The sequence below is a fragment of the Enterobacter sp. T1-1 genome (genome assembly GCF_000710795.1).
Classification (GTDB): Bacteria; Pseudomonadota; Gammaproteobacteria; order Enterobacterales; family Enterobacteriaceae; genus Enterobacter; species Enterobacter cloacae.
In genome coordinates this window covers 56,612-114,282 of sequence record NZ_JALW01000028.1, presented here as the reverse complement: position 1 = coordinate 114,282, position 57,671 = coordinate 56,612, and the positions used below count along the sequence as shown (strand labels likewise).

General features: G+C 55.9%; 53 protein-coding genes and 1 pseudogene (1 of these 54 cut by a window edge). 34 read left to right on the top strand and 20 right to left on the bottom strand.

Translation table 11 applies throughout. The annotated features are described in order from the left end of the window. Positions 1-1,196: the 3' portion of a hypothetical protein gene (locus AK59_RS0111565; protein ID WP_029882811.1), read on the top strand. The gene continues 172 nt to the left of window position 1, outside the view; only the last 1,196 of its 1,368 coding nucleotides appear in the window; the start codon falls outside the window, past its left edge; it ends in the stop codon at positions 1,194-1,196. 207 nt (positions 1,197-1,403) lie between these two features. Here AK59_RS0111565 and AK59_RS0111560 read toward each other — a convergent pair whose 3' ends face one another. Next, the gene (locus AK59_RS0111560) at positions 1,404-1,859 is read right to left on the bottom strand and encodes a hypothetical protein (RefSeq protein ID WP_020688235.1); all 456 of its coding nucleotides are present in this window, start codon (positions 1,857-1,859) and stop codon (positions 1,404-1,406) included. A 431-nt stretch (positions 1,860-2,290) separates the two neighbouring features. Here AK59_RS0111560 and AK59_RS0111555 point away from each other — a divergent pair, with 431 nt between their 5' ends. The 7 genes from AK59_RS0111555 (at position 2,291) to clcB (ending at position 8,929) form a co-directional block, all read left to right on the top strand. Continuing rightward, the gene (locus tag AK59_RS0111555) at positions 2,291-2,914 is read left to right on the top strand and encodes a glutathione S-transferase family protein (protein WP_029882810.1); all 624 of its coding nucleotides are present in this window, start codon (positions 2,291-2,293) and stop codon (positions 2,912-2,914) included. Positions 2,915-3,069: 155 nt separating this feature from the next. Further along, entirely contained in the window at positions 3,070-3,813 is a 744-nt protein-coding gene (locus AK59_RS0111550) for a YoaK family protein (RefSeq protein ID WP_029882809.1), read from the top strand. 269 nt (positions 3,814-4,082) lie between these two features. Then, the gene (osmY, locus tag AK59_RS0111545) at positions 4,083-4,793 is read left to right on the top strand and encodes an osmoprotectant ABC transporter permease OsmY (protein ID WP_029882808.1); all 711 of its coding nucleotides are present in this window, start codon (positions 4,083-4,085) and stop codon (positions 4,791-4,793) included. Positions 4,794-4,811: 18 nt separating this feature from the next. Further along, entirely contained in the window at positions 4,812-5,711 is a 900-nt protein-coding gene (gene osmX / locus AK59_RS0111540; RefSeq protein WP_029882807.1) for an osmoprotectant ABC transporter substrate-binding protein OsmX, read from the top strand. Positions 5,712-5,719: 8 nt separating this feature from the next. Beyond that, entirely contained in the window at positions 5,720-6,367 is a 648-nt protein-coding gene (osmW, locus tag AK59_RS0111535; protein WP_006808875.1) for an osmoprotectant ABC transporter permease OsmW, read from the top strand. Beyond that, positions 6,367-7,515 (top strand): osmoprotectant ABC transporter ATP-binding protein OsmV, encoded by a 1,149-nt coding sequence (osmV, locus tag AK59_RS0111530; protein WP_029882806.1) that lies wholly within the window; start codon positions 6,367-6,369, stop codon positions 7,513-7,515. Before osmW ends, osmV begins: the two co-directional genes overlap by 1 nt. Before the next feature lie 103 nt (positions 7,516-7,618). Next, positions 7,619-8,929, top strand: coding sequence for a voltage-gated ClC-type chloride channel ClcB (clcB, locus tag AK59_RS0111525; RefSeq protein WP_029882805.1), 1,311 nt, complete (start codon positions 7,619-7,621; stop codon positions 8,927-8,929). Here the strand turns inward: clcB and bioD are convergent. The 3 genes from bioD to AK59_RS0111510 form a co-directional block, all read right to left on the bottom strand. Continuing rightward, entirely contained in the window at positions 8,864-9,559 is a 696-nt protein-coding gene (gene bioD, locus AK59_RS0111520) for a dethiobiotin synthase (protein ID WP_013096826.1), read from the bottom strand. The genes clcB and bioD overlap by 66 nt on opposite strands. 130 nt (positions 9,560-9,689) lie before the next feature. Continuing rightward, positions 9,690-10,910: a sugar metabolism global transcriptional regulator Mlc gene (mlc, locus tag AK59_RS0111515; RefSeq protein WP_013096827.1), complete on the bottom strand. Its 1,221-nt coding sequence runs from the start codon at positions 10,908-10,910 to the stop codon at positions 9,690-9,692. Positions 10,911-11,031: 121 nt separating this feature from the next. Then, positions 11,032-11,937 carry a LysR family transcriptional regulator gene (locus tag AK59_RS0111510; RefSeq protein ID WP_023620317.1) on the bottom strand — a complete coding sequence of 302 codons (906 nt, stop codon included), beginning with the start codon at positions 11,935-11,937 and terminating at the stop codon, positions 11,032-11,034. Positions 11,938-12,058: 121 nt separating this feature from the next. Here AK59_RS0111510 and AK59_RS0111505 point away from each other — a divergent pair, with 121 nt between their 5' ends. Further along, the gene (locus AK59_RS0111505) at positions 12,059-13,312 is read left to right on the top strand and encodes an MFS transporter (RefSeq protein WP_029882804.1); all 1,254 of its coding nucleotides are present in this window, start codon (positions 12,059-12,061) and stop codon (positions 13,310-13,312) included. Between the two features lie 76 nt (positions 13,313-13,388). On the opposite strand, the gene AK59_RS0111500 is transcribed toward AK59_RS0111505, so the two are convergent. The 3 genes from AK59_RS0111500 to AK59_RS0111495 form a co-directional block, all read right to left on the bottom strand. Beyond that, on the bottom strand, positions 13,389-14,780 hold the full coding sequence (locus AK59_RS0111500) for an APC family permease (RefSeq protein WP_013096830.1): 1,392 nt from the start codon (positions 14,778-14,780) through the stop codon (positions 13,389-13,391). Then, positions 14,770-14,955, bottom strand: coding sequence for a hypothetical protein (locus tag AK59_RS1000000125470; RefSeq protein ID WP_418250462.1), 186 nt, complete (start codon positions 14,953-14,955; stop codon positions 14,770-14,772). The genes AK59_RS0111500 and AK59_RS1000000125470 overlap by 11 nt, the downstream gene beginning before the upstream one ends. A 181-nt stretch (positions 14,956-15,136) precedes the next feature. After that, positions 15,137-16,555, bottom strand: a complete 1,419-nt coding sequence (locus AK59_RS0111495) for a glutamine synthetase family protein (protein WP_029882803.1) — start codon at positions 16,553-16,555, stop codon at positions 15,137-15,139. A gap of 214 nt (positions 16,556-16,769) precedes the next feature. On the opposite strand from AK59_RS0111495, the gene puuD reads away from it, so the two are divergent. The 8 genes from puuD to AK59_RS0111455 all read left to right on the top strand — a co-directional run bounded on the left by puuD (position 16,770) and on the right by AK59_RS0111455 (position 25,614). Next, a complete protein-coding gene (puuD, locus tag AK59_RS0111490) occupies positions 16,770-17,534 on the top strand; it encodes a gamma-glutamyl-gamma-aminobutyrate hydrolase (RefSeq protein WP_014831700.1) in 765 nt (254 codons plus the stop codon). Between the two features lie 25 nt (positions 17,535-17,559). Then, on the top strand, positions 17,560-18,117 hold the full coding sequence (puuR, locus tag AK59_RS0111485) for an HTH-type transcriptional regulator PuuR (protein ID WP_013096835.1): 558 nt from the start codon (positions 17,560-17,562) through the stop codon (positions 18,115-18,117). 157 nt (positions 18,118-18,274) lie between these two features. Further along, entirely contained in the window at positions 18,275-19,768 is a 1,494-nt protein-coding gene (gene puuC, locus AK59_RS0111480; protein WP_029882802.1) for an aldehyde dehydrogenase PuuC, read from the top strand. Beyond that, entirely contained in the window at positions 19,765-21,045 is a 1,281-nt protein-coding gene (locus AK59_RS0111475) for an NAD(P)/FAD-dependent oxidoreductase (RefSeq protein ID WP_013096837.1), read from the top strand. Before puuC ends, AK59_RS0111475 begins: the two co-directional genes overlap by 4 nt. Positions 21,046-21,070: 25 nt before the next feature. Beyond that, positions 21,071-22,342, top strand: coding sequence for a 4-aminobutyrate transaminase (gene puuE, locus AK59_RS0111470; RefSeq protein WP_029882801.1), 1,272 nt, complete (start codon positions 21,071-21,073; stop codon positions 22,340-22,342). Between the two features lie 150 nt (positions 22,343-22,492). Next, entirely contained in the window at positions 22,493-23,980 is a 1,488-nt protein-coding gene (locus AK59_RS0111465) for a carboxypeptidase M32 (RefSeq protein ID WP_029882800.1), read from the top strand. A gap of 149 nt (positions 23,981-24,129) precedes the next feature. Continuing rightward, entirely contained in the window at positions 24,130-24,519 is a 390-nt protein-coding gene (asr, locus tag AK59_RS0111460) for an acid resistance repetitive basic protein Asr (protein ID WP_013096840.1), read from the top strand. A 276-nt stretch (positions 24,520-24,795) separates the two neighbouring features. After that, on the top strand, positions 24,796-25,614 hold the full coding sequence (locus AK59_RS0111455; RefSeq protein ID WP_013096841.1) for a trypsin-like serine peptidase: 819 nt from the start codon (positions 24,796-24,798) through the stop codon (positions 25,612-25,614). Positions 25,615-25,642: 28 nt separating this feature from the next. Here AK59_RS0111455 and mdtI read toward each other — a convergent pair whose 3' ends face one another. The 3 genes and pseudogenes from mdtI to AK59_RS1000000125465 form a co-directional block, all read right to left on the bottom strand. Then, positions 25,643-25,972 carry a multidrug/spermidine efflux SMR transporter subunit MdtI gene (gene mdtI, locus AK59_RS0111450; protein ID WP_013096842.1) on the bottom strand — a complete coding sequence of 110 codons (330 nt, stop codon included), beginning with the start codon at positions 25,970-25,972 and terminating at the stop codon, positions 25,643-25,645. Then, positions 25,959-26,321, bottom strand: a complete 363-nt coding sequence (gene mdtJ, locus AK59_RS0111445; RefSeq protein WP_029882799.1) for a multidrug/spermidine efflux SMR transporter subunit MdtJ — start codon at positions 26,319-26,321, stop codon at positions 25,959-25,961. The genes mdtI and mdtJ overlap by 14 nt, the downstream gene beginning before the upstream one ends. A gap of 116 nt (positions 26,322-26,437) precedes the next feature. After that, positions 26,438-26,608 (bottom strand): annotated as a pseudogene (locus tag AK59_RS1000000125465) (protein YdgV). 131 nt (positions 26,609-26,739) lie between these two features. Between AK59_RS1000000125465 and AK59_RS0111440 the strand changes: the two are divergent. Then, positions 26,740-27,777: an AI-2E family transporter gene (locus AK59_RS0111440; RefSeq protein WP_029882798.1), complete on the top strand. Its 1,038-nt coding sequence runs from the start codon at positions 26,740-26,742 to the stop codon at positions 27,775-27,777. A 16-nt stretch (positions 27,778-27,793) separates the two neighbouring features. Here the strand turns inward: AK59_RS0111440 and AK59_RS0111435 are convergent, their stop codons facing one another. Continuing rightward, positions 27,794-28,819: an LLM class flavin-dependent oxidoreductase gene (locus tag AK59_RS0111435; protein WP_013096845.1), complete on the bottom strand. Its 1,026-nt coding sequence runs from the start codon at positions 28,817-28,819 to the stop codon at positions 27,794-27,796. Positions 28,820-28,997: 178 nt separating this feature from the next. Between AK59_RS0111435 and yajD the strand changes: the two genes are divergently transcribed. Next, on the top strand, positions 28,998-29,345 hold the full coding sequence (gene yajD, locus AK59_RS0111430; RefSeq protein WP_006808895.1) for an HNH nuclease YajD: 348 nt from the start codon (positions 28,998-29,000) through the stop codon (positions 29,343-29,345). Between the two features lie 129 nt (positions 29,346-29,474). On the opposite strand, the gene AK59_RS0111425 is transcribed toward yajD, so the two are convergent. Next, the gene (locus AK59_RS0111425; RefSeq protein ID WP_029882797.1) at positions 29,475-30,263 is read right to left on the bottom strand and encodes a MipA/OmpV family protein; all 789 of its coding nucleotides are present in this window, start codon (positions 30,261-30,263) and stop codon (positions 29,475-29,477) included. A gap of 90 nt (positions 30,264-30,353) precedes the next feature. On the opposite strand from AK59_RS0111425, the gene AK59_RS0111420 reads away from it, so the two are divergent. From AK59_RS0111420 to AK59_RS0111405, 4 genes are all read left to right on the top strand, one after another. Continuing rightward, complete coding sequence (locus tag AK59_RS0111420) at positions 30,354-31,049, top strand: response regulator (RefSeq protein ID WP_013096847.1); 696 nt, start codon at positions 30,354-30,356, stop codon at positions 31,047-31,049. Continuing rightward, positions 31,046-32,242 (top strand): sensor histidine kinase, encoded by a 1,197-nt coding sequence (locus AK59_RS0111415; protein ID WP_029882796.1) that lies wholly within the window; start codon positions 31,046-31,048, stop codon positions 32,240-32,242. The genes AK59_RS0111420 and AK59_RS0111415 overlap by 4 nt, the downstream gene beginning before the upstream one ends. 78 nt (positions 32,243-32,320) lie before the next feature. After that, positions 32,321-33,469 (top strand): efflux RND transporter periplasmic adaptor subunit, encoded by a 1,149-nt coding sequence (locus AK59_RS0111410; protein WP_029882795.1) that lies wholly within the window; start codon positions 32,321-32,323, stop codon positions 33,467-33,469. Next, positions 33,466-36,540: an efflux RND transporter permease subunit gene (locus AK59_RS0111405; protein ID WP_029882794.1), complete on the top strand. Its 3,075-nt coding sequence runs from the start codon at positions 33,466-33,468 to the stop codon at positions 36,538-36,540. The genes AK59_RS0111410 and AK59_RS0111405 overlap by 4 nt, the downstream gene beginning before the upstream one ends. Before the next feature lie 317 nt (positions 36,541-36,857). On the opposite strand, the gene AK59_RS0111395 is transcribed toward AK59_RS0111405, so the two are convergent. Together AK59_RS0111395 and AK59_RS0111390 are read right to left on the bottom strand one after the other, a co-directional pair. Then, positions 36,858-37,304 carry a hypothetical protein gene (locus AK59_RS0111395; RefSeq protein WP_029882793.1) on the bottom strand — a complete coding sequence of 149 codons (447 nt, stop codon included), beginning with the start codon at positions 37,302-37,304 and terminating at the stop codon, positions 36,858-36,860. Between the two features lie 71 nt (positions 37,305-37,375). Further along, the gene (locus AK59_RS0111390; RefSeq protein WP_029882792.1) at positions 37,376-38,434 is read right to left on the bottom strand and encodes an SDR family oxidoreductase; all 1,059 of its coding nucleotides are present in this window, start codon (positions 38,432-38,434) and stop codon (positions 37,376-37,378) included. Between the two features lie 97 nt (positions 38,435-38,531). Here AK59_RS0111390 and AK59_RS0111385 point away from each other — a divergent pair, with 97 nt between their 5' ends. From AK59_RS0111385 to umuC, 3 genes are all read left to right on the top strand, one after another. After that, the gene (locus AK59_RS0111385; protein ID WP_029882791.1) at positions 38,532-39,419 is read left to right on the top strand and encodes a LysR family transcriptional regulator; all 888 of its coding nucleotides are present in this window, start codon (positions 38,532-38,534) and stop codon (positions 39,417-39,419) included. Between the two features lie 149 nt (positions 39,420-39,568). Then, positions 39,569-40,003, top strand: a complete 435-nt coding sequence (gene umuD, locus AK59_RS0111380; RefSeq protein ID WP_029882790.1) for a translesion error-prone DNA polymerase V autoproteolytic subunit — start codon at positions 39,569-39,571, stop codon at positions 40,001-40,003. Beyond that, on the top strand, positions 39,987-41,249 hold the full coding sequence (gene umuC, locus AK59_RS0111375) for a translesion error-prone DNA polymerase V subunit UmuC (protein ID WP_023620348.1): 1,263 nt from the start codon (positions 39,987-39,989) through the stop codon (positions 41,247-41,249). Before umuD ends, umuC begins: the two co-directional genes overlap by 17 nt. A gap of 37 nt (positions 41,250-41,286) precedes the next feature. Here the strand turns inward: umuC and AK59_RS0111370 are convergent, their stop codons facing one another. Continuing rightward, the gene (locus tag AK59_RS0111370) at positions 41,287-42,150 is read right to left on the bottom strand and encodes an aldo/keto reductase family oxidoreductase (RefSeq protein ID WP_013096857.1); all 864 of its coding nucleotides are present in this window, start codon (positions 42,148-42,150) and stop codon (positions 41,287-41,289) included. A 142-nt stretch (positions 42,151-42,292) separates the two neighbouring features. On the opposite strand from AK59_RS0111370, the gene tcp reads away from it, so the two are divergent. Then, complete coding sequence (tcp, locus tag AK59_RS0111365) at positions 42,293-43,954, top strand: methyl-accepting chemotaxis citrate transducer (protein WP_013096858.1); 1,662 nt, start codon at positions 42,293-42,295, stop codon at positions 43,952-43,954. Positions 43,955-43,992: 38 nt separating this feature from the next. Here tcp and smrA read toward each other — a convergent pair whose 3' ends face one another. Next, positions 43,993-44,556: a DNA endonuclease SmrA gene (smrA, locus tag AK59_RS0111360; protein ID WP_013096859.1), complete on the bottom strand. Its 564-nt coding sequence runs from the start codon at positions 44,554-44,556 to the stop codon at positions 43,993-43,995. Positions 44,557-44,910: 354 nt separating this feature from the next. After that, entirely contained in the window at positions 44,911-45,822 is a 912-nt protein-coding gene (locus AK59_RS0111355; RefSeq protein ID WP_020688268.1) for a LysR family transcriptional regulator, read from the bottom strand. A 175-nt stretch (positions 45,823-45,997) separates the two neighbouring features. On the opposite strand from AK59_RS0111355, the gene AK59_RS0111350 reads away from it, so the two are divergent. From AK59_RS0111350 to uspE, 7 genes are all read left to right on the top strand, one after another. Further along, a complete protein-coding gene (locus AK59_RS0111350; protein ID WP_029882789.1) occupies positions 45,998-47,308 on the top strand; it encodes a M20 family metallo-hydrolase in 1,311 nt (436 codons plus the stop codon). Beyond that, positions 47,308-48,753 carry a M20 family metallopeptidase gene (locus AK59_RS0111345; protein ID WP_029882788.1) on the top strand — a complete coding sequence of 482 codons (1,446 nt, stop codon included), beginning with the start codon at positions 47,308-47,310 and terminating at the stop codon, positions 48,751-48,753. Before AK59_RS0111350 ends, AK59_RS0111345 begins: the two co-directional genes overlap by 1 nt. Positions 48,754-48,798: 45 nt before the next feature. Next, positions 48,799-50,325, top strand: a complete 1,527-nt coding sequence (gene abgT / locus AK59_RS0111340) for a p-aminobenzoyl-glutamate transporter (RefSeq protein WP_020688271.1) — start codon at positions 48,799-48,801, stop codon at positions 50,323-50,325. 10 nt (positions 50,326-50,335) lie between these two features. Beyond that, on the top strand, positions 50,336-50,851 hold the full coding sequence (ogt, locus tag AK59_RS0111335) for a methylated-DNA--[protein]-cysteine S-methyltransferase (protein WP_013096864.1): 516 nt from the start codon (positions 50,336-50,338) through the stop codon (positions 50,849-50,851). 183 nt (positions 50,852-51,034) lie between these two features. Beyond that, positions 51,035-51,787, top strand: coding sequence for a fumarate/nitrate reduction transcriptional regulator Fnr (fnr, locus tag AK59_RS0111330; protein ID WP_006174991.1), 753 nt, complete (start codon positions 51,035-51,037; stop codon positions 51,785-51,787). Between the two features lie 169 nt (positions 51,788-51,956). Continuing rightward, on the top strand, positions 51,957-52,109 hold the full coding sequence (locus AK59_RS0111325; RefSeq protein ID WP_023620353.1) for a hypothetical protein: 153 nt from the start codon (positions 51,957-51,959) through the stop codon (positions 52,107-52,109). A 109-nt stretch (positions 52,110-52,218) separates the two neighbouring features. Next, entirely contained in the window at positions 52,219-53,169 is a 951-nt protein-coding gene (gene uspE, locus AK59_RS0111320) for a universal stress protein UspE (protein ID WP_013096866.1), read from the top strand. Between the two features lie 40 nt (positions 53,170-53,209). Here the strand turns inward: uspE and AK59_RS0111315 are convergent, their stop codons facing one another. The 3 genes from AK59_RS0111315 to pntA form a co-directional block, all read right to left on the bottom strand. Continuing rightward, on the bottom strand, positions 53,210-54,319 hold the full coding sequence (locus AK59_RS0111315; RefSeq protein ID WP_013096867.1) for a mechanosensitive ion channel family protein: 1,110 nt from the start codon (positions 54,317-54,319) through the stop codon (positions 53,210-53,212). 106 nt (positions 54,320-54,425) lie between these two features. Next, positions 54,426-55,814: a Re/Si-specific NAD(P)(+) transhydrogenase subunit beta gene (gene pntB, locus AK59_RS0111310; protein WP_013096868.1), complete on the bottom strand. Its 1,389-nt coding sequence runs from the start codon at positions 55,812-55,814 to the stop codon at positions 54,426-54,428. 10 nt (positions 55,815-55,824) lie between these two features. Then, positions 55,825-57,354, bottom strand: a complete 1,530-nt coding sequence (gene pntA / locus AK59_RS0111305; protein ID WP_020688274.1) for a Re/Si-specific NAD(P)(+) transhydrogenase subunit alpha — start codon at positions 57,352-57,354, stop codon at positions 55,825-55,827. Between the last annotated feature and the right edge of the window lie 317 nt (positions 57,355-57,671).

Below are 57,671 nucleotides of genomic sequence, written 5' to 3'. Positions count from 1 at the left end.
TGCGAGATATACACAATGATAAAGTTGCTGAAAAAATAATAATTGAAATTGAAGCTTTGCAACAAAATGACCCATATTCACCCAAATGGGAAAATGAGCTTATCAAGAAGGTCTTTGAGCGAACTCAACTATTAGATACTGCTTCGAATCACAAGATTCTCCTTATACAGTCCCACCGACATCTATCTGCCCATCCCGTCATTAGCGATGAAGATATTTTATTCGAACCAACGCAGGAAATGATCAGAAGCGACATCCGTAATAGCATTGAGGTTGTACTGAGCAAACCACCTTTTATGTCGCAGGCAATTTTATCTACCTTTGTAACAGATCTTGAAAAAGTAAAAGATTTATTTCCCACTGATAATGCTCTCAATAAATATCTAGAATCCAAATATTTAAAATCAATCAATAAAACGGTTTTGGTTAAACTATTTAAAGGTTTGTGGAAGTTTTCATTTAGATCAGAGGATCTAAAACCAATTGAGAATAGAGAGATTAATATCAGAGCTATGAGGTTGATTTTTTCAAAAGAAAGACAATTAATGGTGGAATCGATTAAAGCTGATGCCCACTATTACTCTACCATATCAAAGAACCCTGATGCCATTAAAGCATTAATTGAGTTTATTTCTATGGAAAAGGAAATATATGATGCTCTTGATGATTTTGCCAAAGAATTAATAAAACCAATCCTTAAAGAGGATTTATCATATTTTGGAATTGCTTTCTTTATTTCAGAATCAGCAGAGCAACATTTAACACGTGTAACCAAACGGATATCCGAAAACTATTTTAAAAAAATTGGCTCACATCAATCTTTTCTAAACACAAAACATTTAGAACAATTTAAATCTGTATGTTTAGAACTGGGTCATGAATCTATATATATGGATTTTGGCATTGCATGCTTTATTAATAGTTTTGATTTCGCACGCGCGGATATGTATTTTGATAGATATATTACCCCTAATCTCAACAATTATACAAAAGAACAACTCAAAACTCTCCTTGACGGAACAAATGAAAACAATCAGTGTTTTTGGAGGAAGCGTTCGAGAGAAGGTAATGACTCCGTATATATATTAAAAGCCGCAAAGAGAAAATTTTCTGTTGATTTTGACTTTTCAGTTTATGAAAACCTTCCGATAGAAAGAATAGATGAAATTTTGGAGGAAGACACAGGTGAGATGTGACAAACAAAGTTATTATATCCCAACAAGTAATGACTCTGAAGCTAAGGGTATTCCCACAATGTATTGGCTTATTTGATTCTTTACCATACTATATACACATCACTTTCATTCGCGAAAACTAAAGTAATAACAACAAAAACCTCAAGGGGCTCACCATAGCCCCTTTTCCACACCACCCTCTAAGCAGCTAACAAAGCCTGCCCGCACTCAGTGCGCCACAATTCGCGGCTCCTTCACAAACTCCGCCAGAAGCCAAATCATATCGTGCAGCAGCCCAGTAAGCTCTTTCGCAACGTTCGCGGGCAATGTCCCCCCTTTAACGGCTTGGGTAAGTGCCAGCGCATAGTCAATCTGGGTAGCGGTGTCGTGCCAGCAGTCCGGCACGCAGGAGGTCATTTTCTCTCCCACAATCAACTGTTCAATAAGGTTCGGCGGGAGATCGGCATCGCAGAGTTCGCGCAGTCGATGAAGCGCTTGCAGCAGGCGCTCGCAGAGTGCAGAGCTAATGACGCTATCATCGCTCTCGACCAGCACGGTCACCAGCGCGGCGCAGTTGTCCGCGACGTCAAAGAGGTCGGCGTCAACCGGAAGGGGTCGGGTAATAAGTTGCTGAATAATGTTTTCGTCAGATTGCAGGTAAGACAGGGTTGGGATAGTAGCCATAAGGCATCCTCAGTGTATGAAATTGAATTAACCGCCCGATGAGTTCCTACGCTCGAGGGGGCAGCGCTGACGGAGGTAGGAATACCGCCCACAGAGAAAACGGCCAGCCTTAACGGCTGCTCCGCCAGCGCCACCGTGATTTTAACGGCATATGCACTGTTGCGACAAAATAAAGTCGCACTGTGAGATCCGGGTTCCTACACCCGATTGCGGATGTGCCGCAACGCCGTCACTTTACGACCCAGGTAACCGGAATAAAAGCATTAACCCTCATTTTCACCGGGTTACTTTTAGGTTTGCGAGGCTCCTTCCAGAAAGACGGTATCGCTCCCCCAATCCAGCGCACCCACCACCTAATTTTGCCCCGACCTCTTTCACAAAACTGATGTATTGTTTTTAAACCATTCATTCCAGTGCAGGACACCTGACCCATGATCACCATCCTCGGCAAAACCACCTCCATCAACGTGCGTAAAGTCCTCTGGACCTGCGAAGAGGCCGGAATTGCATACCAGCAGGAAGATTACGGCAGCGGATTTGCCTCGACGGAAACGGACGCCTTCCGCGCCCTGAACCCCAACGCCATGGTGCCGGTGTTGATCGACGGCGATTTTGTGCTGTGGGAATCGAATTCAATCTGCCGCTACCTGGTGCGCAAAGCCGGGCGCGATGACCTGCTGCCATCGCAGCCGCAGACCTGCGCTAACGTCGAGCGCTGGATGGACTGGCAGGCAACCGAATTCAACAACGCGTGGCGCTATGTCTTTCCGGCGCTGGGCCGCAAAAACCCGGACTATAACGATCCCGCGCGGATTGCCGCCGGGATAAAAGAGTGGAACCACTGCATCGGCATTCTGGAGCAGCAGTTGCAGCGCACCGGCGCCTTTACTGCGGGAGAAACGTTTACGCTTGCAGATGTGGTGCTGGGGCTGTCGGTGAACCGCTGGAAGATGACGCCTTTTGACAAACCCGCAGTGCCTGCCATTGATGCCTGGTTTGAACGTCTTAATCAGCGCCCGGCATTTTTGCGACACGGAAATAACGGCATGGTCTGAATTCCCCACGGCCCTATATTCAGCAAGGATATTTTATTTAATTACAAAACCCTGCATGTCGTCAGAGGGAATAATAATTAAGCCATATCCTGGACTGTCCGTTGTATCGCTTTGCTAGCCTGACGTTTCAGGCAAAGCTCACCCCGGAGGTATTCTTGCTGATTAAACTCAAAAAAGAACGAACGCATCAGGAGGATCGCCGGTTAGCCCTCTGGCTGGCGACATCCGCCGGCTTGCTCAACGCCATCGCCCTTGGGGCATTTGGCTTTTTCCCCTCTCACATGACCGGCAATACCTCACAATTATCCAGCGAAGTCTCTTCCACCGATCTGAACGATATTATTTTCTTTGGCTCCATTATTCTGGCGTTTGTCACGGGTGCCATTCTTGCGCGCATTATTGTTATCTGGGGCATTATCCATAATATCCGCCTAGTTTTTTGCCAGATCCTGTTTGTCGAAGGGTTATTACTGACCGGTATTTCGATTTATGAGATGTATTTCCATGCCCTCACCAGCAACCGCACGATTATTATCTTTCTCTGTGGTCTGATGGGGATCCACAATTCCACCTCCACCCAGCTCTCCAGCGGCCGGGTGAGATCGACACACATCACCGGCACGCTGACGGACGCGGGAATATCGCTGGCCTCGGTAGTCGTGGCGATGCTGCGCCGGGACTACTCCAAAGACACGGCGGCGCAGAAAAGCCAGCTTAAAACCCACTTAACCACCCTGTTCTCGTTTATTACGGGCGGTATCGCGGGGTTACTCCTGTTCCGGTGGATTGGCTTTAATGCAATGCTGGCGCTGGGTGTCATACTGGCGCTGGTATCCGTTTGTTCCATGATTACCATCGCGGTACGTGTGCGCAAAGTTCGCGCAGCCCTCGGCCGATAGTCAAAACGCAGAGGGCAGAATGTCGCGACAGTTGTGACACCGTCACTTTCATGAAGTCGCTTTAGGACTATTCTGCCCTCTCACAGCCAGCCCTTACCTCATAAGGCTTAATCAAGGTTGTCACTAGTTTCATAGGGTTACTGATTTTTCCCCTTCGCTGGAACCCTTCCCAAACGCTTGCTATAGGTCAACTACCCCTGCCGAAACATGGCATAACAACAGGCAACCGCTGGTTGCGATAACGCATGCGCACAGGGAGACACACCGCAATGCATCCATTACTCAAACGCTCGCTGCTGTTTGTCGGCGCCATAATCGTGGTTCTGGCCCTCCTCACCTGGGGCATTGGGCTGGAGACGATCAAGGCGCGTCAGGTTGACCTGACCTACCTCGGGCAACAGCATTTAATCCTCGTATTTTCCTCGATGTTCTTCGCACTGCTGGTTGGCATTCCGGCGGGTATCCTGCTCAGCCGCCCGGCGGCGCGTGGGGTAGCCGAATACGTAATGCAAATCTTCAACGTCGGCAACACCCTGCCGCCGCTGGCCGTTCTGGCGCTGGCGATGGTGGTGATTGGCATTGGCGATACGCCAGCCATCATTGCCCTGTTTCTTGCCTCGCTGCTGCCGATTGTTCGCAATACCTACGCCGGGCTGTGCTCGGTGCCGTCGTCGTTACTGGAAGCGGCCAACGGGATTGGGATGACCAAATGGCAGCGTCTGCGCCAGGTGGAGTTACCTAACGCCTGGCCGGTGATGCTCTCGGGCATCCGCATCGCCACCGCCATTAATGTGGGTACAGCTCCGCTGGCCTTCCTGATTGGCGCCAGCAGCTACGGCGAGCTGATTTTCCCCGGCATCTACCTGAACGACTTCCCGACGCTGATCCTGGGCGCGGCGGCCACCGCGCTGTTTGCCCTGATCCTTGACACCCTGCTGGCTGCGCTGGGTCGCGTGATGAGTCCCCATCTCACTCGATAACAATAACAAGGAGCTTTCATGAGACTGATATCCGGCCTGACGGCGCTGTGTGCCGCGGCGCTCTTCACCAGCCAGGCGATAGCCGCCCCGCTGATTCTGGCGACCAAGAGCTTTACCGAGCAGCATATTCTCTCGGCCATGACCGTGCAGTACCTGCAAAAGAAAGGGTTCCAGGTGCAGCCGCAAACCAATATTGCGACTGTTATCTCCCGTAACGCGATGATCAACAAACAGATTGATATGACCTGGGAGTACACCGGTACGTCGTTGATCATCTTTAACCACATCAACAAGCGCATGTCGCCGCAGGAATCTTACGAGACGGTTAAGCGTCTGGACGCGAAGCACGGTCTGGTCTGGCTCAAACCCGCCGATATGAACAACACCTATGCCTTCGCCATGCAGCGTAAACGCGCCGAAGCGGAACATATCAACACCATGTCTGAGATGGTGGCGAAGATTGAACAGGTCCGCAAATCCAACCCGGATAAAAACTGGCTGCTGGGACTGGATCTTGAGTTTGCCGGGCGCAGCGACGGCATGAAGCCGCTGCAGAAGGCCTACAACATGGCGCTGGACCGTCCGCAGATCCGCCAGATGGATCCCGGTCTGGTGTATAACGCGGTGCGCGACGGTTTTGTTGATGCCGGGCTGATCTACACCACCGACGGGCGCGTGAAAGGTTTCGACCTCAAAGTACTGGAAGATGATAAAGGGTTCTTCCCGAGCTATGCCGTCACCCCGGTGGTGCGTAAAGACACGCTGGAGGCGAACCCGGGGCTGGAAGAGGCGCTTAACACCCTCTCCGCCCAGCTCAACAACGACGTTATCACCGAGCTGAACAAGAAGGTGGATATCGATCATCAGTCACCGCAGCAGGTCGCCCGTGATTTCCTGCGTAGCAAAAAGCTGTTGTAGGAGGCGCTATGGAGACGATTCACTACATTCTGGATAACTGGGATTACCTGTTAACCCTGACGCTGCAGCATCTGTGGCTGGTGGCGCTGGCGGTTGGCCTGGCCATTATTATCGGCGTTCCGCTCGGCATTCTAATTGTCCGTCACAAATGGCTGGCGACACCAGTGCTGGGCATCGCGACCATCGTGCTGACCATTCCGTCCATCGCCCTGTTTGGCCTGATGATCCCGCTGTTTTCGCTGATCGGTCAGGGCATTGGCGCCCTGCCCGCCATTACCGCGGTGTTTCTCTACTCGCTGCTGCCGATTGTACGCAACACCCATACCGCGCTGGACAGCCTGCCACCGGGTCTGCGTGAGGCCGGACGCGGCATCGGCATGACCTTCTGGCAGCGGCTGCGCTGGGTTGAAATTCCCATGGCGCTACCGGTGATTTTCGGCGGCATCCGCACCGCTGTGGTGATGAACATCGGCGTAATGGCGATTGCCGCCGTGATTGGCGCGGGCGGCCTGGGCCTGCTGTTGCTTAACGGCATCGGCGGGAGCGATATCCGCATGTTGATTGCGGGGGCGCTGATGATTTGTCTTTTAGCGATTGTGCTCGACTGGCTGCTGCACCGTCTGCAGGTGGTACTGACTCCGAAGGGGATTCGATAATGATAAAACTGGAAAACCTCACCAAACATTTTTCACAGAAGCATGGCCAGACCTTTAAGGCCGTGGACAACGTCAACCTGAACGTGCCCGAAGGGGAAATGTGCGTCCTGCTCGGCCCGTCCGGCTGCGGGAAAACCACCACCCTTAAGATGATCAACCGCCTGATTACGCCAAGCAGCGGCACGATCCTGATTAACGGTGAAGACACCAGCGGGATGGATACGGTGACGCTGCGCCGCAACATTGGCTACGTGATTCAGCAAATTGGCCTGTTCCCGAACATGACCATCGAAGAGAACATTACCGTGGTGCCGCGCATGCTGGGCTGGGATAAAGCCCGGTGTAAAACCCGTGCCGAAGAGCTGATGGATATGGTGGCGCTGGATCCACGTAAGTTTCTTCACCGCTATCCGCGCGAGATGTCCGGCGGCCAGCAGCAACGTATCGGCGTGATCCGCGCGCTGGCGGCCGATCCGCCGGTATTGCTGATGGATGAGCCCTTCGGCGCGGTGGACCCCATCAACCGTGAAGTGATCCAGAACCAGTTTCTGGAGATGCAGCGCAAGCTGAAGAAAACCGTGATGCTGGTCAGCCACGATATCGATGAAGCCCTGAAGCTGGGCGATCGTATCGCCGTTTTCCGTCAGGGGAAGATTGTTCAGTGCGCCAGCCCGGACGAGCTGCTGGCGAAGCCGGCGAACGAGTTTGTCGGCTCGTTTGTGGGTCAGGACCGCACTCTGAAGCGCCTGCTGCTGGTGTCGGCAGGCGACGTCACCGACCAGCAGCCTACTATCACGGTACGTGGCTCTACCCCGCTTCCAGAGGCCTTTGCCACCATGGATGATAACGATATCCGCGCCATCACCGTGGTGGACGAACACGGTAAACCGCTGGGGTTTGTGAAACGCCGGGAAGCGCGCAACGCCAGCGGCACCTGTGCCGATATCCTGCATCCATTCCGTATGACCGGCAAAGCGGAAGATAACCTGCGCGTGGTGCTCTCCCGCCTGTATGAAAGCAACACCAGCTGGATGCCGATTGTGGATGAAGAGGGTCGCTATAACGGTGAAATTTCGCAGGACTATATCGCGGAGTACCTCAGCTCAGGGCGTACGCGCCGGGCGCTGAATATCCATAGTGAAAGTTAATTCTTCCGGCCGGGCTTGCCCGGCTTTTTTTCGCACGCAGACCTTTTGCTAACCCCGTCATTTCCCGCCACAATATTGCATCGACCCCGTTTACTCGCGACCCATGCAACGTCTTCATACTTACCCCGATATCCGCGCGATGTTTCGCCGGCTTCTGATTGCCACCGTCACGGGCGTACTGGCCGCGCTGGCCGTTGCCGTGTTTCGCCACAGCATGTATCTGCTGGAGTGGCTGTTTCTCAGTAACGACAGCGGCAGCCTGGTGAATGCCGCGGCGGCGTTGTCCCCCTGGCGTCGCATGCTCACGCCTGCTCTTGGCGGCCTGGCAGCCGGATTATTGCTGTGGGGATGGCAGCGGCTGACGGCGCAACGCCCGCATGCGCCAACGGATTATATGGAAGCGCTGGAAACGGGTGACGGGCAGTTCGATTACGGTGCCAGCCTGGTCAAATCCCTGGCGTCACTGCTGGTGGTTTCCAGCGGAAGCGCCATCGGGCGTGAAGGGGCGATGATCCTGCTCGCTGCCCTCGCCGCCTCCTTGTTTGCGCAGCGCTTTACGCCGAAGTCCGAATGGAAATTATGGATCGCCTGCGGGGCGGCGGCGGGAATGGCCAGCGCCTACCACGCGCCGCTAGCCGGAAGCCTGTTTATTGCGGAAATCCTGTTCGGCACGCTGATGCTCGCCTCGCTCGGCCCGGTAGTCATTGCGGCCGTCGTCGCGCTGCTGACGACACGTCTGTTAAGCCCCGGCGCCACCACGCTGTATGAGGTGCATCTCAGCGAAACGCTCACTGCGGGCGATTACGGGTTGATTGTCATCATCGGTCTGCTGGCGGGCGTCTGCGGCCCGCTGCTGATGTGGCTGATGACGGTTAGCCACGCCCTGTTTCTGCGTCTCAAACTCTCACCACCCTGGCAGCTGGCGCTCGGGGGGCTGATCGTCGGGATGTTGTCGCTTCTTACGCCCAAAGTGTGGGGTAACGGCTATAGCGTGGTGCAGGCCTTTCTGCTCTCACCGCCGCTGCTGTCCGTTATTGCGGGCGTGTTTATCTGTAAGCTGCTGGCGGTCCTGGCAAGCAGCGGTTCGGGCGCACCGGGCGGGGTCTTCACGCCGACGCTGTTTGTCGGGCTGGCGACAGGAATGCTGATTGCGCAGCTTTTTGCGCTGTGGCTGCCGGGTTCTGAAACGGCGATTTTGCTGGGACTGGCGGGGATGGCGACGTTGCTCGCTGCCACGACGCATGCGCCTATTATGTCGGCGCTGATGGTGTGTGAAATGACCGGGCAGTATTTTCTGCTACCCGGCCTGCTGATTGCCTGCGTTGTTGCGTCCGTACTCTCGCGAACGTTACGCCACGACTCGATCTACGGCCAACACACTGCCGAGAGCAGAGAGATCGATGTACTGCGCTAGTTCGCGCTGCTCGGCGCGCGGCAAATAAGGCAGTTCGCCCACCAGAGGGCCGGGCAGTTTTTTGCTCAGCACGTCGATGATTTCTGCATAGTGCGCAAGGCCAGGGTTGATACGGTTTGCCACCCAGCCCACTAACGGCAGGCCGTCATTGGCGATCGCCTGCGCCGTCAGCAGCGCATGGTTGATACACCCTTCCTGGATGCCCACCACCATCACCACCGGCAGTTGTTCCTGCACCACCCACTCGGAAAGTGGACGCAAATCGTTCATCAGGCTGCGCCAGCCGCCCGTGCCTTCAACCACAACGTGATCAACCTTCTCGCTCAGGTTCGCCAGCCCATCCGACAGCAGGGTGTAATTGATCAGCCCGCTATGCGCCACGCTGCTCTCCTCTTCGCTCAGGGCAATAGGATTGACCGCGTCATAAGGCAGCTCCAGGGATGAGACGCTTTGTAAAACCAGGGCATCTTTATTGCGCAGCCCCTCTGGCGTCTCTTTACTGCCTTTTGCGACCGGTTTGTACCCTGCAACACGTTTACCGCTTGCTGCCAGCGCCTGTAGCAACGCGCGCGATACAACAGTCTTGCCGACAGAGGTATCTGTACCAGTAACAAAGAAACGCTTAAGCATGACTCATTCCACCTCTTGGGTATGCTTCGAAAATATAAACCAGGTAAATAATTCAGTGGGGGAAGTCTACGGGAAGCGTGCGCTATCCGGCTTGAGATAGCGCAATTTTTAGTAAGTCTGTGGAAAAGAGTTAGCCCTGCAGCAGGCGGATCAGTAAGGAGCCGTTATACATTGCATCTTTCACCAGCGCGGCGCCGGCCATGGTGCCCTGGTTCGAAAACTGCGTGCTTTCAACCACAATGTTTTTGCTGTAGGCGGGCAGCGCCTGCTGATTAATGCAGGCCGAGATCGCCGGGAAGAGGATATCCGCCGCCTGGCTGAGCGGGGAGCCGATCAGGATTTTTTGCGGGTTAAACAGATTCACCATAATGGCGAGAATGCGCCCGACGTTGTTCCCTACGCCAGTAATGATGTCCTTAGCCAGCAGATCGCCCTGCCGCGCCGCTGTGCACAAGGAATCTACCGTCAGGGGTTGCCCGTGCAACGAGGAGCTCATGGACTGGCTGAGCCTCACCTGCGCCAGCTCAAGCACGCTTTCCACGCTGGCGATAGTCTCAAGGCAGCCGTGGTTGCCGCAGTAGCAGCGTTTCCCGTAGGGATCGACCTGTGTGTGGCCGATCTCCACCAGGCTACTGCTGCCCGCATGCAACAGGCGTCCGTCGGTGATGACGCCCGCCCCGACGTTATGGTCGATCACCACCTGAATGACATCCCGCGCCCCGCGTGACGCGCCAAACAGCGCCTCCGCCATAGTCCAGGCGCTGATGTCATGCTGAATGTAGACCGGTACGCCGGTATGGTTTTTCAGGACCTCACCCAGCGGCATCTCTTTAACGTCTTCATAAAACGGCATGCGGTGCACAATGCCGTTCTCGGTATCAATAATGCCCGGCATGGTGATGGCAATCGCCGTTAAGCGTTCAAGCTTCTGCTGGTGACGAATAAAGAAATGATCGATATGCGTGACAATCGCCTCAAGAAGCGGTTGATCAGCGTTAAGCGGCAGCTCCAGCCGGTCTTCCACCACCAGCTTGCTGCTGAGATCGCGCAGCGCAAGAAAGATCTCACCCCGGCTGATGCGCAGCGACAGGTAATGCCACGCTTCCGTCTCCACCACCAGCCCGACCGCCGGACGACCCCGGCTCCCCGGCTCCTGAATCTCCGTCTCCTGAACCAGGTGGGCTTCCAGCATTTCGCGAACAATCTTGGTAATACTGGCGGGAGCCAGTTGGGCCAGGCGCGACAAATCGATACGCGAAACCGGACCAAGCTGATCAATCAGGCGATATACCGCGCCAGCGTTGGTCTGCTTAATCTGATCAATATGCCCTGGCTGACTATCAGCAACCACCTCGTACTCCCTTATTTTCGAGCTTCGAAATAAACTTTGGGCTATGGTGAAGCACTTGCATGGCCGTCGTCAAATATTTACTTAGCCATGTGATTTACTGCACATTTTTGCCCATTTTTCCCTATAAATATCGCCCGGCAGAGGCGGTGATAAGCTGCTTTTTAAAACGCTGTGCCGCATTGCTCTGTTCATGATGTCTGGACCACACCAGCCACATCTCCGATACCGCATCGTCTTCGGCAAGCGGAACCCAGCACATTTCACGCAATTGTACCCGTTTAAAGGAGGCCGGGAGAATAGAAACCCCCAGCCCGGCGGCGACCAGGCCTATTATCGTCATCGCCTCTCCTACCTCCTGGGTAATGACCGGGGCGAGATCGTAGCGGCGCATCAGGCCCAGAATATCGTCATACAGACCGGTTCCCACCTGCGGGTCGAAAAAGACAAACGGCTCTTTCGCCAGCTCAGCCAGCGTGACGGCAGGCTTCGACGCCAGGGGGTGATCGCGCGGGATCATCGCCATCAGCGGCTCGCGCAGGATCACCTGCCACGCCAGCGAATCCGGCAGTTGAGTGTTGCGCATCAGCCCTAAATCCAGCGCCCCTTCATTCAGCGGAGCTATTTGTTCCCGGGTATTAATTTCGCGCGTCTGAATATGCACGTCCGGGAAGTCACGGCGAAACGACGACAGGGTTTGCGAGACGGCGCTGATAAACGGGGCAGACGAGGTAAACCCGATGCGCAATTCACCGGCTTCCCCCAGATAGAGCCGCTCTGCGCGGGCGGCGGCGTCGTCAACCATGCTCAGAATTTGTCGGCTGTCGGCCAGAAACTGCCTGCCTGCCGCCGTCAGGCTCACGCTACGGTTGGTGCGGGCGAGAAGACGGGCGCCAATCTGCTGCTCCAGGATCTGAATTTGCTGGCTGAGCGGCGGCTGCGAAATGTTCAGGCGCGCGGCGGCGCGGCCAAAATGGAGTTCTTCTGCCACCGCGACAAAGTAGCGTAAATGACGCAGTTCGATATTCATATTTTATAAGTATCATTTGAGATTATTAATATATTAGACAGAATATTTACATTTTCCTACCCTGAAGAGGTGGTCATACCCGTCACCAGAAACCACGGGGATGTTTAAGCAAGGAACATGTGTGAGTCGTACATCTACCGTTGATATCGAACCGGCACGCGATATCGATGATTTACCCGCAGCTTCTCAGCCGGCGCAGTTTATTAAACGTGGTACCTCCCAATTTATGCGCGTCACGCTGGCGCTGTTCTCAGCCGGTCTGGCAACCTTTGCCCTGCTCTACTGCGTTCAGCCTATCCTTCCCGTGCTGTCACATGAGTTTGGCGTCTCACCGGCCAGCAGCAGTATTTCTCTCTCTATTTCAACCGGGATGCTGGCTGTCGGCCTGCTTTTTACCGGCCCTCTCTCTGATGCCATTGGGCGTAAACAGGTGATGGTGACCGCGCTGATGCTGGCGTCGGTTTGTACGTTGCTCTCCACCATGATGACCAGCTGGCACGGGATCCTGATGATGCGCGCGCTCATCGGGTTATCCCTGAGCGGCGTGGCGGCGGTCGGGATGACCTATCTCAGCGAAGAGATCCACCCGAGCTTTGTCGCGTTCTCCATGGGGCTGTACATCAGCGGGAACTCCATTGGCGGTATGAGCGGACGCCTGCTGAGCGGCGTGTTTACAGACTTCTTTAACTGGCGCATTGCGCTGGCGGTGATTGGCTGCTTTGCACTGGCCTCTGCGCTGATGTTCTGGAAAATTCTGCCGGAATCACGCCACTTCCGCCCCACCTCCCTGCGTCCGAAAACGCTGTTTATCAACTTCCGCCTGCACTGGCGGGATAAAGGGCTGCCGCGGCTGTTCCTGACCGGCTTCCTGCTGATGGGATCGTTCGTCACGCTGTTTAACTATATTGGCTATCGTCTGATGCTTTCGCCGTGGCATCTGAGCCAGGCGGTGGTGGGCCTGCTCTCCGTGGCGTATCTGACCGGGACCTGGAGCTCGCCAAAAGCCGGAGCGATGACCGCCCGCTATGGCCGTGGGCCGGTGATGCTGGTCTCAACCGCCGTGATGTTGTTGGGCCTGTTGCTGACGTTTTTCTCTTCCCTGTGGCTGATTTTCACCGGAATGCTGCTCTTCTCTGCCGGTTTCTTCGCCGCGCATTCTGTCGCCAGCAGCTGGATTGGCCCGCGCGCCCGTCGTGCCAAAGGCCAGGCATCCTCTTTGTATCTGTTTAGCTATTATCTTGGCTCCAGCTTCGCCGGGACGCTGGGCGGTGTGTTCTGGCACAACTACGGCTGGAACGGCGTGGGCGGGTTTATCGCGCTGATGCTCTGCGGGGCACTGCTGGTGGGCGCCAGTCTTCATAAACGTCTGAGATAATCCGCCTGCGGGCTGATATCCGGTAAGACGAGCGATCCAGATAAACGGCACCAGCGTACTGGTGCCGTTTTTACATTCAGGAATCCCAGGCCTGCTCTATCTTAGCGGCTTCAAACTGCGGAGGCGGTTTTCGGAAACGGCGCGTCAGCCATGTCAGATAAAGGACCCCCAGTGCCGCCCAGATGAGGCCAAGCGTCAGGGACGTCGCTTCGAGGTTTATCCACAGCACGCCGACCGTTACGGCACCAATGAGTGGTAGCAGGAGATAGTGGAACCGATCTTTCCACGTTTTGTTCAGCCCCTTACGCCGCCAGAAATGGTTGTACACCGAGAGATTAACAAACGTAAACGCCACCAGCGCGCCAAAGTTGATCAGCGCCGTCGCGGTCACGAGGTCAAAGTACAGGGCCGACAGCGCCACTATCCCTACCATAATGACGTTCAGGGCCGGAGTACGCCATTTCGGATGCACGTAGCCAAACACCCGCTCCGGAAAGACGTTGTCACGCCCCATCACATACAATAAGCGTGAGACGCTGGCGTGTGAGGCCAGGCCTGAAGCGAGCGTATTTACAAACGTGGTACACAGAAACACCGACTGGAAGAGCTTGCCACCCACGTACAGCGCAATTTCCGGCAGCGCGGCGTCCGGGTTCTTGAAGCGCGCAATCGTCGGGAAGAAGAGTTGCATGAAAAACGAGGCAACAATGAATATCAGCCCGCCATACAGTGCGGTCAGGAAAATGGCTTTGGGAATAACGCGCGCCGCGTTTGGCGTCTCTTCCGACAGCGTGGTGACCGCGTCAAACCCGAGGAAAGAGAAGCAGACGATAGTCGCGCCGGTAATAATCGGGATCAGATGTGCGTTCTCGCTGATAAACGGCTGCAGCGACCAGACGGTGCCCACGCCCTCCCCCTTGTGCAGGCCATGCACCACGAGTATGACAAACACCACCATGATGGCGATCTGCACCAGCACAAACAGGGTGTTAAAGTTGGCCACCAAATTAACACTCTTCAGGTTCGCCAGCGTCAGGATCGTCACAAACCCTACCACCCACACCCACGGTGGGACTTCCGGGAACAATGCGGAAAGGTAGATCTTCGCCAGCAGCACGTTGATCATCGGCAGGAAGAGATAGTCCAGCAGCGATGACCAGCCGACCATAAAACCCAGATGGGGTCCGATCGATTTCTGCGTGTAGGTGTACGCAGAGCCCGCTTCCGGGAACTGTCGTACCAGTTTGCCGTAGCTGATGGCGGTAAACATGACGCCCGCCAGCGCCAGGAGATACGAGGCGGGCACGTGGCCATTGCTGATACCGGACACAATGCCGAAGGTATCAAACACGGTCATGGGGGTGAGGTAAGCCAGCCCCATCATCACCACCTGCCAGAGCTTGAGGGAACTGCGCAGCCGGGTTCTTCCGGCCATGCCCGGCGAATCAAGAGATGTGTTAGTCGCCATAGACCATCCCCCCCATGCTTACCGTGGTTTGCAATCGCGTTGACCTTAACGCAAACCTGCTTAGCAAAGGGGGAAGTTGTAAAGAACATACGCGATCGTACCAGCGCAGCGTCTCTCGCTCGCACTCACAGCAGGCGCCTGACTGGCCCCCTTCGCCCTGCGGATAGTTGAACATCTGCATCATTTCCTACCTCGTCACACAGTGTCGTTAAGAAAGTCCCTGTGCCGCCTGCGCTCCATAACGCGACTCCCGGGAGATAGCTGGCGTGCCAGCGAACAGTTCGGCCAGGCTCCGCGCAGGCCGTTTGGTGATACGTATGCAATGAAACAAAGCGGCCCCTGACCGGGGCTCGTCATCAGGCGTTTTTCAGCATCCACTCGATTTCAGTTTCGGTAATCAGGCGTTCGAACTGCAGTAATTCATCATTTTTGCAGGCGTGATAGACGTGGCAGAAACGTTCGCCCAGCCGCTCGCGAAGGTGATCGTTTTGCATAAACTCCCACAGCGCATCGCTCTGTCGAATCGGGAACGGCAGTCCGTCCTGCTCCAGACCATTGCCTTCAACTTCTTCCTGCAGGGGTAAATCGTTATCCAGCCCGTGTAAAATGCCGGCAAAAATCGCCGCCATCACCAGATACGGATTCGCGTCTGCTCCTGCCACCCGGTATTCGACCCGATGGTTATGGCGATCGCCGCAGGGGATACGCAGGGCAACCGTGCGATTATTGTGTCCCCATGACGCCTGCGTCGGCACGTACATTCCCGGCTGGAAACGGCGGTAGGAGTTGACGTTCGGCGCCAGCAGTGCCATGGACGCTGGCATCAGATCGATCATCCCGGCCAGCGCGCGTTTCAGCAGCGTGGAATCCTCACCGCTGGCCTCTGCGAACACGTTTTCGCCTCTGTTGTTTTGCATGCTGATGTGGATATGCATCCCGCTGCCCGCATGTTCTTCATACGGCTTTGCCATAAACGTGGCGTGCATCTTGTGTTTTTCCGCCATCTGCCTGACGAGACGTTTTAACGCCAGCGCATCATCGCAGGCATCCAGCACGTTTTCCGTATGGTGCAGGTTAATCTCAAATTGTCCCGGGGAGGCTTCAGCCACTGCCCCGTCGGCGGGGATCAACTGCAGTTGCGCCAGTTCGTCAATGTCATTCAGCACGTCAGCAAAGTGGTTGAGATTATCAACCGAGTAGACCTGACTCTGCGTGTTACGCACGTCGGTGCCCGGCGCGCAGGGTGGCTGCAGATAGCCGTCGGCATCGCGTTTACGGTCAAGTAAATAGAACTCCAGCTCTACCGCTACCACGGGGAACAGACCGCGCTGGCGCAGCTGCTGCCAGAGTCGGTTGAGTACGTTCCGTGGCTCAACGTCAAAGGGAGCGCCATCTTCATCGACCATGGTGAGCTGCACCTGACCAATGTACTCCGGGTCGGCGGCGGAGGGTGTCAGGGTGCCCGGCACCGGCACACAAATACAGTCCGGCTCGCCCAGCTCCTGCCCCAGCCCTGCCTCTTCCACAACGTTACCCAGAATGTCCATGGCGAAAACCGATGCCGGGAAATAGCATCCTTTTTCAAGTTTGCTCAGTCCGGCAACCGGGATGCGTTTGCCGCGAAAACAGCCGTTCAGGTCGGTCAGGAGGACATCAATAAACTGGGTGTCAGGATACTTTTCTAAATAGCGCTTCACTTCCTGCGTAAAGGCGCTGCCCCGCCTCTCATCCGTGTGCTGCACAAAGTTCTCAACTTCTACGATATTGGTTTCCATGATTTACCACCGTTTTTGGGATTTGCGTTCGCTGCTCTGGACTGTCAAATATAATGTCCACACTATCGAATCTGTATGCAAACAAATTGTTTGTCAAATGTTAAATTAAGTTTGCAAAAGGCAGATCTCGTTGCTAGATTGAGAAAATATTGAACGAAAAGGCCGTTTCACAGGCGAGAATGGCCTAAATTTAGTCCACTTTGTGAGGGCGATCATGGAAAATATAATGAACAAGCCAGTTATTGGCGTGGTGATGTGCAGAAACAGGCTTAAGGGTCACGAGACCCAGACCCTGCAAGAAAAGTACCTGAATGCCATTATTAACGCGGGGGGCTTACCTGTTGCCTTACCGCATGCGCTGGCAGAGCCAGAGCTTATTACCGCTCTGCTGCCAACCCTGGACGGAATTTACCTGCCGGGCAGCCCAAGTAACGTGCAGCCGCACCTTTATGGTGAAAACGGCGATGAGCCTGACGCCGATCCCGGGCGAGATCTTCTGAGTATGGCGCTGATTGCTGCCGCGCTCGAAAGGCGCATCCCCATTTTCGCCATCTGCCGGGGGCTGCAGGAAATGGTTGTTGCCACGGGAGGGACGCTGTATCGCCGCCTGTTCGAGCAGAACGACCTGCTTGAGCACCGGGAAGATCCTGAACTGCCGGTTGAGCTACAATACGCCCCTTCTCATGAAGTTCAGGTCCAGGAGGGAGGACTGCTGTCTCAATTAATACCAGGCTGTAACACATTTTGGGTAAACTCGTTACACGGGCAAGGTGCACGGACGTTAGGACCACGGCTCCGCGTGGAGGCCCGCTCGACGGACGGGCTCGTCGAAGCGGTCAGCGTTCATGACCACCCTTTTGCCCTCGGTGTGCAATGGCACCCCGAATGGAACAGCAGCGAGTACGCCCTGTCACGCATGTTGTTTGAAGGTTTTATCACCGCCTGTCAAAGCCACATTGCCGAGAAACAACGGCTTTGACCACTACCGTAAAGGAAATGCAACTATGAGCGATGACGGACTGGCGCCAGGGAAACGTCTGTCTGAGATCCGCCAGCAATTGGGTCTCTCGCAGCGGCGTGCCGCCGAACTGTCTGGGTTAACACACAGTGCCATCAGCACCATTGAGCAGGACAAAGTCAGTCCTGCCATCAGTACGCTGCAAAAGCTGCTGAAAGTTTATGGGCTGTCGCTCTCGGAATTCTTTTCGGAACCGGAAAAACCTGATGAACCGCAGGTGGTTATTAATCAGGAAGACCTTATCGAAATAGGCAGTCAGGGGGTTTCGATGAAGCTGGTTCATAACGGAAATCCGAACCGTACGCTGGCGATGATTTTTGAAACTTACCAGCCAGGAACCACGACCGGAGAGAGGATCAAACACCAGGGTGAGGAGATCGGTACGATACTGGAAGGTGAAATAGTGCTGACCATTAATGGCCAGCCTTATCACCTGGTTGCGGGGCAAAGCTATGCCATTAATACCGGCATACCGCACAGCTTCAGCAACACCTCGGCAGGCATCTGCCGCATTATCAGTGCCCACACCCCCACCACGTTCTAATTACCACTCAGTCCCGGCGTAAGTGCGCTTACGCCGGGACAAATAAAAACGATCAATGTCGGCATTCAACGGGTTAATTCCCGGGATGCCCCACGGCTTCGTATTGCCTGAAACGGCCATGACCTTATTTATCTGATTGCGAAAGAAAGGAGTGAATATGCATTTTCAGCACCTGACTTACTGGCAGGATAAAGCAAAAAACAGCGCCATTGAGACCCGGTTATTTATTAACGGTGCCTATTGTGACGCCGCCGATAATGCCACGTTTGAAACCGTCAATCCCGCGACACAACAGACGCTGGCGAACGTGGCCCGGGGCAAGCAGGCGGACGTGGACCGTGCAGTTCAGGCGGCGCGTGAGGTATTTGAGCGCGGTGACTGGTCGCAGGCGTCTCCGACGCAGCGCAAGGCCGTGCTCAATAAGCTCGCCGATTTAATGGAACGCCACGGCGAAGAGCTGGCCTTACTGGAAACACTGGACACCGGTAAACCCATCCGCCACAGCCTGCGCGACGATATTCCCGGCGCGGCTCGTGCCATTCGCTGGTACGCCGAAGCGGCGGATAAAGTCTACGGCGAAGTGGCACCTACGGGGCCGGGCGAACTGGCGATGATCGTGCGCGAGCCGATCGGGGTGGTTGCGGCCATCGTTCCCTGGAACTTCCCGCTGCTGCTGGCCTGCTGGAAGCTGGGCCCGGCACTGATCGCGGGCAACAGCGTGGTATTGAAACCGTCGGAGAAATCACCACTCACCGCCCTGCGGCTGGCCGGGCTGGCGAAAGAGGCAGGCCTGCCGGACGGCGTGCTGAATGTGATAAGCGGTTACGGCCACGAAGCGGGCCAGGCGCTGGCATTGCATCCAGAAGTCGAGGTGCTGACCTTTACCGGCTCTACCCGTACCGGCAAGCAGCTGTTGAAGGACGCGGGAGAAAGCAACATGAAGCGCGTCTGGCTGGAGGCGGGCGGCAAGAGCGCCAACATTATCTTTGCCGACTGTCCGGACCTCGACAAAGCCGTGAGCGCGACCGCCGCCGGGATTTTTTATAACCAGGGGCAAGTCTGTATCGCCGGTACCCGCCTGCTGCTCGAAGACAGCATCGCCGACGACTTTCTGGCAAAGCTAAAAGCGCAGGCCCGTCACTGGCAGCCGGGCGATCCGCTCAACCCTGACAGCACGATGGGCATGCTCATCGACGCTGCACATGCCGATACCGTCCACACGTTTATTCGCGAGGGAACCCGAAAAGGTACGCTGCTGCTGGACGGGCGGGAACAAGCATGGCCTTGTGCAGTCGGTCCCACCATTTTTGTCGACATCGACCCTGCCTCCCCGCTGTGTCGGGAAGAGATTTTCGGGCCGGTGCTGGTCGTCACCCGTTTTAAAACCGAAGAAGAAGCCTTAACGCTGGCCAACGACAGTGAATATGGGCTTGGCGCGGCGGTATGGACCCGCGATCTTTCCCGCGCGCACCGCATGAGCCGCCGCCTGAAAGCTGGCTCGGTCTTCGTCAATAACTATAACGACGGCGATATGACCGTACCCTTTGGCGGCTATAAGCAGAGCGGCAACGGTCGCGATAAGTCCCTGCACGCGCTGGAAAAATTTACCGAACTGAAAACCATCTGGATTGCCCTGGAGTCTCAATCATGACCGAACATACCACCAGCTACTACGCGGCCAGCGCGAACGCTTACGAACCTTTCCCGACGCTTAACGAGTCGATCAGCTGTGACGTGTGCGTGGTGGGCGGCGGCTATACCGGCCTCTCCTCCGCGCTGCATCTCGCCGAAATGGGCTACGACGTGGTGCTCCTTGAAGGGGCGCGCATCGGCTTCGGCGCCAGCGGACGCAACGGCGGCCAGCTGGTTAACTCTTACAGCCGCGATATCGACGTGATTGAGAAAAACTACGGACCCGATGCCGCCAGAGTCCTCGGGAGCATGATGTTTGAAGGCGGGGAGATCATCCGGGAGCGTATCCAGCGCTATCAGATCCAGTGCGACTATCGTCCCGGCGGGCTGTTTGTGGCGCTAAACCATAAGCAACTTGAGACGCTGGAGGAGCAAAAAGCCAACTGGGAACGCTACGGGAATACGCAGCTGGAGTTGCTGGACGCCAGTGCCATCCGCCGGGAAGTCGACAGCGAACGCTATACCGGCGCGCTGCTGGACCGCAGCGGGGGGCATATTCATCCACTGAACCTGGCGATCGGCGAAGCGGACGCGATTCGCCTGAACGGCGGGCGGGTGTATGAACAGTCCCCGGTGACCGCCATTCAGCACACCAGCCCGGCGGTGGTAAGCACGCAGCATGGCCAGGTGACGGCCCGCTACGTGATCGTCGCCGGGAATGCCTACCTGGGCGATAAGATAGAACCGGAACTGGCAAAACGCAGCATGCCCTGCGGCACTCAGGTTGTGACCACCGCCCCGCTGCCGGAAGCGGTCGTCCGCACGCTGATCCCCAATAACTACTGCGTGGAAGATTGTAACTACCTGCTGGATTACTACCGTCTTACCGCCGACAACCGCCTGCTGTACGGCGGTGGCGTCGTCTATGGCGCGCGCGATCCGGACGATGTCGAGCGTCTGGTGATGCCAAAGCTGCTGAAAACCTTCCCACAGCTGGCCGGTGTCAAAATCGACTACCGCTGGACGGGCAACTTCCTGCTGACCCTGTCGCGCATGCCGCAGTTTGGTCGTCTGGATAAAAACATCTATTACATGCAGGGCTACAGCGGCCACGGCGTCACCTGCACCCACCTGGCCGGACGGCTGATTTCGGAACTGTTGCGCGGTGACGCTGAGCGCTTTGATGCGTTTGCCAACCTTCCGCACTACCCCTTCCCGGGCGGTCGCAGCCTGCGGATTCCATTCACGGCGATGGGCGCGGCGTATTACAGCCTGCGCGATCGTCTTGGCGTATGAGCGTTTCGACAAAAGGGTATCTGACATGAGTAACCAGGAATTTCATCAGCGTAGACTTTCTGCCACCCCGCGCGGCGTAGGCGTAATGTGTGATTTCTTTGCCCGCACGGCGGAGAATGCCACGCTTACCGACGTGGAAGGCAACGACTATATTGATTTCGCCGCCGGGATCGCGGTACTGAATACCGGCCATCGTCATCCTGAACTGGTGGCCGCAGTGGAAAAACAGCTTCACCAGTTCACCCACACGGCCTACCAGATTGTGCCGTATGAAAGCTACGTTTCATTAGCCGAAAAACTTAACGAGCTGGCTCCGGTGCAGAGCCCGGCCAAAACGGCATTCTTCACAACGGGCGCGGAAGCGGTGGAAAATGCCATTAAAATCGCCCGGGCCCACACCGGCAGACCGGGCGTGATTGCCTTCGGAGGAGGCTTTCACGGCCGAACCTATATGACCATGGCATTAACCGGCAAGGTCGCGCCTTATAAGCTGGGATTTGGCCCCTTCCCGGGGTCGGTTTATCACGTGCCCTATCCCTCGGAGCTGCACGGCATCACGACGCAGGATGCCATCACGGCGATAGAACGTCTGTTCAAAGCAGACATTGAGGCGAAACAGGTAGCGGCGATTATTTTTGAACCCATTCAGGGTGAAGGCGGATTCAACGTCGCCCCGCCAGATCTGGTGGCCGCCATCCGCCGTATCTGTGATGAACACGGGATCGTGATGATTGCCGACGAAGTACAGAGCGGTTTCGCCCGTACGGGGAAACTGTTTGCCATGGAACACTACGCGGACAAGCCCGACCTGATGACGATGGCGAAAAGCCTGGCAGGCGGAATGCCGCTGTCCGGCGTGGTGGGTCGCGCCGAAATCATGGACGCGCCGGCGCCCGGCGGTCTGGGGGGGACCTATGCAGGCAACCCGCTGGCGGTGGCCGCCGCGCACGCGGTGCTGAATATTATCGACAACGAGTCACTGTGCGCCCGCGCCCGGCATCTGGGCGATCGACTGAAAGCCACCCTGGAAGAGATTCAGGGCACCTTCCCTGCGCTCGTGGCGATAAGGGGAAGAGGATCGATGATTGCGGCGGAGTTTTTTGATCCCGAGAGCCGTGCACCTTCGGCCGCCATCGCGCAGGCGATCCAGCAAAAAGCACTCGCCCAGGGCCTGCTGTTATTGATCTGCGGCCAGTACGGCAACGTGATCCGCTTCCTTTATCCGCTGACCATTCCGGATGCCCAGTTCACCCAGGCGCTGGCGATATTGCAACAGGTTATGCGTGATAAGACCTAAGTAACCACCGAAAACCGTCTCCCGGCATTCCGGAGACGGTTTCAACGGCGGAGATCGGCTTAGATTTCCTCCGTGTGGGAAATGCTGGGGAATTTGGTCTGTTTCATTGTATGCTCCCTGAAACACATCCCTGGCAAGAGGAAATAAGAATTGCAAAAAATATCCGCCTATCAGTCACTTGTGAAAACCTTCCAGCGTCTCTCCCGCTTCTCGCACCTCTCCTCCATCGCCAGCTGGGACATGTTCACCATGATGCCGCCCGGTGGCAGCGCCGCGCGCGGTGAAGCGCTGGCGGAGATGAGCGTCCTGCAACATCAGATCCTGACCGACAAAAAAGTGGGTGAATGGCTGGCTGCAGCGGCAGGTGAAGATTTGAATGACGTCGAACAGGCCAACCTGCGTGAAATGACGCGTCAATATCAGCAGGCCTCGCTGCTGCCGGAATCGCTGGTGGAAGCCAAATCGCTGGCGGGCAGCAAATGTGAGCACGCCTGGCGTACCCAGCGTCCGGCCAATGACTGGCAAGGCTTTTCCGCCAATCTGAAAGAGGTGGTAAAACTCAGCCGTGAAGAGGCGCGTCTGCGCGCGGAGGCAAAAGGTTGCTCACCTTACGACGCGCTGCTGGATATTTTTGAGCCAGACATGACCAGCGCGCGTCTGGACGTGCTCTTTGCCGACATGAAGTCGTGGCTGCCGGATCTGCTGGCAAACGTGGTCGACAAGCAGGCCAGGCAGACATTCGTTCCGCCTCAGGGCCCCTTCCCGACGGCAACGCAGCGTGAGCTGGGGCTGGAGGCCATGAAGATGCTCGGCTTCGATTTCAATGGCGGTCGTCTGGACGTGAGCGCGCACCCGTTCTGCGGCGGCGTGCCGGAAGATGTGCGCATTACCACGCGGTATGACGAAGATGAACTCCTCAGCGCCCTGTTTGGCGTGATCCACGAAACCGGACACGCGCGCTACGAACAGAACCTGCCGCGCGCGTGGGCCGGTCAGCCCGTTGCCCTGGCGCGTTCAACGGCAATCCACGAATCCCAGAGTCTGTTCTTTGAGATGCAGCTTGGCCGCAGCGAGGCGTTCCTGAAACATCTCCTCCCTGCCGTTCATGCCCGTTTTGGCAGCCAGGCGGCGTTTAGCGAAGAGAACTTTATCGCCTGGAACCAGCGCGTGAAGCCGGGCTATATCCGCGTCGATGCTGACGAGGTGAGCTACCCGGCACACGTGGTGCTGCGCTATGAGATTGAGCGGGCGCTGATCAATGGCGATATCGAGGTGGAGGACATCCCGGCTCTGTGGGATGAGAAAATGCAGGCGTGGCTCGGGTTATCCACCAAAGACAACTACCGCAACGGCTGTATGCAGGATATCCACTGGACCGACGGCGGATTCGGTTACTTCCCGTCTTATACGCTGGGGGCGATGTACGCCGCGCAGCTGTTCCATGCCGCGAAAACGGCGCTGCCAGGTCTGCAGGCCTCTATCGCTGACGGGGATCTGTCGGCCCTGTTTGACTGGCTGCGCCAGAACGTCTGGCAACACGGCAGCCGGTTTACCACATCACAGCTGATCACCCAGGCGACGGGAGAAGATCTGAATATCCGCTACTTCCGTGAACACCTGACCTCGCGTTACCTGTAATGACCCACGCCGGGGAAAGCCCCCGGCGTTGTACAAACGGTTACACGCCGATACCAATCACTCACGGAAACCCCGAATTTACAGGGATATAGTTATTTCAACGGCCCCGCAGTGGGGTTAAATGAAAAACCAAATTCGAGGGTATGAACATGAATAAAGTATTAGCTCTGGTTGTTGCCGCTGCTATGGGTCTGTCTTCTGCTGCGTTCGCTGCTGAGACTACTGCAACTGCTCCAGCTGCCGCTGCACCTGCTGCAACCACCGCTGCACCGGCAAAAACGGTACACCACAAGAAACATCACAAAGCCGCTAAACCTGCTGCTGAGCAAAAAGCGCAGGCGGCTAAAAAGCACCACAAAAAAGCCGTAAAACAAGACGCCGCTAAACCTGCTGTTGAGCAGAAAGCACAGGCCGCCAAAAAGCACCACAAAAAAGCGACTAAACCCGCTGTAGAGCAGAAAGCTCAGGCCGCTAAAAAGCATCACAAAAAAGCAGTAAAACACGAAGCTGCTAAACCAGCTGCTCAGCCAGCTGCGTAAGAGTACAAGCTAAACCGTGCCCTTCGGGGCACGTTGGTAAACCGGCGCTGAACCTTTCAATACAGCGCCGTTTTTTTATCCGGAGGGCGTATGCTGCGACGCTATCGGTTTGAGTTGATCCTTATCCTGCTTATTTTATGCGCGCTCATCGCAAGCCAGTTTTATCTTTCCTGATCGTAGCACGCTGATTTTACTCCCACTTTAGCGCTGTCCCGTCTATAGTATTTTCATAGGGTTCACTTTTAATAATCATAATTACCCCCACCAGAGTGTGATATGCGTAAATCTGTTGTGTTATTACTGGGAACGTTTGCTCTTTTTTCTGGATTCGCGCATGCGGATGATGGCGATGATGACACCATTAGCGCGAAAGAGCTTAAAACGCTGTTTTTCGGTCATGATGATCGTACGCGTGTCGCCGATCCTACCCAGGCCCCGTGGGATGCCATCGGGCAACTGGAAACCGCCAGCGGTAACTTATGCACCGCCACGTTGATTACCCCTCAGCTTGCCCTGACCGCAGGCCATTGCCTGTTGACGCCGCCGGACGGCAAACCCGACAAAGCCGTGGTACTGCGATTTGTGTCTCAGAAAGGGATGTGGCGCTATGAAATTCACGGGATTGAAGGCCGGGTTGACCCTTCGCTGGGTAAGCGCCTGAAACCGGACGGCGACGGCTGGATAGTCCCGCCCGCTGCGGCCTCCTGGGATTTCGGTCTCATCATTTTGCGCTACCCGCCTTCTGGCATCACTCCTCTGCCCCTGTTTGATGGCGATAAAGCCGCGCTGACCGCCGCGCTGAAAGCCGTCGATCGCAAGGTGACGCAATCCGGTTATCCGGTCGATCATCTGGATACGCTGTACACCCACACCGACTGCATTGTGACGGGCTGGGCGCAAAACAGCGTGCTCTCTCACCAGTGCGATACGTTACCGGGCGACAGCGGCTCACCGCTGATGCTGAAAACGGATAACGGCTGGCAGTTGATTGGTGTGCAGAGTTCAGCCCCGGCGGCCAAAGACCGATGGCGCGCGGATAACCGTGCTCTCTCGGTGACCGGTTTTCGCGACAAGCTGGAAGCGCTGGCACAATAACAGGCCAGCGCCGCCTCGCCTGACGTCATCAGGCGAGTTTTATCATAATCATACCGGCCAGCAGCAATACCAGGCCGATCCAGCCTTTATTATTTAACCGTTGGCCGAAGAGCACCCACCCTGCTGCCAGGGTCGCGGCAATACCAAACCCGCCCCACAGAGCATAGGCCACTGACAGATCGATACCTTTGACCGCCTGAGACAGGGCGCTAAACGCCCCCAGCACAGCGGCAATCGACATCAGACCGTAAACTTTACGGCGAAAACCATCAGAGAATTTCAGAAACACGTTCGCCAGAATTTCCAGAACAATGGCGAACCCCAGCCAGGCCGCGTGGATCCATTCAAACTGCTGCATGGGTCTGCTCCTTCTGCGGTTTTGTCGGTTTACGTGTACCCGATTTAATCAGCACAATCCCGACTACCAGCGTCGTCAATCCGGCGATCTTCATTGTTGATAAGGTTTCGTCAAATAACAAAACGCTGAACAGCGTAATCAACAAAATACCGATACCTTCCCAGAGGGCATAAGCCACCCCCAGCGCGATTTTCTTCACCGCAAACGAGAGGAAAATATAGGAAAGCGAAATCATCACCAGCATTAAAATAAAACCGGTGTTGCCATCGCTGACGCTTGCCCATTTCATAGACAGCGTGCCGGTAATTTCAGCGAGAATAGCCAGGGCTAATAAAATCCAGTAAAACATGTTTTTCTCCTGCTTGAGAATATAATCCATCGCGGCTCGCTGCGAACAGCAAACCCAAAAAAGGAAATTAAATCAGATAGCTAAGCGCATGGCGCCAGCTCAGGCAGAAGACGTGACTATAGCGCGTTGCGCCAGTGTTGCTCACCGGACAGAAGGAAGAAAGAGGTGGAGAATACAGCAGTATGGTTTGAAGAATACGTCCTGAACAAATTGTCCATAAAATTACAATTATCCGCGGTGTTGCTTCTCGTCTTTGCGGATCAAAATTGTCCTCGGTAGTTAAACACGCTAAATTTGTACCATAAGCCAGGATTTTACTCAAAGTCTTTTCAATTCTTTACCGAGGCCGTTTGATTTTGGTTAGTTTATTAAACGCCTTTCGCCTTTATTATAAATAAAAAAATACGCAGGAATTGCCATGGCTAAACCCATCATTACCCTGAACGGCCTCAAGATTGTCATCATGCTCGGTATGCTGGTGATCATCCTGACGGGCGTTCGTTTTGCCGCCGATATTATCGTGCCTTTTATTCTGGCGCTGTTTATTGCAGTGATCCTTAACCCGCTGGTTCAGCGCATGGTGCGGATACGCATACCGCGCGTGCTGGCGATCACCCTGCTCATCAGCATCATTATTATCGCGATGGTGCTGCTGGTCGCCTATCTGGGCACATCCCTGAATGAACTGGCGCGCACGCTGCCGAAATACCGCTCGTCGCTGGTGATACCGCTGTTGCAGATTGAACCCTGGCTGCAGCGCGCGGGCATTGAGGTCTCCGTGGAGGAACTGCTGAAGTATATCGACCCCAACGCAGCCATGACCCTCGTCACCAGCCTGCTGGCGCAACTCTCCAACGCCATGACCTCTATTTTCCTGCTGTTTTTAACCGTGGTGTTTATGCTGCTGGAGGTGCCGCAACTGCCTGCCAAACTACAGCATATAATGGTTCGGCCGGTGGAAGGCATGGGCGCGATTCAGCGTGCACTGGACAGTGTTTCCCGCTATCTGGTGCTGAAAACGGCGATCAGTCTCGTCACCGGGTGCGTTGTCTGGGGCATGCTGGTTGCGCTGGATGTGCGGTTTGCGTTCATCTGGGGACTGCTCGCCTTTGCGCTTAACTATATTCCCAACATCGGTTCCGTGCTGGCGGCCATCCCGCCTATTCTGCAGGTGCTGGTTTTCAGTGGTTTGTATGATGCCCTGATTCTGCTGGCCGGTTATCTGGTGATTAACCTGGTCTTCGGAAACATTCTTGAACCGCGCATGATGGGACGCGGGCTCGGGCTTTCGACCCTGGTGGTGTTTTTATCCCTGATATTCTGGGGTTGGCTGCTCGGCCCCGTTGGCATGCTGCTCTCCGTTCCGCTGACCATCATCGTCAAGATTGCGCTTGAGCAGACGGCGGGCGGGCAAAGTATCGCCGTACTGCTGAGCGATATGAGTCACAGAGGCTGAGCAACCGTTAGTTTACCTACTCGCGCCAGCCCATTGCTGGCGCCACATGTTTGAGGATCGACTCAATCACATGCGCGTTGTAGTCCACACCAAGCTGATTCGGTACGGTCAGTAACAGGGTATCCGCTTCGGCTATCGCGTCGTCCTGCTTCAATTGTTCAACCAGCTTGTCGGGCTCTGCCGCATAGCTGCGCCCGAAAATCGCCCGCGTTTTTTCATCCAGATAGCCCACGCTATCGCTGTCGTTGCGGCTGGCCCCGAAATACATCCGGTCACGGTCGTCCATCAGGGCAAAGATACTGCGGCTCACCGACACGCGCGGCTGACGGGTATGGCCCGCCTCAGCCCAGGCCTGACGATACGCGCGGATCTGTTTTGCCTGCTGAATATGGAACGGCTCGCCGGTTTCATCGTCTTTCAGCGTTGAGCTTTGCAGGTTCATGCCCAGTTTTGCGGCCCAGACCGCCGTTGCATTTGAACCGGCGCCCCACCAGATGCGGTCGCGTAAACCTTCGGAATGAGGCTCCAGGCGCAGCAGGCCCGGCGGGTTCGGGAACATCGGTTGCGGGTTTGGTTTCGCAAACCCTTCTCCGCGCAGCATCTCAAGCAGCACCTCGGTATGACGACGCGCCATATCCGATTCGTTTTCCCCTTCCTGCGGGACATAGCCAAAGTGACGCCAGCCATCAATCACCTGCTCCGGCGAGCCGCGGCTAATTCCCAGCTGCAAACGCCCGCCAGAGATCAGATCCGCCGCCCCGGCATCCTCCGCCATGTACATTGGGTTTTCATACCGCATGTCGATCACGCCGGTACCGATTTCGATGTTTTTGGTTTTTGCGCCTATCGCCGCAAGCAAGGGGAACGGCGAGCTGAGCTGGCGGGCAAAGTGGTGCACACGGAAATAAGCGCCATCGGCACCCAGCTCTTCAGCGGCCACGGCCAGGTCGATGGACTGCAGCAGCGTGTCCGCTGCGGTTCGGGTACCGGACTGCGGCGACGGCGTCCAGTGACCAAATGATAAAAATCCGATCTTTTTCATAAGGGGTAATCCTGAGAATGTGTTGCGTTTCTTCTACTCTACGCATTACCAGGCAACAATAAATGCCGTTTATTTAACGGAAAGCGTCAAATAAATTGACTGACCTGAGCAGATCGCTATTGCGTTCCATAATGGGATATAATTTCGCTCACTCTTTTCCTGGCAGGTAAAACCGGCAATGGCTCTGATCCCTAAAAACTACGCGCGGCTGGAAAGCGGCTACCGTGAAAAAGCATTAAAAATTTATCCATGGGTCTGTGGGCGCTGCTCACGGGAATTTGTCTATTCCAACCTTCGGGAACTGACGGTTCACCATATCGATCACGACCATACCAATAACCCGGAAGATGGCAGTAACTGGGAGCTGTTGTGCCTGTTTTGCCACGATCATGAACACTCGAAGTACACCGAGGCGGATCAGTACGGCACCACCGTTGTCGCGGGAGAAGACGCGCAAAAAGATGTGGGTGTCGCCACCTTTAATCCGTTTGCTGATTTGAAAGCGATGATGAACAAGAAGAAATAATCTTCCAGGAATTTTCTCGCTCCGGCCAGCTCTGTTCACCCGTATACATAGACGTACCAGGTAATGACATAGATGGCCGTAATGATTACCCCGGCTACGCCGAGGAAGATCGCATCTCTCACCTCCACACTAGAATGTCCAGGTGATGGCGGCGGTGACAGCGCCTTCGTTACGTCGCGATACGATCGGGCTGTTATTTGCATGCTCCCCAAGCCAGGTGTAGTCGGCACTCAGTACCGTGCCCCAATGGGTATCGAACTGATGACTCCATGTCAGGCTGCTGTCTATACCGTAGAATCCACCGGGCGCTGAATAACGGCTATAACCGGAGCGCTGACTCTGCTGCTGACTGACCCCATACCAGGTATTGAGGTAACGGCTGTCGCCAAACAGGGATGCAGACTGAAAAGCAATCGTGTCCTGACTGGTTTGTAGAGGGAGCAGCGTAACAGAGGCCTGGTAGTTTACCCCCTGACTGTCCGTTACAGGCAGGGTCGCTTTGCCTTCCACACTCAGCCAGGAAGTGATTTGCCAGCCGACCGCCAGTCCGGTATTCAGGCTGGTATCGATCTCTCCCATCCCTTTCAGATTATTCGCTCCCTCGCGCCAGCTGGCGTTTTCGTCCGCCCTACCCAAGTCGTAACCCAGCGTATGTTCAAGGTACACGCCGCTGTCATTTTGCAGGTCATATCCAATGCCTTTCTGCGCATCAATAAAGAATGCACCTTTGCGCCCCTGTAAAACCGGCCCCCCTTGCCATACCTGCTTGTCAGAGCCTGAATAACGAGGCGCATAGCGTCCTCCTGCCCCAATCGTCAAATAGTCGGAAGACGTTTGTGCCTCATCGGCGTGTACGCCGGATGCTGCCGTCATCAGAAACGGAACGGTCATATACAGGGCTTTTTTTCTCGCTATCATACTGGTCTCCACTTCTACGTTGTGCGCAGTATGATTTGGCTAAATCAATGAATAGTCGGGATAGTGTTAAGAAACGGTCAAGGTGAACAGATGTTGTCCAGAAGAGTGCTGATTATTGAAGATGATGCCGATGCGGCTGGCGTACTTGAAGCCTATTTACGCCGTGAAAATTACGATGTGAACGTCACGGGGGACGGGCTGGCCGGGCTGGAGATGGCGCAACGCTGGAAACCCGATCTTGTCTTGCTGGATGTCATGCTTCCCGGACTCAACGGAACTGAGGTGCTGGCCAGCCTGCGTCGCAAAAGCGATGTGCCCGTTATCATGGTGACGGCTATGGGCGATACGCCCGATCGCATCGGCGCGTTGAGATACGGGGCTGATGACTATGTCGTTAAACCCTATCATCCAGGTGAAGTCGTGGCACGGGTGCAGGCGGTGCTGCGCCGGAGCAATAAAAACACGCGCGAAGAAGAGATCCTCCGCTGGCAGACGCTGGAGGTGGATGTCACGGCCATCGTGGCGAGCATCATCAATGATGACAACACGCCGCGGGTTCTGGATCTGACCCCAACGGAATTTTCGCTACTGACCACGCTGATGCGTTCACCTTCGCGTCCTTTTTCCCGTCAATATTTACTGGAGCACTGTTTGCCGGAAAGCGAGGCCCTGGAGCGGGTGGTGGATACCCATATTTATAACCTGCGTAAAAAACTCGAAGCCGCGGGTCTTTCCGGCGTGCTGGTTAACGTTCGCGGCGTGGGTTACAGGTTCAGACAGCCATGATAAAGACCCGTCATTCCTCCCTCTGGCGCTGGATTTGCGCGCGCATCCTGGCGCTGGCGATTGGCAGCGTGATCGTTATAGCAGCCTGTATGTGGCTGCGTTACGCCGTGCAGAACTACTGGATAATGGGCAAAATGCCCGCAGCGGTCCGGCAGGAGTTTCTCACGCTCAGCCAGAATCCGCAGTCAAACCCGGCCCGCTTTCACGATATTGTAGACAGCTGGTGGGGGCTCAGTTATTCCACCCCATCTATCGCCTCGGCTGACTGGGTCACCGTGGCTCTGCTGGTGCTGGTGATGATCCCCTTCATTGTGGTAATGGGACTTAAGCACGCGCGCCCTCTGGCGCTGCAGTTCAGCTGTCTTCGTGATGCGGCCAAAGATGTGGCCGATGGACAGTTTGGCCGACAGGCAGAGCTGGTGAGAGATGCGCCCGCAGAAATGATCAGTTTTGCGGCTGACTTTAATACCATGACCGGACAACTGGCTCGCTATGAAAAGGAGCTTCGCGCCTCGCACGTTGCCATGGCACATGAGCTGCGCTCTCCCCTGACGGCAGCCATTGGACGTCTGCAGGGTATGATGGACGGCGTGTTTGACGCCACCCCGGAGCAGTTGGGGATGGTGATGAAACAGCTCCAGCACCTCAACCGGCTGACCGATGAATTGCACCTTCTCTCTTTGGCTGATGCGGGAAATCTTGTGCTTGAAGACAGGCCATTCCGTCTGGATGAGCTGATTCAGGAGCGGGCAGACTGGATAACCCCGCAGGCCGATGCGCAAAATTTTACGATAACGTTGCGTAACCCGCGCGCATGCCCCTTCAGAGGCGATGCGTTCCGTATGGGACAGGTATTTACGATCCTCATGGAGAATTCACTCCGCTACGGACGCGAGGGCGGCCATCTGGAGGTGACCCTGCATTATGCCCAGGGACAGTACACCCTCGAATTCGCCGATGACGGTCCGGGTGTATCAAAGCACTTTTTACCGGACATGTTTAAGCGATTTAGCCGCGAGGAACAATCACGCGCCCGGCACTCCGGTGGCAGCGGCCTCGGTTTATCAATTGCGCAGGCGATTTGTCAGGCGCATGGGGGAAGTATTAGCGCGTCATTACCAGAAACCGGAGGGCTTCTGGTGTGCATCCAGCTGCCCTGGCGCGCTTGTGACGAGGAAAATTCCCGCTCTTGATAAACCCTTGACACAACATCGAATCTTTCTCGATGAACAGCCGATTAAATAACGCCATCCCTTTTCTGGAGCGGCGTTATGTCAGACGAATTCATTCTCTCCCTCCGCCACAGCCTGCATCATGTATACAGCGTGGCGCGCACCCTTTCCTGGCTACACTTTATTCCCCTGGTGATACTTGCCCTGGCTATCTTCCCGCTAACCGGTTGCGGCGATAAACACGAAAACACGCCGCCCCCCGTGCGGGCGGTACGCTACAGTGTGGTGGGTTCAGCGAAAACGCTGCCAGCACTGGAAAGAACCGGTGAGATCCTTGCCCATGATGAGACGACGCTGAGTTTCCGTACCGGGGGCAGGATCCTCACGCGCGTCGTCGATATTGGCGACCGGGTTACCGCCGGGCAACTGCTGGCGACCCTCGACAATACCACCGGACAAAATCAGCTCGACGCGGCCACCGCTGACTATGAGGGTGCCAAAGCCTCAGCGCAGATTGCCGCGCTCAACGTCAACAGAATGCAAACGCTGATGCCCACCGGCGCTATAGCCCGCACACAACTCGACACAGCCCGTGCAGACTGGCTTGTCGCCAGCGCGCGTCTGAAAAGTAGCGAGGCGGCACTGCGCAACGCCCGGGAAAGTCTGGGCTGGACCCGCCTTCTCTCGCCGAAGGAAGGTATCATTACCGCGGTCAGCGCCTCTGCGGGCCAGATTCTTAGCGCAGGCCAGTCGGTGCTGACGCTGGCGACCGGTGAAGCCCGCGATGTGGTGTTTGATGTTGCCGCGCCTGATGAGATCCCCTCACCGGATAAGGCCGAATTCCGCGTCGCCTTGCTCAGCGACCCGACGGTCAATGCTTCAGCTCTGTTACGCGATATCACACCTCAGGCCGATCCCCTGACCCGTACCTGGCGGGTCAGAGCCACCCTGAACAACTCGCCCGCCGCCATGGCACTGGGTGCCAGCGTCACCGTAATCTTGCCCTCCAGTGCCGCGTGCGGTTACGTCCTTCCTGCGTCGGCACTGAGTCGTTACGCAGACAAGCCCGCTGTATTTGTAATCAACCGGCAATCTCAGGCGCAACTGCGCGTGGTTGTGCCTGCACGTTACACGGCCTCCTCCGTCATCATCGCCTCCGGTCTTGCGCCCGGTGACAGGGTGATTACGGCTGGCGTGAGCAAATTACGCTCAGGAGAACAGGTGATTGCCGGGGAGGAGCAGCCATGAACATGAGAAGCACAAAAGAGACATTTAACCTCTCCGCCTGGGCGCTTAAAAATCAGCAGATGGTCAGTTTCTTTATGCTGCTGGTGATGGCGATGGGCGTGTTCTGTTACGAGCGCCTGCCGCGCAACGAAGATCCGGCGTTTACCATCAAAACGGCCGTGGTCTCCGCGCAATGGCCGGGGGCATCGGTAGCGGACACGACCCGTCTGCTGACGGATACGCTTGAAAAAAAGTTACAGGAGATCCCCTGGCTTGATTATATCGAAAGCGAAACCCGGGCAGGACGCACCGTTATTCATGTCAATCTGCGCGATGACACGCCGCCGCAAACGGTGCCGGATATCTGGTACCAGGTGCGGAAGAAAATGCAGGATATCGCCCCGTCCCTGCCAGAAGGCGTTCAGGGTCCTGACGTCAACGACGAATTTGACGACACGTTCGGCACAATTTATGGCTTCATCCCCGAAGGCTATACCCTGCGGGAGGTTCGGGATCGGGTGGAGACACTGCGTCGGGAACTGATGTCCCTGCCGGATATCGGCAAAACCACCCTGCTGGGTGAACAGCAGGAACAGATGGTTCTGGCCTTTTCCCCGGCCCGTCTGGCGGGGATGGGTCTGGATATTCAGCAGGTGGCGGAGGCGCTCAGGGCGCAGAATGCAGTCGTCCCGGCGGGCATCATACGCACGGGGCAGGAGAACATCGCACTCCACGTCAGCGGTGCGCTCAGCTCAGAGGAGAGTTTACGCGCGGTCACGCTGCATATTAACAATCGTTATATCCCCCTGACTGACATTGCCACCCTCACCCGGGAAAGCGCCGAACCGCCCTCACCGGCGTTCCGGGTTAACGGAAAACCGGCCATCGGACTGGCGATTTCAATGGCGCCAACAGGCAATATGCTGCGCTTTGGCGCCGCATTGAATCAAAGAGTGGCCGCCCTCAGCGCCGTGCTACCGCACGGTATCGAGATGGTGAAGGTCGCCGATCAATCCGCGGTAGTCAGCGACGCGGTGAGCGGTTTTATCAGGGTCCTTATTGAAGCGGTGGTTATCGTCCTGGCCGTTTCATTTGTCTCTCTGGGGCTACGGGCGGGGCTGGTTGTGGCTGCGGCAATCCCGCTGGTTCTGGCCATGACCTTCGCCGGAATGATGCTGGCCGGGATTGGCCTGCAGCGCATCTCGCTCGGGGCACTGATTATTGCGCTGGGTCTGCTGGTGGATGACGCCATGATCACCGTGGAAACCATGGTTTCTCGTCTGGAAGCTGGCGATTCCCGTCGGCAAGCGGCAACCCGGGCGTTCACCACGACGGCATTCCCGATGCTCACCGGCACACTGGTGATGATCGCCGGATTTATTCCGGTCGGCTTTGCGGCATCCAGCGCGGGTGAATACTGCTTTTCTCTGTTTGCGGTCGTGCTGATTGCCCTGCTGTGTTCATGGGTGGTCGCGATCCTGTTTTCACCGCTGACCGGAACATGGCTGCTGCCGGAGAACGTCAGGCATCATGCCTCCGGCCCGGGGCGGCTCGCACGCGGGTATCACTGGCTGCTGCGTAAGGTATTGCGCCACCGACTCACCACCGTGCTTTGCGCCCTTGCCGCACTGGTTTTGTCCATATACGGGACGACATTTATGCAGGGTGAGTTTTTTCCCGCTTCCGACAGACCAGAGCTGCTGGTGAGCCTGACGCTTCCGGCCAACGCCTCACAGCCGGAAACGCAAAGAGAGGCCGAAAAGCTGGAGAAGGCGCTGGCAGACAATAGCAATATCGATCATTACTCAACATACGTAGGATCGGGCGCTATCCGTTTTTATCTGCCAATGGATGTGCTGCTGGAGAATGAAAACAGTGCCCAGTTGGTGGTGGTCGCGAAAAACCTCGCCGCCCGCGACCGTCTGCACGCACAGCTGAACAAGATACTGGCGACGCAATTTAGCGACATCATCACACGCGTATCGCCCCTGGAGCTCGGCCCCCCGGTCGGCTGGCCAATCAAATACCGGGTTAGCGGGCCGGACTATGTGAAGGTTCGGGCGCTGGCGAATCACCTGACGGAAGTGATTGGCCGGTCACCGCTCTCACGTGAAGTCAACCAGACCGCCGGTGAACCGGAGAGAGTGATTACCCTTGAGGTGAATCAGACGGCAGCCCGGGCTGCGGGCGTGTCGTCAGAAAGTCTGGCCCGGACGCTGAATACGGTCTGGTCCGGCAGCGTCGTGACCTCAATACGGGATAATGACCGGCTGGTGGATGTGGTGCTCCGCGCCAGAGACAGTGAACGTCTTAATCTGGCCACACTGTCGTCACTGACCGTTGAGGGGAACGATGGCAAAAAAATTCCGCTCAGTGCTGTCGCAACGCCGGTCTGGGGTGTGGACGATCCGGTTGTCTGGCGTCGTCAGCGCCTGCCGTTTATCACCGTGCAAACTGACCTTGCGCCGGGACTCAGAGCCGAGGTCGTCTCCGCCGCGCTGCGCCCGGCAGTGGATAAACTGCGTGCCCGTTTGCCTGCGGGCTACAGTATTGAGGAAGGCGGCGCGGTTGCGGAATCCGATAAAGGAAACCGCTCTGTCTTTACCGTTCTTCCGGTGACGCTGGTCATTATGTTGTTATTGCTGATGCTTCAGCTACGACGCTATTCCCGGATGTTTCTGGCCCTGTTCATGGCCCCGTTTGGCTTACCGGGCATCGTTCTGGCGATGCTGCCGGGTGGAACACCGATGGGGTTCGTCGCCCTGCTGGGCGTGATCGCGCTGGCGGGCATGATCATTCGTAACGCGGTGATCCTGCTCGGCGAAGCTGACAGCAATCTGGCTCAGGGGATGACGAACGATGCCGCCATTATCGCAGCCGCAGAGCACCGGGCCAGACCTATCTGTCTGACCGCCTGTGCCGCCATTCTGGGCATGATCCCCATCTCGCACCAGGTATTCTGGGGACCTATGGCGTATGCCATTATCGGGGGGTTGCTGGTCGCGACGCTGGTCACACTCACGGTACTGCCCGCGTCGTTCAGTCTGTTATTACAGTGGGGGGACGGTTTACGCAACCGGCACAGCGTATAAAACCCGGTCTGTGCTGTAAGCGAAATTGTCCCCCGATCCGTTACGCGGCCGTCAGCGCAAAATGGGTTCTCAGGACCTCAGCAATATCCTCTTCCGCCAGTTGCTGTGTCTTTGTGCCATTTGCGGTGATGGTCTTCAGCATATTGCCCAGCAGGATCTGGTGTCCTCCTTCGTTGCCAGGAGGCCGAAGGTCTGATCAATGCGCTGGATGTGCATCGTCGCGATTTATCACGGGCTGGCGGGTACCGCGTTCAGAGCGTCGATGCGTTAATGGTTAGTGACTGGCTGGATCGTCTCTGAATGCCGCATGGTGGCATTCAGAAATTGAAAACGGAAAGATCTTTAATATCGGCGTGTGGATTGGCGTTTTTTACCGCTATCAAAAAAGCAGAGAAATTATGATTAAACATCGTTACGTTCGGGTAAAACTGCACCTGTTTTTCCCTTCCGTTTTCAACATAGCTTACTGACCAGATCCGACGATTATTGACCATCGTCGATCCCGGCTTAATATTTACTATCCTGGCCAGTTCAATCTGAGTGGTTCTATCCTTCTGAATTTCATAAAAATATCGCTCATCATAAAAATAAACCTTGCGGGAAAAACAATCAAAAAACCACGGGTTAGTGGATATTTTCTTCTTGCCCTGGGCATCTGAAACGATGCGTTTTGGCTGGCGAAATGACCTCACGCCATTCCTTATCACCAGATATAACCCAATAACCGGCAGAGCCATTAATAAAATGCTGATTGCTTCCCGCATATTCACCAATCCCGTTGATCACAGTCATGAGCGAGTATAACGGGTTCGTTCCTGAGAACAACATCCCCCTGTCAGGGAATAATGTGTGCCGCCCTGAGCTGTGCGAACAGGCTGAAAAACATCTCGTCGGTGGCCCGCATGGCGGTGAACCCGGCCCGACGCAGCTTGCTGCCATCGCCAAACATATCGTAATCCCAGCCAAACACGAAGTTGGCAAACTGTCCGTCGTTCAGCTGCAAAATATCGCTTTCCACCAGCCCGCGAGCTGCGGCGAGTTCATGCCATACCGTGCGGTAGTCCGTAAACAACTGCTGAAATGAGAGCCGGACCGGGGGGGCAGACTCCAGTTCAAACCAGTGTGCAATGCGTGGCCACAGCTCGCTCCAGCGCCAGATATCACCGTTATTCACATTGAATGCCTGGTTCTCTGCTACCGGCGACGTGGCGGCCCACACGGTCGCCTCTGCCAGCAATTCGCCGTCTGTATGATCAACAATGCTGTGCCAGGTCTGTTCGGCGCCGGGAAAACGCAGCGGTAAATTCAGCGCCTTACACAGCGATGCGAACAGCGCGATGCTCAGGGCAAGATTCATGGCGTTACCCGGCACCGTGCTGCCCACCACGCCCGGCCGGATGGCGCTCCAGTGCCACGCTTTTCCCCGTTGAAAATCGCTAAGCCACCTGAGCTGGGCCGCATTAAACTCCGCGCCCGGTACGCCGGGATCGCTTTCACGTGCCGGGGTTTTGAACGGGCCAAGATGCGCGCCGTAGACTTTGTAGCCCTGCATCAGGCTGACCGTCTCAAGGGGCGCCGTGTTTTCGAGGTTACTGACCAGATGGCGCAGCATGGTGACGTTCGGTTCAACCATCTCTGTCCAGTTCGCGGCATTGACCCAGGCGCTGTAAAACACATGAGTGATCCCGCTGAGCGATGACAGTGCCCGCGCGCTGTCCTGCTCATCCAGTAAATCAACATTAACCATCGCAATGCCTTCAGGGTGAGATACCGCCTGGCGGCTCAGGCCAATAACCTCCCACTGATTACGCAAAAGCGTTTTGACCAGCTGGTTGCCAACAATCCCGCTGGCGCCAGCGACCAGTGCGACCCTGTGTTGCTGCGTCTTATTCATGGTGTTTCTCCGAAAGGGGTGACAGACACAGTGTGATCTATTATTTTTTTCTGATATATCTCCCGAATCCGATGGCATTTATAAGCAGAATCACGAAATGAATAACAAGCTCAACGCCATTTCCACCTTTCTGCGCGTCGCCGAAGCCGGCTCCTTTTCCGCTGCCGCTCGCCTGGCCGGGATCAAGCAGTCCGCCGTCAGCCAGCAGATCGCCGCCCTTGAGGAAGAGCTCGGTGTGGTATTGCTGCATCGTACAACGCGCAGGATGAAACTCACCGCGCAGGGTGAGCGTTACCGGCGGGATATGCAGCTTGTGCTGGAGGCCATGCAGGAAGCAGAGCGACGCCTGAACCCGGTTGAGCATCAATATCAGGGGGCCGTACATGTGCAGTTGCCGAGCGGCCTGGGCCAGCTCGTGTTGCCGCGCCTGCTGACGCTACAGCGCATGAATCCTGAATTACATCTGCAGGTTTCGCTTGATGACCGCATCGCCGATCTGGTCACCGAAGGGGTGGATGTGGCGCTTCGGCTGAGCGCGGAGCCTCCACAAGCCCATGCCGCACGCGTACTGGCACGCATTGAAACGCCGCTCTTTGCCGCCCCGTCATTCCCGCCGGTAGAGTCCGTGTACGCGCTGGCGGCGCTTCCCCACGTGCGATTCAGCGGCATCCCGCTGGACGCTCCCTTACGCCTGGTTTCTGATGACGAAACGATTGATATTGCAGTGAATACCGTTTTCCGCGCCAATACCAGCGACGCCCTGTTACAGGCGCTGGAGGCAGGCATGGGTATTGGCGGTATGCAACTACCGCTCGCGGCACGGGCGTTGCAAACCGGTACGCTGGTGCAGGTACTCCCCGCGTGGCGGTTACCCGACCGCTTTCTCTATGCGGTTTATCCGGACGCTCGCTTTATTCCACACAGGGTCAGAAGCGTTGTGGGGGTTATAGAACAGCTACTGCCTGAAATAATTAAGAAAAATTAAACATTCCAGAATGCATACTCGCCAGCGCGCCTTGTTGAACTAAAAATTTTCGACTTTCAACGAGTTCCGGAAAATTCCCCTCCCGTCTCTTGATCGTTCTGGTTAATCATGAATACTGTATATAAACACAGTAATATGAGTTAACCATTATGCAGTTGATCTCTCCTTTGGGGCCTGATGCCACGCTATTGCTTCCGTTGTTTATGGAGCGGGTGCCCTGTGGCTTCCCCAGCCCTGCTCAGGATTATGTCGAGGATAGCCTTGATCTGAACAAGCTGGTGATCAAACACCCCAGCGCGACCTATTTTGTCAGGGTGAGCGGTGATTCGATGATCGGCGCAGGCATCAGCCATGGTGACCTGCTGGTGGTTGACCGTTCGTTAAACGCCGTTCATGGCGATATTGTGATTGCGGCGGTCGCGGGCGAATTTACCGTGAAGGAGTTGCAAACGCATCCGCGTCTTCAGCTCATCCCCCATAATCCTGACTACGCACCGGTCGTTTTTGCCGCAGAAGACGAGCTGGAGATCTTCGGCGTTGTGACGTTTACCCTGAAAGCTAACCGCCATGTTCGCGCTCGTTGACGTAAACAGTTTTTACACCTCCTGCGAGACGGCGTTTCGGCCCGATCTTAAGGGGAAACCCGTGGTGGTCGTTTCAAACAACGATGGCTGTATCATTTCACGTTCAGCAGAAGCAAAAGCATTGGGGATCGGCATGGCTGGTCCCTACTTCAAGCTGAAGGATGAGCTGAGACGCCAGAAGGTACACGTTTTTAGCTCCAATTATGCGCTGTATGCGGATATGAGCCGCCGGGTGATGACCATTCTCGAAGAGATGGCCCCGAGAGTGGAGATCTACTCGATTGATGAAGCCTTTCTGGATCTGACGGGCGTCAGCCAGTGTATGTCTCTGGAGGCGTTCGGTCAGGCTATCCGCCAGCGCCTGTACAAAGAGACCGGCCTGCTGGTCGGGGTCGGTATCGCGCCCACCAAAACCTTAGCCAAGCTGGCTAACCATGCCGCCAAAACCTGGAAGAAAACCAACGGTGTGGTGGATTTATCGAATATCGATCGTCAGCGTAAACTGCTGTCACTGGTACCGGTCAGCGAAGTGTGGGGTGTCGGGCGCAGGATCAGCAAAAAACTGAATCTGATGGGGATCGAGACTGCCCTGCATCTGGCGGAATGTTCAAGCTGGGTGATCCGTAAACACTTTAATGTCGTGCTGGAAAGAACCGCCCGCGAGTTACGCGGTGAACCGTGTCTGGCGCTGGAAGAGTTTTCGCCAACAAAGCAACAAATCATCTGCAGCCGCTCCTTCGGCAGCCGTATCACCCGGTATGACGATATGCACCAGGCGATCTGCGCCTATGCCGAACGCGCCGCCGAGAAGCTGCGCGAAGAGAAACAGTTTTGCTGCTATATCAGCGTCTTTATTCGCACCAGCCCGCATGCGGAGGACGAGGTTTTTTATGGTAACCAGGCCTCCGGCAAGCTGACGATCCCCACCAACGATACGCGGGATATTATCAGGGTAGCTATCGAGTCATTAAACCGAATCTGGAAAGAGGGGCATCGCTATATGAAAGCGGGCGTCATGCTCAGTGACTTTTTCAGTCAGGGCGTGGCGCAACTTAGCCTGTTCGATGAACACCCACCGCGGCCAGACAGTACAGCCCTGATGCAGGTTATCGACCGCCTTAACCGTTCAGGCCGGGGGTCTGTGTGGTTTGCGGGCCAGGGGGCGGTGAAATCCTGGGCGATGAAGCGGGATATGCTGTCGCCCTGCTACACCACGCGCTATTCCGATCTGCCGATCGTTAAATAACAAAGCCCGGATCCCTCCGGGCTCTGTTTATACGTGGTTACACTAGCGCATTCAGCGTAGCCAGCGCGTCAGGCGGTAACACCAGCTCCCCTGCCGCGAGGTTTTGCCGCAGATGCGCCACGGAAGAGGTTCCCGGGATCAGCAGAATGTTCGGAGAACGTTGTAGCAGCCAGGCCAGCGCAACCTGCATCGGTGTCGCCCCCAGGTCGTCCGCTACCGCCTGCAGCCCGGAAGATTGCAGCGGCGTAAAACCGCCCAGCGGGAAGAACGGCACATAAGCAATCCCCTGCTGCGCAAGCGAATCCACCAGCGCATCGTCACTACGGTTCACGATGTTGTACATGTTTTGCACACACACCACGGGCACCATCTTCTGCGCCTCGGCAACCTGCGTGGCGGTGACATTGCTCAGACCAATATGTCGCACCAGCCCTTGCTGCTGTAGCTCTGCCAGGGTGGACAGCGGTTCAGCGATCGAGCCTTCCGCCGGTCCGTGTGCGCTAAACATAATCCGCAGGTTCACCACGTCCAGCACATCCAGCTGCAGATTGCGCAGGTTGTCGTGTACCGCCTGGGTCAGCTCCTGGGCGGAAAAGGCCGGCAGCCAGGCGCCTTTATCATCGCGTCGCGCACCGATTTTGGTGACGAGGGTAAGATCGTCCCGGTACGGATGCAGCGCCTCGCGGATCAGCTGGTTAGTCACATGCGGACCATAAAAATCGCTGGTATCAATATGATTCACGCCCGCCGCCACGGCTTCCCGGAGCACTTCCAGCGCGGCATTTTTGTCCTTCGGTGGCCCAAAAACGCCCGGCCCGGCCAGCTGCATTGCGCCGTAACCCAGCCGTTTAACCGTGCGTGTGCCCAGCGCGTATGTCCCGCTTTTATCGATGCTGCTCATGTTCACCTTCCTCATAAAAAAGATCCGGATTTACAACAGGTTCCCGACCAGAACCCATAGTTAAGCGCGAGTTAAATTAAAGTTTAAATTTTAGACGACGATAGTATTTGTGTACCCCTGCACTTTCTTACGGACGACCGCTATGCTGAAAAATCTGCACGTGATTACCGGTATTATCTTTGCTCTCACCATATTCTGCCTGCTACAAGTTGTCACGGGAGGGTTGTTCTACTCTGCCGTCAGCAACGATCGCCATAACTTCCAGAACTCCGGGGTGCTTAATGCCCAGCAGGAGAGCCTGAGCGACAGCGTTAACACCCTCATCAAAACGCGCGTTACCGTGACGCGCGTGGCCATCCGCTATCTGAAAAATCAGCGCGATCCGGCGTCCCTTGAGGCGATCAACAAACTGCTTGGCACCGCGGGCAACTCTCTGGCTAAAGCAGAAGCCTATAACAAACAGTGGCAGGCCCTGCCGCAGGTTAACGGCCAGAGTGCGGCGCTAACCGACGAGATGCTGAAATCCTGGAACCAGATGCACGAAGTGATGCGTCTGTCGATTGAGTATCTGCGTGCCGACAACTATCAGGCCTATGGCGATCTGGATGCGCAGCAGGCACAGGACGATATGGAAGCGGTCTATAACCGCTGGCGCGCCGAAAACAACACGCTGCTGAAAGCCGCGGCCGAAGAGAACCAGAGCAGCTTTACCCAGATGCAATGGACGCTGGCGGCTATATTCCTGGCCGTTATCGCCGTGCTGGTGGTGATCTGGCAGGGTTTACAGCACCTGCTGTTAAAACCGCTGCAAACCATTATGAACCATATTCGTACCATTGCGGCGGGCGACCTGACGCAGGATATTACCCTCTCTGGCCGCAATGAGATGGGCCAGCTGGCGGCCGGTCTGCATGAGATGCAGCAATCTCTGGTCACCACGGTCAGCGCCGTACGCGGCAGTACCGACTCCATCTACACCGGCGCAGGCGAAATTGCCGCCGGGAGCAACGATCTTTCCGCCCGTACGGAAGAACAGGCCGCCTCGCTGGAAGAGACCGCTGCCAGCATGGAAGAGCTGACCGCCACAGTGAAACAGAACTCCGACAACGCCCGTCAGGCGACCCTGCTGGCGAAAAACGCCTCTGAGACAGCGGCGCGCGGCGGTCATGTGGTGGATAACGTTGTCCGCACGATGACGGAAATTGCCGACAGTTCGCAGCAAATTGCCCACATCACCGGCGTGATTGACAGCATTGCCTTCCAGACCAACATTCTGGCGCTGAATGCCGCGGTAGAAGCCGCACGCGCCGGGGAACAGGGCCGTGGCTTTGCGGTGGTTGCCGGGGAAGTACGTACCCTGGCGAGCCGCAGCGCGCAGGCGGCAAAAGAGATCAAGGGCCTTATCGAGAACTCTGTCAGCCGCGTGAATACCGGCTCTGAGCAGGTCAGCGAAGCCGGTGCAACGATGAAGGAAATTGTGGCGGCGGTCACCCGCGTGACCGATATCATGGGCGAGATTTCATCTGCGTCCGATGAGCAGAGTCGCGGTATTGAACAGGTGAGCCTGGCCGTTTCGCAGATGGACAGCGTCACCCAGCAAAACGCCGCGCTGGTGCAGCAGTCCGCCACGGCGGCAGCGGCGCTGGAAGATCAGTCCGAACAGCTGCGCCAGGCGGTGGCGGCATTTCGTCTGAACGGTAAACAACAGGCCACCGCGCCCCGTACAACGCATGTGAAAACACCACAGCTGTTGCGCCCGGCCACGGCAGGCACCGCCACCGACAGCAACTGGGAAACCTTCTGAGTTCAGCGCGGGCGAGCACCTCGCCCGCGCTAATCCCGTTAACGGCTGCGCTTGGCGTGCCGTTCCCAGTTCTCCTGTTTCGCGTCGTTGGATTTTCGCAGTGAAACATAACAGGCCCCGCTGCCGCCGTGATGCGGCAGCGCCACGCAGAAGGCCTGCACTTCCTCAAACTCTGTTAACCAGCGCGCCAGATAGCTACGTATCACGTTAGGATGAGCATTCTGTTCACGCCCTTTTCCATGAATGATAATCAGATTGCGTAATCCGTCGCGTCCGGCCTGGCGAATAAAGGCGTACAGCATCTGGCGGCAACGCTCGGCGGGCTGACGTAACAGGTTCAGGCTGGCCTCGCGGGAGTATTTCCCCGAGCGCAGCTTATCCATTACGCCCTGTTGTATCCCTTCACGCTGAAATGCCAGCGGCTCATCCAGGGGCAGAAGTTCCAGAAAGCCCAGGGTGAGGAAGTTATCCAGTTGCTCGGTATCAATCTCCTGGCGCGCCCGCGTGTTGCGGCTCGGCTGCCAGTGAATATCTGCGCAGCGCTTCAGGGGCTGGACATCCTCCATGGCGTCAAGAAACAGTGATTTGTCGTCAGGGTTCATGGAAATCCTCCGGCTACATCTGAGCCTGTACTATACCTTCGCGGGGGGTGTGCCTCAACAGCCGTTCCCCCGGGCAGGGTGGCGCTGAAAGCAAGCTGATGAATATCAATCGACAGCCGGGGAAAAATTAAACATCACTTAACTCAAACTTCAGCGTAAATAAAACACGCAATTTGGCTTAAACATCCATAAAATCAAACACTCAACCGCCTTTCATTTTGAGAGAAAGCTGTTATAACTTAATTAACCTGCCTCATGGATATAACATCCAGGATATGCGAAGGGATGCACTGCTGTGTGTACTGAAGGGTCTGTCTGATGTCGGACAGGCCCTGTTTTTTTATGGATGATGTTTCACGCAGAGACGATTGCCCGCGCCTCTCGTCTGAATTGCGTAATTAACGACTCCGTAAGCGGGGTCTGGCGCGAATCCCGACGCTGAATTAAATAATACGTCGCTTTTGGAAGTGATTCGACAACCGGCAGCATAACCAGACGCCCCGCCAACAGGGGGTCACAACCCAGTTCCTGCGGCAATATGCTTAAAAAATCGCTTTGTGCGACAAGGCTGATACACGACGAAAATGTTTCGCAGACCACGCCAATGCGGGGTATTTGCGAGCGATGGCTAAATACATCCTCTAACTGCTTATAATAACTTCCCCGGGGCGTTGGCATGGTCCAGTTATAATGCAGCAGATCGTTAATGGAGGTTGCTCCCGTCGCCGGATGTCCCTCCCGGCAAAATACGGCAAACGGTTTTTCTAATAGCTTTTCAAACGTAAATTCATGATCGTAAGGCCCCTGATAATAGGTATTGATGGTGAAGTCCAGTTCGCCCTGGCGTAATTCATTGATCATTGATACCAGCTGCCCTTCCATAATTCGCACCTTAACCTGCGGATGCTGCGCATGAAAGCGGGTGATAACCGCAGGCATAAGGCTTCGCGAAATACTCGCCCCCATCCCGATATTGATCTGCCCGGCCAGCTCGCCCTGCCGCTGGCGAATGTCATCCTGCGCCGCGCGCAGCTCTTCCAGAATCAGCCTGGCGCGCTGATAGAAGCCTTCACCACACTCGGTTAACGCCACGCCTTTGCTTCGGCGCACAAAGAGCTGCGCCGCCATGCCCTCTTCCAGCTCTTTGATCGATTTGGTCAACGCCGGTTGCGAAAGATTCAGCGTCCTGCTGGCGCCGCGAATGCTGCCCTGACGCGCCACTTCAACAAACGCCCGAATTTGATGAAATTTAATCTGAAATGACATAGCCCGACCGATAACCGTTGTTTATCAGAGTAAAGAAACTGTCATCTACTTTAATGGAAAGGGATGTGCGAGGGTAATTCCTGAACGGTTAAAACTGTGAAAAATCGGTTAGTGATAAGTAAAAACTATCACAGCGTGAAGCAGTTCACATATTTTAATGATGACAGGAACAGATATGGACTCACTGGCACAGTACATCCAAACCTTAGCCCCGCAACTGAGCGCATGGCGTCGCGATTTTCACCATTTTGCCGAATCCGGCTGGGTGGAATTTCGGACTGCCGCGAAAGTCGCGGAGATCCTGGATAGCCTGGGTTATGACCTGGCAATGGGCCGCGACGTGGTGGATGCCGAAAGCCGTATGGGGTTGCCGGATAACGCCACTCTGACGCGAGAATTTGCCCGCGCCCGTGCGCAGGGCGCGCCCGAAAAATGGCTCGCGCCGTTTGAAGGCGGCTTCACCGGCCTGGTTGCCACGCTTAACACCGGCCGTCCCGGCCCGACGCTGGCGTTTCGCGTGGACATGGACGCTCTCGACCTGAGCGAAGCGCTCGACGACAGCCACCGCCCGTTCCGCGACGGCTTTGCCTCCTGCAATCCGGGCATGATGCACGCCTGCGCGCACGACGGCCATACCACGATTGGCCTTGGGCTGGCGCACGTGCTCATGCACAACAAAGCGCAGCTGAACGGCACCATCAGGCTGATCTTCCAGCCTGCCGAAGAAGGCACTCGAGGCGCACGCGCCATGGTGGCCGCCGGGGCACTGGACGAGGTGGACTATTTCACCGCCATTCACATTGGTACCGGGGTGCCTGCCGGGACGGTGATCTGCGGCAGCGATAACTTTATGGCGACAACCAAGTTTGACGCGACGTTTACCGGCGTTGCCGCACACGCAGGCGGTAAACCGGAAGAAGGCCGTAACGCCCTGCTCGCCGCCGCCCAGGCCGCGCTCGCGCTGCACAGCATTGCGCCACACAGCGAAGGGGCTTCCCGGGTGAATGTGGGAGTGATGCAGGCCGGCAGCGGACGCAACGTGGTGCCCGCCCATGCCCTGCTTAAGGTCGAAACCCGCGGCGAGAGCGAGGCGATCAATCAGTATGTATTCGAACGCGCGCAATCCGTCATTACCGGTGCCGCCGCGCTGTACGGCGTGACGGCTGAGATGCGCCTGATGGGGGCTGCCACCGCCAGCGCTCCGACACCTGCCTGGGTGGATTATCTGCGCCAGCAGGCAAGCCAGGTGCCCGGAGTGGAACAGGCCATTGATAAGGTCAAAGCCCCGGCCGGTTCTGAAGACGCCACGCTGATGATGGCCCGGGTGCAAGAAAACGGCGGCATGGCCTCCTACATGGTGTTTGGCACCGATTTGAGCGCCGGACATCACAATGAAAAATTCGACTTTGATGAGCGCGTCATGACCGTCGCTATCGAAACGCTGACGCGCACTGCGCTGAATTTCCCCTGGACGCGAGGTGTGTAATGCAGGAGAACTACGCTTTTATTGCCGATGCAATCGACACGCGATGTCAGACGTTCACCGACATTGCCGACGAAATCTGGGCTCACCCGGAAACCCGCTTTGAAGAGTTCTGGTCCGCAGAGCGGCTGGCCAGCGCGCTGGAAGCGGAAGGCTTCACCCTGATCCGTGAGGCTGGCGGCATTCCAAATGCCTTTATCGCCAGCTTCGGTAGCGGTAAACCGGTGATTGCACTGCTCGGCGAATATGACGCGCTGGCCGGATTAAGCCAGCAGGCACACTGCGCGACGGCACACGCCACCACGCCCGGTGCTAACGGCCACGGCTGCGGGCATAACCTGCTCGGCACCGCGGCGTTTGCAGGTGCCGTTGCGGTGAAAAGCTGGCTGGAGCAGCACGGCGGGAGTGGAACCGTGCGTTTTTACGGTTGTCCCGGCGAAGAAGGCGGTTCCGGTAAAACGTTTATGGTCCGTGAGGGCTTGTTTGACGATGTTGACGCCGCTGTCACCTGGCACCCGGAAGCGTTTGCCGGCATGTTTAACGTCAGTACGCTGGCCAATATCCAGGCCGCCTGGCGCTTTAAGGGCGTGGCGGCGCATGCGGCAAACTCGCCGCATCTGGGGCGCAGCGCGCTGGATGCGGTGACGCTGATGACCACCGGCACCAACTTCCTCAACGAACATATCATCGAGAAAGCACGCGTCCATTACGCCGTAACCGATACCGGCGGCATCTCCCCCAACGTGGTGCAGGCGCAGGCCGAAGTGCTGTACCTGATCCGCGCCCCGGAGATGGCCGACGCGCAGCAAATCTACGCGCGCATTGAGAAGATCGCTCAGGGTGCGGCGTTGATGACCGAAACCACCGTCGAGTGTCGCTTTGATAAAGCCTGCTCCAGCTACCTGCCAAACCGCACGCTCGAAGCGGCGATGTATCGCGCCCTGCAACATTACGGCACGCCAGCCTGGACGGAGGAAGAACGCGCTTTTGCCCGGGCGATCCGCGCCACCCTGACGGCAAACGATCTGCAAAACAGCCTCAGAAACATTGCTGCAACTGGGGGGAACGAAGGTAAAGCCTTTGCCCGCCGCCACCAGGAGACCCTGCTGGTGGACGAGGTCGCGCCTTACGCCATCACCGATAACGTGCTGGCTGGCTCCACGGACGTGGGTGATGTTAGCTGGAAGATGCCCGTCGCCCAGTGTTTCAGCCCCTGCTTTACCGTCGGCACGCCGCTGCACACCTGGCAACTGGTGGCTCAGGGGCGAACGTCCATTGCCCATAAAGGCATGCTGCTGGCCGGGAAAGTGATGGGTGCCACCGCGCTACATCTGCTGCAGGACGCAGACCTGCTGAAAAAATGTCGTGAAGAGTTCGAACAACAAACACAAGAAAAACCGTACGTGTGTCCGATCCCTGCGGGCGTGACACCGTCACCTTTAAAATAAAAAACACAATACAACACAACAACACAACAGTCCCGAGGAACGCCCATGAGTATGTCATCCATACCTTCGCATTCCCCATCCGGTAAGCTCTATGGCTGGGTTGAAAGGATCGGCAATAAAGTGCCACACCCTTTCCTGCTTTTTATCTGGTTGATCGTGGTTTTGATGGTGGCGACAGCCGTGCTGTCCGCCTTAGGGGTGAGCGTGCGCAGCCCGGCCGATGGCAGCATGGTAAGCGTAAAGAACCTGCTGAGCATTGAAGGGTTGCACTGGTTTTTACCGAATGTGATTAAAAACTTCAGTGGTTTTGCGCCGCTGGGCGCCATTCTGGCGCTGGTGCTGGGGGCCGGTCTGGCTGAGCGCGTTGGCCTGCTCCCCGCGCTGATGGTGAAAATGGCTTCTCACGTCAGCGCACGCTACGCCAGCTATATGGTGCTGTTTATCGCGTTTTTCAGCCACATCTCTTCCGATGCCGCGCTGGTGATCATGCCGCCGATGGGGGCGCTGATCTTCCTTGCCGTCGGGCGTCACCCCGTGGCGGGTCTGTTGTCGGCAATTGCCGGTGTGGGATGCGGTTTCACTGCCAATCTGCTGATCGTCACCACCGATGTCCTGCTTTCGGGGATTAGCACCGAGGCGGCGAAAACAATCGATGCGGCCATGCACGTCAGCGTGATCGACAACTGGTACTTTATGGCGAGTTCGGTCATCGTCCTGACGCTTGTTGGCGGGCTGATTACCGATAAGATCATCGAGCCGCGGTTAGGGAAATGGGAAGGCCGTAGTGACGAAAAGCTGGAAACGCTGAGCAAAGAGCAACGCTTTGGCCTGCGCGTCGCCGGGATAGTCTCGCTGGTATTTATCGCGATGGTGGCGCTGATGGTAGTGCCGGAGAACGGTATCCTGCGCGACCCGGTGAAACATACCGTCCTGCCCTCGCCGTTTATTCAGGGCATTGTGCCGCTGATCATTCTGTTTTTCTTTGTCGTGTCGCTCGCATATGGCATCGCCACTGGCAAAATCCGCCGCCAGGCCGATCTGCCGCAGCTGATGATTGAGCCGATGAAGGAGATGGCGGGCTTTATCGTGATGGTCTTCCCGCTGGCCCAGTTTGTCGCCATGTTTAACTGGAGCAACATGGGCAAATTTATGGCCGTTGGCCTGACCGATGCGCTTGAAGCCGCCGGGCTAAGCGGCGTCCCGGCGTTTGTGGGTCTGGCGCTGCTGTCGTCACTGCTGTGCATGTTTATCGCCAGCGGATCCGCCATCTGGTCGATTCTGGCCCCCATTTTCGTGCCGATGTTTATGATGCTGGGCTTCCATCCGGCCTTTGCGCAGATCCTGTTCCGTATCGCCGACTCCTCGGTGATCCCGCTGGCGCCGGTTTCGCCATTCGTACCGCTGTTTTTGGGCTTCCTGCAGCGCTATAAACCGGAGGCGAAGCTGGGTACCTACTATTCGCTGGTTTTACCCTATCCGCTTATCTTTTTAGGGGTATGGCTGGTGATGCTGGTGGCATGGTATCTTGTCGGCCTGCCGATAGGACCGGGTATCTACCCGAGGCTGAATTAAAGGAAAGAGGATGCTGAGATTACTCGAAGATAAAATTGCAACGCCACTTGGGCCGCTGTGGGTTATCGCCGACGAGCAGTTCCATCTGCGTGCCGTGGAATGGGAAGAGCACAGCGATCGCATGGAAGAGCTGCTCAACATCCATTACCGCGCCCAGGGCTTTGAGCGTATCAGTGCCACCAATCCAGGTGGGCTGAGCGACAAGCTGGCGGCGTACTTCGAGGGCGATCTCAGCATCATCAATGACTTGCCAACCGCCACGGCCGGTACGCCATTCCAGCGTGAAGTCTGGCAGGCGCTACGCGATATTCCGTGTGGTCAGGTTATGCACTACGGCCAGCTCGCAGAACAGTTAGGCCGCGCGGGCGCGGCGCGGGCGGTGGGTGCCGCGAACGGTTCTAACCCCGTCAGTATCGTGGTGCCCTGCCATCGTGTGATCGGCCGCAACGGCACCATGACCGGCTATGCCGGCGGTGTGCAGCGCAAGGAGTGGTTACTGCGTCACGAAGGGTATCTTTTGCTGTAGTTCCCAGGCTTTTTGTGCTTAATTTTCTACCGGTTAGGCTAAAAATCCATAATCAAGCTGTGGAATTTCAAGAAGATGGCAACACGTTGCCGTCTCTTGTCCTTATTGATGGTTTGCCAGGCTTACGTACTTACCAAAAAGATGTTAAAATTGACCAATATCAATTAAGGCTTGAGCAAACCTATGATCCCAGAAAAGCGAATTATACGACGCATTCAGTCTGGCGGTTGTGCTATCCATTGCCAGGATTGCAGCATCAGCCAGCTCTGTATCCCGTTTACCCTGAATGAGCATGAGCTTGACCAGCTTGATAACATCATCGAGCGCAAAAAGCCTATTCAGAAAGGGCAGACGCTGTTTAAAGCGGGAGACGAACTGAAATCGCTCTATGCTATCCGTTCTGGCACCATCAAAAGCTATACCATCACCGAACAGGGTGATGAGCAGATCACCGGCTTCCATCTGGCAGGCGATCTGGTCGGCTTTGACGCCATCGGTACTGGCCATCACCCGAGCTTTGCGCAGGCGCTGGAAACCTCAATGGTCTGCGAAATCCCGTTTGAAACGCTGGACGATCTGTCAGGCAAAATGCCAAACCTGCGTCAGCAGATGATGCGTCTGATGAGCGGTGAGATCAAAGGCGATCAGGACATGATCCTGCTACTGTCCAAAAAGAATGCGGAAGAGCGCCTGGCTGCATTTATCTATAACCTCTCCCGCCGTTTCGCCGAACGTGGTTTCTCTCCACGTGAGTTCCGTCTCACCATGACCCGTGGCGATATTGGTAACTACCTGGGCCTGACCGTGGAAACCATCAGCCGTCTGCTGGGCCGTTTCCAGAAAAGCGGCATGCTGGCCGTTAAAGGTAAATACATCACCATCGAAAACGGTGAAGCGCTGGCTGTTCTTGCCGGCCACGCCCGCAACGTGGCATAAACCCCACGAATGATTGATGCCAGGCCGATAAATTTTTATGATTTATTGGTCTGGCAGGTAAGCACACCACTTCCCGCCCCTGCGACAGACATCCCCCCGCTCCTGAAAGGTTCTCGTTGAGGTTAAATTGAGAGAAAGTTTATTTTTCGTTTCAGTTGTTATTGCCTCCGTGACCTTCCTCTTCATCTGGATCATGCTTGTCGGCCCAATGAAGGGAGAGGAAAAAACCTACGTTCAGGACTCCACCACGTTTGCCATCGTGGTGATGGTGCTGTTGTTGATTGCGTTTATCGCGGTGACAACGACGGTGCTATTCTTCTGAGATATTTTCATGAATTATTGATCTGGCAAAACCTTACCTCTGTTTCATTCAGGATATATAGGTTACTCTTTTAATTACAGACTGTGGTGACAGTAGTAAGGAGACCTGTATGGCAAAGTATCAAAACATGCTGGTAGCTATCGATCCTAATCAGGACGATCAGCCGGCATTACGACGTGCTGTGTATTTACATCAACGGATTGGTGGCAAAATCAAAGCGTTTTTGCCGATCTATGACTTCTCGTATGAGATGACCACCCTTCTGTCGCCTGACGAGCGTACCGCTATGCGTCAGGGAGTGATCAGCCAACGTACCGCGTGGATCCGCGAACAGGCGAAGTACTACCTTGAAGCGGGTGTGCCTATCGATATTAAAGTGGTCTGGCATAACCGCCCCTTTGAAGCGATTATCCAGGAGGTCGTCGCCGGTGGGCACGATCTGCTGCTGAAAATGGCACACCAGCACGACAAACTGGAATCCGTGATCTTCACGCCGACAGACTGGCACTTACTGCGTAAATGCCCGTGCCCGGTCTGGATGGTGAAAGATCAGCCGTGGCCTGAAGGCGGCAAAGCCGTCGTGGCAGTAAACCTGGCAAGCGAAGAGGATTATCACAATTCGCTGAATGAAAAGCTGGTCAAAGAGACGCTGCTGCTTGCCGAGCAGGTTAACCACACCGAAGTGCATCTGGTCGGCGCTTACCCGGTTACCCCTATCAATATTGCCATCGAACTGCCTGAATTTGACCCGAGCGTATATAACGACGCGATCCGCGGACAGCACCTGCTGGCCATGAAAGCGTTGCGCCAGAAGTTCAGCATTGATGAGAACATGACGCATGTCGAGAAAGGGTTGCCTGAAGAGGTGATCCCGGATTTAGCCGAACATCTGCAGGCAGGGATTGTGGTGCTGGGCACCATCGGACGGACCGGTATTTCTGCCGCGTTCCTGGGCAATACCGCGGAACAGGTGATTGACCATCTGCGCTGCGACCTGCTGGTCATTAAGCCGGATGAGTACCAGACACCGGTTGAGCTGGATGACCCGGAAGACGATTAACGTCAGTCTATTCGCCCGCCTCCCCGGCGGGCTTTTCTTATCAGCTCTCGATCGCTGTCTGTGTCTCTTCAGTTGATCGATCCTGCATCCACGGTGCGTGCAACACCATGCTGGGCAGCGCCAGCTTAATCTCCTGGGCGTTCAGCCCTTCGAGAATACGGATATTGATCTCCTGCTGGATATCCATGTATTTGTTGTAATCCGCCGTATTGACAATATGAACCACTTCAAACGTCAGGCGGTCACGGTCAAACCCGAGGAAATGGGCGCGATCGAACTTTGTCTCACCCACATCGGTGATGATCTGCCTGACCATATCCCCCACATAGCGCAGCTTTTCAGGCGGCGTGTCGCTGGCGACGCCAAACGTGAAGACGATGCGACGGGTCTGCATACGTTTATAGTTGTGGAGCGTCTGCTGAAGCAAAATGGCGTTACCGCAAACGATCTGCTCCCCGCTCAGGCTACGAATACGGGTCGTTTTTAAGCCTATGTGTTCCACCGTTCCCGCCACGTCGTTGAACACCACGAAGTCACCAATTTCAAACGGTTTATCAAAGCCGATAGAAAGCGAAGCGAAGACGTCGCTCAGAATGGTTTGTACGGCGAGGGCGATAGCAATACCCCCTACCCCCAGGCTTGCTACCAGCGCGGTGATGTTGACGCCCGCGTTAGCGAGAATCGACAGCAGCATCACAGACCAGACGATAGCGCGAAGGATAAGACCGGTGATCACCAGGGTAACCGGATTTTTATGACTGCCGGGGGCCAGCATGACGTGTCGCAGCCACGACACCACGCCCTGATCCAGCCAGAGCGCCACCTGTATCGCGAAGACCAGGAACCAGGCGTGGCTTACGGTGCTAAAGAGCCGGTCGGGTAAGTCAACAAAACGCAGGCTGATGAGCAGTGCCACGACAAAAAGCAGGAAGCGACTGGTGCGGTTAAGCATATCGGTCAGGATAAAACGCATCCTGTTTGTGGTTGGGTGCTTATCTCCCCAGGTTGTGATCCCTCTCTTAACGAATGCGATCAGGCGCGTCAGAAGCCAGTAGACCAGCAGCGTCACGACGATAACCGTGGCGACGCTTACCCAGAATGTCGGCGTCATCATCAGCTCCAGGATGTCGAAGCGGGACAAAAATTGCATTTCACCTCCTCGTAGTACACAAAGGGTAAAGTATAGACAGAGGAGAAACGCTGACCGCAGAAATAAGAAAACCGCCCCGAAGAGCGGTTTTTGAGGAGAACGCGAATTACAGTGCTTTCAGGATCGCATCCACACTGGCTTTGGCATCGCCAAACAGCATATGGGTGTTCTCTTTGAAGAACAGCGGGTTCTGAACGCCAGCGTAGCCGGTGTTCATGGAACGTTTGAAGACAATCACGTTCTGCGCCTTCCACACTTCCAGAACCGGCATCCCGGCAATTGGGCTGCGTGGATCGTCCTGCGCCGCCGGGTTAACGGTGTCGTTGGCGCCAATGACCAGCACGGTGTCGGTGTCGGCGAAATCATCGTTGATCTCGTCCATCTCCAGCACGATGTCGTAAGGCACTTTCGCTTCTGCCAGCAGCACGTTCATGTGGCCTGGCAGACGCCCCGCTACCGGGTGGATGCCAAAGCGCACCTTGATGCCGCGCGCGCGCAGCTTCTCGGTGATTTCAGCGACCGGATACTGCGCCTGCGCCACCGCCATGCCATAGCCTGGGGTGATGATGACCGAGTGCGAGTTTTTCAGCATCTCTGCCGTATCTTCCGCGCTGATCTCACGGTGCTCGCCCACTTCTTCGTCAGAACCGGTCGAGGAGCCGTCAGAGCCAAAACCACCGGCGATAACGCTGATGAATGAGCGGTTCATCGCCTTACACATGATGTAGGACAGAATCGCACCGGAAGAGCCCACCAGCGCACCGGTGACAATCAACAGGTCGTTGCTTAGCATAAAGCCAGCCGCTGCCGCCGCCCAACCGGAGTAGGAGTTCAGCATCGACACCACAACCGGCATATCAGCCCCACCGATGGAGGCCACCAGGTGCCAGCCGAACGCCAGCGCAATGATGGTCATCACCAGTAACGCCAGCACCTGCAGACCTACGCTTTCGGTACGCACAAAGACCACCAGCAGCACAAAGGAGACCACCAGCGCCGCCAGATTCAGCTTATGACGATTTGGCAGCATCAGTGGTTTGGAGGAGATCTTACCGCGCAGCTTACCGAACGCCACAATCGAGCCGGTGAAGGTTACTGCACCGATGAAGATGCCCAGGAACACTTCGGTCAGATGAATGTTGACCAGAATCGGCTCCATGCCCGGTTCGTGGTACAGATAGCTGTTGAAGCCCACCAGCACCGCCGCCAGACCGACGAAGCTGTGCAGGATCGCCACCAGCTCCGGCATTTCGGTCATTTCAACGCGTTTTGCCAGACGAATACCGATCGCCCCGCCGATGATCATCGCCACCAGGATCCAGGCAACGTTGCCGGTATCGGGTCCGAAAATAGTGGCAATCAGCGCAATCGCCATCCCGGCGATACCAAAGTTATTACCCTGCTGAGACGTTTCGTGTTTGGAAAGTCCCGCCAGACTGAAAATAAACAGGATTGCAGCAACAATGTATGCGGCTGTCACTAATCCTCCAGACATATGCTACCCCTTAGCCTTTACGAAACATTTTCAGCATGCGCTGAGTCACGGTGAAACCACCGAAAATATTGATACTGGCGATCAGCACCGCGATAAAGCTCAGGAAGCTAATCCAGCCGCCGTGACCAATCTGCAGTAACGCCCCGACCACGATGATCCCGGAGATGGCGTTAGTGACCGACATCAATGGCGTGTGTAGTGCATGGGAGACATTCCAGACCACGTAGTAACCCACCACGCAGGAGAGCGCGAAGACGGTAAAGTGGCCGAGGAACTCTTTTGGCGCGACATCGGCCAGCCAGCCAAACAGAATAATCGCCAGCGCCATGAGCGCGTATTTACGCCACGGAGATGCCGGTTTAGCAGGCTCTGTGGGTTCTGGCGCCGCTTTCGGTGCAGCCTGAGGCTGGGCGGAAACCTGAATCGGTGGCGCAGGCCAGGTGATTTCGCCTTCACGCACCACGGTCACGCCGCGTACAACCACATCGTCAAAATCAACGGTGATGTTGCCATCTTTCTCTTTGCAGAGCAGTTTCAGCAGGTTAACAAGGTTAGTACCGTACAGCTGGGACGACTGCGTGGGCAGACGGCCAGGCAGATCCGTATAACCAATCACCTTCACGCCGTTGGCGGTCGTGGATACCTGGTTCGGCACGGTATATTCACAGTTGCCGCCGTTTTGCGCGGCCAGGTCGACAATCACGCTGCCCGGCTTCATGGTGTCCACCATCTCACGGGTGATCAGCTTCGGTGCTGGTTTACCCGGGATCAGCGCGGTGGTGACAATAATGTCCACCTCTTTTGCCTGCGCGGCAAAGAGTTCCATTTCCGCTTTGATAAAGGCTTCGGACATCACCTTCGCATAACCATCACCGCTGCCCGCTTCTTCCTTGAAGTCCAGCTCAAGGAACTCGGCGCCCATACTCTGCACCTGCTCCTTCACTTCCGGGCGGGTGTCAAAGGCGCGGACGATAGCGCCCAGGCTGTTTGCCGCACCGATAGCCGCCAGGCCTGCCACACCGGCACCAATCACCATCACTTTTGCCGGCGGCACTTTGCCTGCCGCCGTGATCTGACCGGTAAAGAAACGGCCGAATTCATGGGCGGCTTCGACGATTGCACGGTAACCGGCGATGTTCGCCATTGAACTCAGGGCATCCAGAGACTGCGCGCGCGAAATACGCGGCACGGAGTCCATCGCCATTACCGTCACGCCACGTGCCGCCAGCTTCTCCATCAGCTCTGGGTTTTGAGCAGGCCAGATAAAACTCACCAGCGTGGTGCCCGGGTTCAGCAGCTCAATCTCGCTCTCTTGCGGCGCATTCACCTTCAGAATAACGGGTGATTGCCAGACTTCAGCACCGTCCACCACGTCCGCACCAGCCTGAATAAAGGCCTCGTCATCGAAACTCGCCAGTTTGCCCGCGCCGCTTTCAATGGCGACGGTAAAACCCAGTTTAAGCAGTTGCTCCACCGTTTTTGGTGTCGCCGCTACGCGGGTTTCATTGGCAAACCGTTCTTTTGGTACCCCAATACGCATAGTTTTCCCTTCCATCGGTTTTTGATGATGGTTTATCGATAAATGCCCGCAGTTGCATCAAATTTCGCCATCCTTAGAGCGGCGGCAAATGAGTAACCCCGGAAAATAAAACAGTAACAAACTTTCTATAACCTACTGAAAATAGCGCCTGCGATCTACCGCCTGAAAACACTATTTCTTACATTATCTGTGAAAAATAAGCGATCGGCCTCGCTGACAGAGATATTTACCTTAAATTCATCCTCAGAACCGATAAATCGCGCAAGCGAAGCGGTAAAAACATGATATAGCGCCATATGAGATCAACTTATTAACAT

Excerpts from the sequence above, each read along its gene's own strand:
- AK59_RS0111560 (WP_020688235.1), bottom strand. The coding sequence starts at position 1,859 with ATGGCTACTATCCCAACCCTGTCTTACCTGCAATCTGACGAAAACATT.
- AK59_RS0111555 (WP_029882810.1), top strand. The coding sequence starts at position 2,291 with ATGATCACCATCCTCGGCAAAACCACCTCCATCAACGTGCGTAAAGTC.
- osmY (WP_029882808.1), top strand. The coding sequence starts at position 4,083 with ATGCATCCATTACTCAAACGCTCGCTGCTGTTTGTCGGCGCCATAATC.
- osmX (WP_029882807.1), top strand. The coding sequence starts at position 4,812 with ATGAGACTGATATCCGGCCTGACGGCGCTGTGTGCCGCGGCGCTCTTC.
- osmW (WP_006808875.1), top strand. The coding sequence starts at position 5,720 with ATGGAGACGATTCACTACATTCTGGATAACTGGGATTACCTGTTAACC.
- osmV (WP_029882806.1), top strand. The coding sequence starts at position 6,367 with ATGATAAAACTGGAAAACCTCACCAAACATTTTTCACAGAAGCATGGC.
- clcB (WP_029882805.1), top strand. The coding sequence starts at position 7,619 with ATGCAACGTCTTCATACTTACCCCGATATCCGCGCGATGTTTCGCCGG.
- bioD (WP_013096826.1), bottom strand. The coding sequence starts at position 9,559 with ATGCTTAAGCGTTTCTTTGTTACTGGTACAGATACCTCTGTCGGCAAG.
- AK59_RS0111510 (WP_023620317.1), bottom strand. The coding sequence starts at position 11,937 with ATGAATATCGAACTGCGTCATTTACGCTACTTTGTCGCGGTGGCAGAA.
- AK59_RS0111500 (WP_013096830.1), bottom strand. The coding sequence starts at position 14,780 with ATGGCGACTAACACATCTCTTGATTCGCCGGGCATGGCCGGAAGAACC.
- AK59_RS1000000125470 (WP_418250462.1), bottom strand. The coding sequence starts at position 14,955 with ATGTTCAACTATCCGCAGGGCGAAGGGGGCCAGTCAGGCGCCTGCTGT.
- AK59_RS0111495 (WP_029882803.1), bottom strand. The coding sequence starts at position 16,555 with ATGGAAACCAATATCGTAGAAGTTGAGAACTTTGTGCAGCACACGGAT.
- puuD (WP_014831700.1), top strand. The coding sequence starts at position 16,770 with ATGGAAAATATAATGAACAAGCCAGTTATTGGCGTGGTGATGTGCAGA.
- puuR (WP_013096835.1), top strand. The coding sequence starts at position 17,560 with ATGAGCGATGACGGACTGGCGCCAGGGAAACGTCTGTCTGAGATCCGC.
- puuC (WP_029882802.1), top strand. The coding sequence starts at position 18,275 with ATGCATTTTCAGCACCTGACTTACTGGCAGGATAAAGCAAAAAACAGC.
- AK59_RS0111475 (WP_013096837.1), top strand. The coding sequence starts at position 19,765 with ATGACCGAACATACCACCAGCTACTACGCGGCCAGCGCGAACGCTTAC.
- puuE (WP_029882801.1), top strand. The coding sequence starts at position 21,071 with ATGAGTAACCAGGAATTTCATCAGCGTAGACTTTCTGCCACCCCGCGC.
- asr (WP_013096840.1), top strand. The coding sequence starts at position 24,130 with ATGAATAAAGTATTAGCTCTGGTTGTTGCCGCTGCTATGGGTCTGTCT.
- AK59_RS0111455 (WP_013096841.1), top strand. The coding sequence starts at position 24,796 with ATGCGTAAATCTGTTGTGTTATTACTGGGAACGTTTGCTCTTTTTTCT.
- mdtI (WP_013096842.1), bottom strand. The coding sequence starts at position 25,972 with ATGCAGCAGTTTGAATGGATCCACGCGGCCTGGCTGGGGTTCGCCATT.
- mdtJ (WP_029882799.1), bottom strand. The coding sequence starts at position 26,321 with ATGTTTTACTGGATTTTATTAGCCCTGGCTATTCTCGCTGAAATTACC.
- AK59_RS0111440 (WP_029882798.1), top strand. The coding sequence starts at position 26,740 with ATGGCTAAACCCATCATTACCCTGAACGGCCTCAAGATTGTCATCATG.
- AK59_RS0111435 (WP_013096845.1), bottom strand. The coding sequence starts at position 28,819 with ATGAAAAAGATCGGATTTTTATCATTTGGTCACTGGACGCCGTCGCCG.
- yajD (WP_006808895.1), top strand. The coding sequence starts at position 28,998 with ATGGCTCTGATCCCTAAAAACTACGCGCGGCTGGAAAGCGGCTACCGT.
- AK59_RS0111425 (WP_029882797.1), bottom strand. The coding sequence starts at position 30,263 with ATGATAGCGAGAAAAAAAGCCCTGTATATGACCGTTCCGTTTCTGATG.
- AK59_RS0111420 (WP_013096847.1), top strand. The coding sequence starts at position 30,354 with ATGTTGTCCAGAAGAGTGCTGATTATTGAAGATGATGCCGATGCGGCT.
- AK59_RS0111415 (WP_029882796.1), top strand. The coding sequence starts at position 31,046 with ATGATAAAGACCCGTCATTCCTCCCTCTGGCGCTGGATTTGCGCGCGC.
- AK59_RS0111410 (WP_029882795.1), top strand. The coding sequence starts at position 32,321 with ATGTCAGACGAATTCATTCTCTCCCTCCGCCACAGCCTGCATCATGTA.
- AK59_RS0111405 (WP_029882794.1), top strand. The coding sequence starts at position 33,466 with ATGAACATGAGAAGCACAAAAGAGACATTTAACCTCTCCGCCTGGGCG.
- AK59_RS0111395 (WP_029882793.1), bottom strand. The coding sequence starts at position 37,304 with ATGCGGGAAGCAATCAGCATTTTATTAATGGCTCTGCCGGTTATTGGG.
- AK59_RS0111390 (WP_029882792.1), bottom strand. The coding sequence starts at position 38,434 with ATGAATAAGACGCAGCAACACAGGGTCGCACTGGTCGCTGGCGCCAGC.
- AK59_RS0111385 (WP_029882791.1), top strand. The coding sequence starts at position 38,532 with ATGAATAACAAGCTCAACGCCATTTCCACCTTTCTGCGCGTCGCCGAA.
- umuD (WP_029882790.1), top strand. The coding sequence starts at position 39,569 with ATGCAGTTGATCTCTCCTTTGGGGCCTGATGCCACGCTATTGCTTCCG.
- umuC (WP_023620348.1), top strand. The coding sequence starts at position 39,987 with ATGTTCGCGCTCGTTGACGTAAACAGTTTTTACACCTCCTGCGAGACG.
- AK59_RS0111370 (WP_013096857.1), bottom strand. The coding sequence starts at position 42,150 with ATGAGCAGCATCGATAAAAGCGGGACATACGCGCTGGGCACACGCACG.
- tcp (WP_013096858.1), top strand. The coding sequence starts at position 42,293 with ATGCTGAAAAATCTGCACGTGATTACCGGTATTATCTTTGCTCTCACC.
- smrA (WP_013096859.1), bottom strand. The coding sequence starts at position 44,556 with ATGAACCCTGACGACAAATCACTGTTTCTTGACGCCATGGAGGATGTC.
- AK59_RS0111355 (WP_020688268.1), bottom strand. The coding sequence starts at position 45,822 with ATGTCATTTCAGATTAAATTTCATCAAATTCGGGCGTTTGTTGAAGTG.
- AK59_RS0111350 (WP_029882789.1), top strand. The coding sequence starts at position 45,998 with ATGGACTCACTGGCACAGTACATCCAAACCTTAGCCCCGCAACTGAGC.
- AK59_RS0111345 (WP_029882788.1), top strand. The coding sequence starts at position 47,308 with ATGCAGGAGAACTACGCTTTTATTGCCGATGCAATCGACACGCGATGT.
- abgT (WP_020688271.1), top strand. The coding sequence starts at position 48,799 with ATGAGTATGTCATCCATACCTTCGCATTCCCCATCCGGTAAGCTCTAT.
- ogt (WP_013096864.1), top strand. The coding sequence starts at position 50,336 with ATGCTGAGATTACTCGAAGATAAAATTGCAACGCCACTTGGGCCGCTG.
- fnr (WP_006174991.1), top strand. The coding sequence starts at position 51,035 with ATGATCCCAGAAAAGCGAATTATACGACGCATTCAGTCTGGCGGTTGT.
- uspE (WP_013096866.1), top strand. The coding sequence starts at position 52,219 with ATGGCAAAGTATCAAAACATGCTGGTAGCTATCGATCCTAATCAGGAC.
- AK59_RS0111315 (WP_013096867.1), bottom strand. The coding sequence starts at position 54,319 with ATGCAATTTTTGTCCCGCTTCGACATCCTGGAGCTGATGATGACGCCG.
- pntB (WP_013096868.1), bottom strand. The coding sequence starts at position 55,814 with ATGTCTGGAGGATTAGTGACAGCCGCATACATTGTTGCTGCAATCCTG.
- pntA (WP_020688274.1), bottom strand. The coding sequence starts at position 57,354 with ATGCGTATTGGGGTACCAAAAGAACGGTTTGCCAATGAAACCCGCGTA.